Origin of the sequence: Bacillus sp. GB_SG_008 (genome assembly GCF_052038115.1) — a bacterium.
GTDB classification, from domain to species: domain Bacteria; phylum Bacillota; class Bacilli; order Bacillales; family Bacillaceae_G; genus Bacillus_A; species Bacillus_A rhizoplanae.
In genome coordinates this window covers 115,344-172,447 of sequence record NZ_JBPZSK010000006.1, presented here as the reverse complement: position 1 = coordinate 172,447, position 57,104 = coordinate 115,344, and the positions used below count along the sequence as shown (strand labels likewise).

Annotated in this window: 57 protein-coding genes and 5 pseudogenes (1 of these 62 only partly in view); 44 read left to right on the top strand and 18 right to left on the bottom strand. The window is 35.9% G+C overall.

What is annotated here, in order from left to right:
- Window positions 1–534 precede the first annotated feature (534 nt).
- Together ACTDJC_RS16840 and ACTDJC_RS16835 are read left to right on the top strand one after the other, a co-directional pair.
- A pseudogene (locus ACTDJC_RS16840) lies at window positions 535–644 on the top strand (IS6 family transposase); the annotation flags it as partial.
- 80 nt (window positions 645–724) lie between these two features.
- Entirely contained in the window at window positions 725–1,534 is an 810-nt protein-coding gene (locus ACTDJC_RS16835; protein WP_098307115.1) for a YitT family protein, read from the top strand.
- A 155-nt stretch (window positions 1,535–1,689) separates the two neighbouring features.
- Here the strand turns inward: ACTDJC_RS16835 and ACTDJC_RS16830 are convergent, their stop codons facing one another.
- The gene (locus ACTDJC_RS16830) at window positions 1,690–1,845 is read right to left on the bottom strand and encodes a hypothetical protein (RefSeq protein ID WP_255258097.1); all 156 of its coding nucleotides are present in this window, start codon (window positions 1,843–1,845) and stop codon (window positions 1,690–1,692) included.
- 705 nt (window positions 1,846–2,550) lie between these two features.
- On the opposite strand from ACTDJC_RS16830, the gene ACTDJC_RS16825 reads away from it, so the two are divergent.
- From ACTDJC_RS16825 to ACTDJC_RS16815, 3 genes are all read left to right on the top strand, one after another.
- The gene (locus ACTDJC_RS16825; protein WP_098307101.1) at window positions 2,551–4,179 is read left to right on the top strand and encodes an ABC-F family ATP-binding cassette domain-containing protein; all 1,629 of its coding nucleotides are present in this window, start codon (window positions 2,551–2,553) and stop codon (window positions 4,177–4,179) included.
- A gap of 143 nt (window positions 4,180–4,322) precedes the next feature.
- Entirely contained in the window at window positions 4,323–4,799 is a 477-nt protein-coding gene (locus tag ACTDJC_RS16820) for a YbaK/EbsC family protein (RefSeq protein ID WP_440604128.1), read from the top strand.
- A gap of 36 nt (window positions 4,800–4,835) precedes the next feature.
- Entirely contained in the window at window positions 4,836–5,042 is a 207-nt protein-coding gene (locus ACTDJC_RS16815) for an SH3 domain-containing protein (protein WP_440604199.1), read from the top strand.
- 40 nt (window positions 5,043–5,082) lie between these two features.
- Here ACTDJC_RS16815 and ACTDJC_RS16810 read toward each other — a convergent pair whose 3' ends face one another.
- Both ACTDJC_RS16810 and ACTDJC_RS16805 read right to left on the bottom strand, forming a co-directional pair.
- Complete coding sequence (locus ACTDJC_RS16810) at window positions 5,083–5,718, bottom strand: hypothetical protein (protein WP_440604127.1); 636 nt, start codon at window positions 5,716–5,718, stop codon at window positions 5,083–5,085.
- A gap of 660 nt (window positions 5,719–6,378) precedes the next feature.
- A complete protein-coding gene (locus ACTDJC_RS16805; RefSeq protein WP_440604126.1) occupies window positions 6,379–6,870 on the bottom strand; it encodes a hypothetical protein in 492 nt (163 codons plus the stop codon).
- Window positions 6,871–7,052: 182 nt separating this feature from the next.
- Between ACTDJC_RS16805 and ACTDJC_RS16800 the strand changes: the two genes are divergently transcribed.
- Complete coding sequence (locus ACTDJC_RS16800) at window positions 7,053–7,661, top strand: TetR/AcrR family transcriptional regulator (RefSeq protein ID WP_440604125.1); 609 nt, start codon at window positions 7,053–7,055, stop codon at window positions 7,659–7,661.
- Window positions 7,662–8,062: 401 nt separating this feature from the next.
- Here the strand turns inward: ACTDJC_RS16800 and ACTDJC_RS16795 are convergent, their stop codons facing one another.
- A complete protein-coding gene (locus tag ACTDJC_RS16795) occupies window positions 8,063–8,536 on the bottom strand; it encodes a restriction endonuclease (RefSeq protein WP_440604124.1) in 474 nt (157 codons plus the stop codon).
- A 36-nt stretch (window positions 8,537–8,572) separates the two neighbouring features.
- Entirely contained in the window at window positions 8,573–8,773 is a 201-nt protein-coding gene (locus tag ACTDJC_RS16790; protein ID WP_440604123.1) for a helix-turn-helix transcriptional regulator, read from the bottom strand.
- 162 nt (window positions 8,774–8,935) lie between these two features.
- Between ACTDJC_RS16790 and ACTDJC_RS16785 the strand changes: the two genes are divergently transcribed.
- The 6 genes and pseudogenes from ACTDJC_RS16785 to ACTDJC_RS16760 all read left to right on the top strand — a co-directional run bounded on the left by ACTDJC_RS16785 (window position 8,936) and on the right by ACTDJC_RS16760 (window position 12,293).
- Complete coding sequence (locus ACTDJC_RS16785) at window positions 8,936–9,238, top strand: hypothetical protein (RefSeq protein ID WP_440604122.1); 303 nt, start codon at window positions 8,936–8,938, stop codon at window positions 9,236–9,238.
- A complete protein-coding gene (locus ACTDJC_RS16780) occupies window positions 9,235–9,417 on the top strand; it encodes a hypothetical protein (protein ID WP_440604121.1) in 183 nt (60 codons plus the stop codon). Before ACTDJC_RS16785 ends, ACTDJC_RS16780 begins: the two co-directional genes overlap by 4 nt.
- Window positions 9,418–9,534: 117 nt before the next feature.
- The gene (locus ACTDJC_RS16775) at window positions 9,535–10,719 is read left to right on the top strand and encodes an FtsK/SpoIIIE domain-containing protein (protein WP_440604120.1); all 1,185 of its coding nucleotides are present in this window, start codon (window positions 9,535–9,537) and stop codon (window positions 10,717–10,719) included.
- Window positions 10,661–11,277, top strand: a pseudogene (locus tag ACTDJC_RS16770) (replication-relaxation family protein). Before ACTDJC_RS16775 ends, ACTDJC_RS16770 begins: the two are co-directional and overlap by 59 nt.
- A gap of 144 nt (window positions 11,278–11,421) precedes the next feature.
- The gene (locus ACTDJC_RS16765) at window positions 11,422–11,829 is read left to right on the top strand and encodes a sigma-70 family RNA polymerase sigma factor (protein ID WP_440604198.1); all 408 of its coding nucleotides are present in this window, start codon (window positions 11,422–11,424) and stop codon (window positions 11,827–11,829) included.
- Between the two features lie 23 nt (window positions 11,830–11,852).
- Window positions 11,853–12,293, top strand: a complete 441-nt coding sequence (locus tag ACTDJC_RS16760) for a hypothetical protein (RefSeq protein ID WP_098307107.1) — start codon at window positions 11,853–11,855, stop codon at window positions 12,291–12,293.
- 204 nt (window positions 12,294–12,497) lie between these two features.
- Here the strand turns inward: ACTDJC_RS16760 and ACTDJC_RS16755 are convergent, their stop codons facing one another.
- Window positions 12,498–13,325: a peptidoglycan-N-acetylglucosamine deacetylase gene (locus tag ACTDJC_RS16755; protein ID WP_098307109.1), complete on the bottom strand. Its 828-nt coding sequence runs from the start codon at window positions 13,323–13,325 to the stop codon at window positions 12,498–12,500.
- 822 nt (window positions 13,326–14,147) lie between these two features.
- Between ACTDJC_RS16755 and ACTDJC_RS16750 the strand changes: the two genes are divergently transcribed.
- The 12 genes and pseudogenes from ACTDJC_RS16750 (at window position 14,148) to ACTDJC_RS16695 (ending at window position 26,628) form a co-directional block, all read left to right on the top strand.
- Entirely contained in the window at window positions 14,148–14,402 is a 255-nt protein-coding gene (locus ACTDJC_RS16750; RefSeq protein ID WP_440604119.1) for a TSUP family transporter, read from the top strand.
- A pseudogene (locus ACTDJC_RS16745) lies at window positions 14,399–14,667 on the top strand (hypothetical protein); the annotation flags it as partial. The gene ACTDJC_RS16750 and the pseudogene ACTDJC_RS16745, both read left to right, overlap by 4 nt.
- A gap of 372 nt (window positions 14,668–15,039) precedes the next feature.
- Complete coding sequence (gene trxB / locus ACTDJC_RS16740; protein WP_440604118.1) at window positions 15,040–16,008, top strand: thioredoxin-disulfide reductase; 969 nt, start codon at window positions 15,040–15,042, stop codon at window positions 16,006–16,008.
- A 14-nt stretch (window positions 16,009–16,022) separates the two neighbouring features.
- Entirely contained in the window at window positions 16,023–16,364 is a 342-nt protein-coding gene (locus tag ACTDJC_RS16735) for a thioredoxin family protein (protein WP_098308661.1), read from the top strand.
- 521 nt (window positions 16,365–16,885) lie between these two features.
- On the top strand, window positions 16,886–17,668 hold the full coding sequence (locus ACTDJC_RS16730) for a sulfite exporter TauE/SafE family protein (protein WP_440604117.1): 783 nt from the start codon (window positions 16,886–16,888) through the stop codon (window positions 17,666–17,668).
- 43 nt (window positions 17,669–17,711) lie between these two features.
- Window positions 17,712–18,911: an FAD/NAD(P)-binding oxidoreductase gene (locus tag ACTDJC_RS16725; protein ID WP_440604116.1), complete on the top strand. Its 1,200-nt coding sequence runs from the start codon at window positions 17,712–17,714 to the stop codon at window positions 18,909–18,911.
- 66 nt (window positions 18,912–18,977) lie between these two features.
- Window positions 18,978–20,408, top strand: a complete 1,431-nt coding sequence (locus tag ACTDJC_RS16720; protein WP_440604115.1) for an MBL fold metallo-hydrolase — start codon at window positions 18,978–18,980, stop codon at window positions 20,406–20,408.
- A 234-nt stretch (window positions 20,409–20,642) separates the two neighbouring features.
- Window positions 20,643–21,824, top strand: coding sequence for a MalY/PatB family protein (locus ACTDJC_RS16715; protein ID WP_440604114.1), 1,182 nt, complete (start codon window positions 20,643–20,645; stop codon window positions 21,822–21,824).
- Window positions 21,825–21,887: 63 nt separating this feature from the next.
- Window positions 21,888–23,333, top strand: coding sequence for a sigma-54 interaction domain-containing protein (locus tag ACTDJC_RS16710; RefSeq protein ID WP_440604113.1), 1,446 nt, complete (start codon window positions 21,888–21,890; stop codon window positions 23,331–23,333).
- A 230-nt stretch (window positions 23,334–23,563) separates the two neighbouring features.
- The gene (locus ACTDJC_RS16705; RefSeq protein WP_098308646.1) at window positions 23,564–25,045 is read left to right on the top strand and encodes an amino acid permease; all 1,482 of its coding nucleotides are present in this window, start codon (window positions 23,564–23,566) and stop codon (window positions 25,043–25,045) included.
- Window positions 25,046–25,140: 95 nt separating this feature from the next.
- A complete protein-coding gene (locus ACTDJC_RS16700) occupies window positions 25,141–25,518 on the top strand; it encodes a RidA family protein (protein WP_440604112.1) in 378 nt (125 codons plus the stop codon).
- Window positions 25,519–25,614: 96 nt separating this feature from the next.
- The gene (locus tag ACTDJC_RS16695; protein WP_098308643.1) at window positions 25,615–26,628 is read left to right on the top strand and encodes a D-cysteine desulfhydrase; all 1,014 of its coding nucleotides are present in this window, start codon (window positions 25,615–25,617) and stop codon (window positions 26,626–26,628) included.
- A 101-nt stretch (window positions 26,629–26,729) separates the two neighbouring features.
- Here ACTDJC_RS16695 and ACTDJC_RS16690 read toward each other — a convergent pair.
- A pseudogene (locus ACTDJC_RS16690) lies at window positions 26,730–27,021 on the bottom strand (IS4 family transposase); the annotation flags it as partial.
- 185 nt (window positions 27,022–27,206) lie between these two features.
- Window positions 27,207–27,968 carry a glycosyltransferase gene (locus tag ACTDJC_RS16685; protein WP_440604111.1) on the bottom strand — a complete coding sequence of 254 codons (762 nt, stop codon included), beginning with the start codon at window positions 27,966–27,968 and terminating at the stop codon, window positions 27,207–27,209.
- A 693-nt stretch (window positions 27,969–28,661) separates the two neighbouring features.
- Between ACTDJC_RS16685 and ACTDJC_RS16680 the strand changes: the two genes are divergently transcribed.
- From ACTDJC_RS16680 to ACTDJC_RS16640, 9 genes and pseudogenes are all read left to right on the top strand, one after another.
- The gene (locus ACTDJC_RS16680) at window positions 28,662–29,390 is read left to right on the top strand and encodes a nucleotidyltransferase domain-containing protein (protein ID WP_440604197.1); all 729 of its coding nucleotides are present in this window, start codon (window positions 28,662–28,664) and stop codon (window positions 29,388–29,390) included.
- Complete coding sequence (locus ACTDJC_RS16675) at window positions 29,387–29,953, top strand: GNAT family N-acetyltransferase (RefSeq protein WP_440604110.1); 567 nt, start codon at window positions 29,387–29,389, stop codon at window positions 29,951–29,953. The genes ACTDJC_RS16680 and ACTDJC_RS16675 overlap by 4 nt, the downstream gene beginning before the upstream one ends.
- 151 nt (window positions 29,954–30,104) lie before the next feature.
- Window positions 30,105–30,587 (top strand): GNAT family N-acetyltransferase, encoded by a 483-nt coding sequence (locus ACTDJC_RS16670; RefSeq protein ID WP_440604109.1) that lies wholly within the window; start codon window positions 30,105–30,107, stop codon window positions 30,585–30,587.
- 95 nt (window positions 30,588–30,682) lie between these two features.
- Window positions 30,683–31,183: a GNAT family N-acetyltransferase gene (locus ACTDJC_RS16665; protein ID WP_098308635.1), complete on the top strand. Its 501-nt coding sequence runs from the start codon at window positions 30,683–30,685 to the stop codon at window positions 31,181–31,183.
- 143 nt (window positions 31,184–31,326) lie between these two features.
- Entirely contained in the window at window positions 31,327–31,767 is a 441-nt protein-coding gene (locus ACTDJC_RS16660; RefSeq protein ID WP_440604196.1) for an exosporium protein C, read from the top strand.
- A gap of 111 nt (window positions 31,768–31,878) precedes the next feature.
- Window positions 31,879–31,998, top strand: a pseudogene (locus ACTDJC_RS16655) (multidrug resistance efflux transporter family protein); the annotation flags it as partial.
- 190 nt (window positions 31,999–32,188) lie between these two features.
- Window positions 32,189–33,013, top strand: a complete 825-nt coding sequence (locus ACTDJC_RS16650; protein ID WP_440604108.1) for an aminoglycoside N(3)-acetyltransferase — start codon at window positions 32,189–32,191, stop codon at window positions 33,011–33,013.
- A 12-nt stretch (window positions 33,014–33,025) separates the two neighbouring features.
- Complete coding sequence (locus ACTDJC_RS16645) at window positions 33,026–33,724, top strand: phosphopantothenoylcysteine decarboxylase domain-containing protein (RefSeq protein WP_440604107.1); 699 nt, start codon at window positions 33,026–33,028, stop codon at window positions 33,722–33,724.
- 76 nt (window positions 33,725–33,800) lie between these two features.
- Window positions 33,801–34,274 (top strand): tetratricopeptide repeat protein, encoded by a 474-nt coding sequence (locus tag ACTDJC_RS16640; RefSeq protein WP_098308630.1) that lies wholly within the window; start codon window positions 33,801–33,803, stop codon window positions 34,272–34,274.
- Between the two features lie 98 nt (window positions 34,275–34,372).
- Here the strand turns inward: ACTDJC_RS16640 and ACTDJC_RS16635 are convergent, their stop codons facing one another.
- Window positions 34,373–35,353 carry a phosphodiester glycosidase family protein gene (locus tag ACTDJC_RS16635; protein ID WP_440604106.1) on the bottom strand — a complete coding sequence of 327 codons (981 nt, stop codon included), beginning with the start codon at window positions 35,351–35,353 and terminating at the stop codon, window positions 34,373–34,375.
- Between the two features lie 184 nt (window positions 35,354–35,537).
- Here ACTDJC_RS16635 and ACTDJC_RS16630 point away from each other — a divergent pair, with 184 nt between their 5' ends.
- On the top strand, window positions 35,538–35,630 hold the full coding sequence (locus tag ACTDJC_RS16630; RefSeq protein ID WP_098308626.1) for a putative holin-like toxin: 93 nt from the start codon (window positions 35,538–35,540) through the stop codon (window positions 35,628–35,630).
- A 248-nt stretch (window positions 35,631–35,878) separates the two neighbouring features.
- Here the strand turns inward: ACTDJC_RS16630 and ACTDJC_RS16625 are convergent, their stop codons facing one another.
- On the bottom strand, window positions 35,879–36,688 hold the full coding sequence (locus ACTDJC_RS16625; RefSeq protein ID WP_098308624.1) for an HNH endonuclease: 810 nt from the start codon (window positions 36,686–36,688) through the stop codon (window positions 35,879–35,881).
- A gap of 146 nt (window positions 36,689–36,834) precedes the next feature.
- Here ACTDJC_RS16625 and ACTDJC_RS16620 point away from each other — a divergent pair, with 146 nt between their 5' ends.
- Window positions 36,835–37,917 (top strand): AI-2E family transporter, encoded by a 1,083-nt coding sequence (locus tag ACTDJC_RS16620; RefSeq protein ID WP_098308622.1) that lies wholly within the window; start codon window positions 36,835–36,837, stop codon window positions 37,915–37,917.
- A gap of 61 nt (window positions 37,918–37,978) precedes the next feature.
- On the opposite strand, the gene ACTDJC_RS16615 is transcribed toward ACTDJC_RS16620, so the two are convergent.
- Window positions 37,979–38,113, bottom strand: a complete 135-nt coding sequence (locus ACTDJC_RS16615; RefSeq protein WP_440604105.1) for a tyrosine-protein phosphatase — start codon at window positions 38,111–38,113, stop codon at window positions 37,979–37,981.
- A 258-nt stretch (window positions 38,114–38,371) separates the two neighbouring features.
- On the bottom strand, window positions 38,372–38,512 hold the full coding sequence (locus ACTDJC_RS16610) for a YrzI family small protein (RefSeq protein WP_429710644.1): 141 nt from the start codon (window positions 38,510–38,512) through the stop codon (window positions 38,372–38,374).
- Between the two features lie 543 nt (window positions 38,513–39,055).
- Between ACTDJC_RS16610 and ACTDJC_RS16605 the strand changes: the two genes are divergently transcribed.
- Window positions 39,056–41,140 (top strand): hypothetical protein, encoded by a 2,085-nt coding sequence (locus tag ACTDJC_RS16605; protein ID WP_440604104.1) that lies wholly within the window; start codon window positions 39,056–39,058, stop codon window positions 41,138–41,140.
- 174 nt (window positions 41,141–41,314) lie between these two features.
- Here ACTDJC_RS16605 and ACTDJC_RS16600 read toward each other — a convergent pair whose 3' ends face one another.
- Entirely contained in the window at window positions 41,315–41,782 is a 468-nt protein-coding gene (locus tag ACTDJC_RS16600; protein ID WP_440604103.1) for a MarR family transcriptional regulator, read from the bottom strand.
- A gap of 182 nt (window positions 41,783–41,964) precedes the next feature.
- Here ACTDJC_RS16600 and ACTDJC_RS16595 point away from each other — a divergent pair, with 182 nt between their 5' ends.
- Window positions 41,965–42,690: a DUF6022 family protein gene (locus ACTDJC_RS16595; protein ID WP_440604102.1), complete on the top strand. Its 726-nt coding sequence runs from the start codon at window positions 41,965–41,967 to the stop codon at window positions 42,688–42,690.
- Between the two features lie 550 nt (window positions 42,691–43,240).
- On the opposite strand, the gene ACTDJC_RS16590 is transcribed toward ACTDJC_RS16595, so the two are convergent.
- Window positions 43,241–43,786 (bottom strand): GNAT family N-acetyltransferase, encoded by a 546-nt coding sequence (locus tag ACTDJC_RS16590; RefSeq protein ID WP_440604101.1) that lies wholly within the window; start codon window positions 43,784–43,786, stop codon window positions 43,241–43,243.
- A gap of 598 nt (window positions 43,787–44,384) precedes the next feature.
- Between ACTDJC_RS16590 and helD the strand changes: the two genes are divergently transcribed.
- Both helD and ACTDJC_RS16580 read left to right on the top strand, forming a co-directional pair.
- Entirely contained in the window at window positions 44,385–46,733 is a 2,349-nt protein-coding gene (helD, locus tag ACTDJC_RS16585; protein WP_440604100.1) for an RNA polymerase recycling motor HelD, read from the top strand.
- A 357-nt stretch (window positions 46,734–47,090) separates the two neighbouring features.
- Entirely contained in the window at window positions 47,091–47,219 is a 129-nt protein-coding gene (locus ACTDJC_RS16580; RefSeq protein ID WP_255258115.1) for a hypothetical protein, read from the top strand.
- 124 nt (window positions 47,220–47,343) lie between these two features.
- Here the strand turns inward: ACTDJC_RS16580 and ACTDJC_RS16575 are convergent, their stop codons facing one another.
- Window positions 47,344–47,619, bottom strand: a complete 276-nt coding sequence (locus tag ACTDJC_RS16575) for a DUF2071 domain-containing protein (RefSeq protein ID WP_440604099.1) — start codon at window positions 47,617–47,619, stop codon at window positions 47,344–47,346.
- Window positions 47,620–48,252: 633 nt separating this feature from the next.
- On the opposite strand from ACTDJC_RS16575, the gene ACTDJC_RS16570 reads away from it, so the two are divergent.
- The 3 genes from ACTDJC_RS16570 to ACTDJC_RS16560 are packed head-to-tail and all read left to right on the top strand — an operon-like array spanning window position 48,253 to window position 52,147.
- On the top strand, window positions 48,253–49,827 hold the full coding sequence (locus ACTDJC_RS16570) for a spore germination protein (protein WP_440604098.1): 1,575 nt from the start codon (window positions 48,253–48,255) through the stop codon (window positions 49,825–49,827).
- A 27-nt stretch (window positions 49,828–49,854) separates the two neighbouring features.
- The gene (locus ACTDJC_RS16565; protein WP_440604097.1) at window positions 49,855–50,958 is read left to right on the top strand and encodes a spore germination protein; all 1,104 of its coding nucleotides are present in this window, start codon (window positions 49,855–49,857) and stop codon (window positions 50,956–50,958) included.
- Complete coding sequence (locus ACTDJC_RS16560; protein ID WP_440604096.1) at window positions 50,942–52,147, top strand: Ger(x)C family spore germination protein; 1,206 nt, start codon at window positions 50,942–50,944, stop codon at window positions 52,145–52,147. The genes ACTDJC_RS16565 and ACTDJC_RS16560 overlap by 17 nt, the downstream gene beginning before the upstream one ends.
- 148 nt (window positions 52,148–52,295) lie before the next feature.
- Here the strand turns inward: ACTDJC_RS16560 and ACTDJC_RS16555 are convergent, their stop codons facing one another.
- Together ACTDJC_RS16555 and ACTDJC_RS16550 are read right to left on the bottom strand one after the other, a co-directional pair.
- Window positions 52,296–52,706 (bottom strand): 3-hydroxyacyl-ACP dehydratase FabZ family protein, encoded by a 411-nt coding sequence (locus ACTDJC_RS16555; protein WP_440604095.1) that lies wholly within the window; start codon window positions 52,704–52,706, stop codon window positions 52,296–52,298.
- Window positions 52,707–52,838: 132 nt separating this feature from the next.
- Window positions 52,839–54,038, bottom strand: a complete 1,200-nt coding sequence (locus ACTDJC_RS16550; RefSeq protein WP_440604094.1) for an LL-diaminopimelate aminotransferase — start codon at window positions 54,036–54,038, stop codon at window positions 52,839–52,841.
- Between the two features lie 377 nt (window positions 54,039–54,415).
- Between ACTDJC_RS16550 and pduL the strand changes: the two genes are divergently transcribed.
- A complete protein-coding gene (gene pduL, locus ACTDJC_RS16545) occupies window positions 54,416–54,985 on the top strand; it encodes a phosphate propanoyltransferase (RefSeq protein WP_440604093.1) in 570 nt (189 codons plus the stop codon).
- 32 nt (window positions 54,986–55,017) lie between these two features.
- On the opposite strand, the gene ACTDJC_RS16540 is transcribed toward pduL, so the two are convergent.
- A complete protein-coding gene (locus ACTDJC_RS16540) occupies window positions 55,018–56,220 on the bottom strand; it encodes an MFS transporter (RefSeq protein WP_440604092.1) in 1,203 nt (400 codons plus the stop codon).
- A gap of 354 nt (window positions 56,221–56,574) precedes the next feature.
- Between ACTDJC_RS16540 and ACTDJC_RS16535 the strand changes: the two genes are divergently transcribed.
- A protein-coding gene (locus ACTDJC_RS16535; protein WP_440604091.1) for a class I SAM-dependent methyltransferase crosses the window boundary here: on the top strand, window positions 56,575–57,104 show its 5' portion. It continues 256 nt past the right edge of the window; 530 of the gene's 786 nt are visible here — the first part of the coding sequence; the start codon lies at window positions 56,575–56,577; the stop codon falls past the right edge of the window.

The window sequence follows — 57,104 nt, the reverse complement described above, 5'->3', positions numbered from 1 at the left end:
AATGAGGTTGAAGTAATCGCGGCCAGCATTAAAGGAGGAGAGGCATATAAGAAAGAGACAGGCAGAGATTTAGGAGCATGATTTTGGATCGGGATGTCTACTTGATTTCCGTTAATTTTATATACAATATGTTATGATTTAATAATTTTAATCATCGGAAGCTGACCTTTTCTTCTAGGTGACAATTTTTTAGTATCTCTTTTTGCTTAAGAGCTTCATGGGGAAGTACTTGGATATATTTTATATATTTTATATATTTGATTAAATTAGATATTTTCGTCTAGAAATAATCTTTTGATTTCGATGTGCCTTTTAAAGTCTGCTTCAAAACTTATGAATTATTGATCTGTTTCATCAAGTCCATTAAATTTCAATGTCATATCTCCTTTCCCTCATTAATATAATTAACTTTTCCTCATTAATAAGTATTTTTAGAATGAACCAAGTTTCGATTAAGTATAAAAAGTTCATGTGTATTTATAATAACACTATAATGATTACTCTAAAAGTGAAGGCGGCACCTGTGAAAGCCATCAGTATCGTCATGTTAATTCTACTCGCTTCATTAAAAAGCGAGTACGTTCTATGATAGGATTCAAATCCTTTCAGACAGCCAAAAAGAACAGATTGATTTAAGGGATTAGTCTGTCCAAAATCAGAAAGAATCCATCCATCAATAATGGGGATGCTATTGCGAAAAGAGGTGAGGAAAATGTTCCGAGTTATGATTCAGTTATTAATAATTTTTCTTTCTTCAATTTTATTATGTGTTGCTTATAATGTTTTTCTTATACCTAATAAAATTCTTAGCGGTGGGGTCACTGGAGTCGCAATGATTCTAGGACATCTGTTCCCTTTAAATACAGGGATTATGATTTCTCTTCTAAATTTACCTATTTTTATCCTGGGATATTTTAAACTTGGAAAGAAATTTATCTTTTACAGTATATTTTCGGTTGTTACAACAACTATCTTTATGCAATATATCCCAGTTTATAAGATAACATCCAATCCTCTTCTTGCTTCAGTATTCGGAGGAGTTTTTGGGGGAGTTGCTATCGGATTAATATTTCGATCTTCAGGATCAACAGGCGGATTCGACATCATTTCATTCGTAATTAGAAAAAAACGCGACATTCCAGTAGGAGCATTGGGTTTCATTCTAAATACAGTGGTTATTGCAATTTCTGGTTTTATTTTTGGGTGGGAAAATGCGTTATATACTATTATATTCATTTATGCAACCGGGCGGCTCGTTGACGTAGTTCATACTACCCAATTAAAGTTAACCCTGACTATAATTTCATCGAAGCCAAATAACATCAAACAAGAACTGCTTCCTCATTTTAATCGGGGAATGACAATTTGGGAAGCGAAAGGGGCTTTTACTGACGAAAAAAAGGGAGTTATCATGATGGTAATTACTCGCTACGAGTTATCAGATGTAAAAGATTTTATTCGCAAGATTGATCCAAAGGCTTTCGTAAATATTACACAAACAGTCGATGTGGTAGGGGTATTTCGAAGAGAATAATGAGCTGGTCATTTATGCAACCTAGAGCCGCATATAAGGATAGGAAGAATTTATCTCTGACGGTATGTCTTAGATCTTATAAGCATTGTGTTTATAATTATAGAAGCTAAGTTATTTCCATAAGGAATAAGGGCTGCACTTGAAATAATTTCACCCTAATCTATTTTATGCCCATATACAATACCTACTGACATAATTGTATTGATTTCATTCTCATCATAATCCCAACCAACTGAAGCTGAAAGAGCAATAAGTCTAGGTATTTCTTCTTTACAAAATTTATATATTTGAAACTCAATTTGACTCTGCACTACAAATCCCTCCGCCTTCTATAGGTCTCAATACATGACAATTCCATTTTATCAATAACTTTTAAAACTTTAATATCCAAAAGCTAGATAAACAAAGCTAATAGAGTAATTTTATATTTAAGACTCTTTAGTAGCGTAAAGATGAGTTAATTGTTTATTTATAATAGTTTTCTTCATATCAATAACTTTAGCTATTTAATTTTTTGTTATTTGTGGAAAAGATACGAAAAAAAGTTTTGAAAAGCTTTTTATAAGAAAATAGAGGAGAATATTTATAAATAGACTCATATTTCCAAGCATCAAAATTAGAAGTTTTGTGTTGTATCTTTAAACCATTGGAATCATTTCGATTGTTATGATAGCTCATACATTCACATCTCCTTTGATGGTATTGTCTACGCGTTTTGAACAAAAAGTTATGCTTCCTGAGCTTCTTTCAGAATAGTAATATACATTTGTAGGAAGAGAATCGTATTTAGACGACATTTAATATATAGGATAGTGAAGTGAAATTTATGAGAGAAAGACGAGGAATTGCTGCAGAAAGCTCTTTGATTTCCTTGCAGAAAATGAATCTATCGTTGCTATTCATTCAAGTTCTACTATATAATAGCAATAGTCTAAAATAAGTGAGTCGTAAGCTGCGACTTTTAAGGCAATTGGCGAGAAAACGCTGAAAACAGCGGTATTACTAGGAGGAACTACATGATTACAGTAAGTAACGTAAGTTTACGTTTTGCAGATCGTAAGCTTTTTGAAGATGTTAATATAAAATTTACACCAGGTAACTGTTACGGTTTAATCGGAGCAAACGGTGCTGGTAAATCTACATTCTTAAAAATTCTATCCGGTGAAATTGATCCATCAACAGGAGATGTTCATATTACACCAGGTGAGCGTTTAGCTGTTTTAAAACAGAATCACTTTGAATATGAAGAATTCCCAGTTTTAGAAACAGTTATTATGGGGCATACACGTCTTTATGAAGTAATGCAAGAGAAGAATGCGATTTACATGAAAGAAGATTTCAGTGATGAAGATGGCATGCGTGCAGCTGAGTTAGAAGGCGAATTTGCTGAGTTAAACGGTTGGGAAGCAGAATCAGAAGCTGCAATTCTTTTAAAAGGATTAGGCATTGGAGAAGACCTTCATGCAAAAAAAATGTCTGAGTTAACAGGGGCAGAGAAAGTAAAAGTATTACTTGCACAAGCATTATTTGGTCAGCCAGATATCTTATTACTAGATGAGCCTACCAACCACTTAGACTTAAAAGCGATTCAATGGTTAGAAAACTTCTTAATGAACTTTGAAAACACAGTTATCGTTGTATCCCATGACCGTCACTTCTTAAACAAAGTATGTACGCACATGGCTGATCTTGACTTTGGTAAAATTCAACTTTACGTTGGTAACTACGACTTCTGGTATGAGTCTAGTCAATTAGCATTAAAATTAACACAAGATGCTAATAAGAAAAAAGAAGAGAAAGTAAAAGAATTACAAAACTTTATTGCACGTTTCAGCTCGAACGCTTCAAAAGCGAAGCAAGCAACTTCTCGTAAGAAATTATTAGATAAAATTACATTAGATGATATTAAACCATCTTCTCGTCGTTATCCGTTCGTTGGTTTTACACCAGAACGTGAAGTAGGTAATGATTTATTAACAGTAGAAGGCATCTCAAAAACTATTGACGGTGAAAAAGTATTAGATAACGTGTACTTCACTTTAAATAAAGGTGATAAAGTTGCATTTATCGGCCGCAATGATATTGCGATGACAACATTATTCAAAATCTTGATGGGTGAAATGGAGCCGGATAGTGGTTCATTTAAATGGGGTGTAACAACATCTCAAGCATACTTCCCACGAGATAACTCTGAGTTCTTCAAAAATAGTGAGTATAACTTAGTAGAGTGGTTGCGTCAATTCTCACCACAAGACGAGTCTGAAAGTTTCTTACGCGGCTTCTTAGGTCGTATGCTATTCTCTGGTGAAGAAGTAAAGAAAAATGTATCTGTTTTATCTGGAGGAGAGAAAGTGCGTTGTATGCTTTCTAAAATGATGTTAAGCGGTGCAAACGTATTAACATTTGATGATCCAACAAACCATTTAGACCTTGAGTCTATTACAGCATTAAACAACGGTTTAATGGCATTTAAAGGTACAATTCTATTTACATCTCATGATCATCAGTTCGTTCAAACGATTGCAAACCGAATTATTGAAGTAACGCCAAGCGGTGTTGTTGATAAACAAACGTCATATGATGAGTATTTAGAAAACGAAGAGCTTCAAAAACAAGTAGCAGCGATGTATAAAGAAGCAAAATAAATGCTAGCATCCCCTTATATGGAGGGGATGCTTTTTTATGTTTTATGGAATAGGTAAAATTGATGCTGCATAATAAGAGGAGTCTTTGCTTTTTAAAAAGAATAGATAGTAAATATTTTAGAAAGTTGAAGGGAATGAAATGCATGAAAGATTTGAAAGAAAGTGCACAACGGGTACAAAATAAATTGTTAGAGCTAGGATATGAAAATCAAGTAATAGAATTACCAGAAAGCGCAAGAACTGCTCAAGAGGCAGCAGAAGCAATTGGCTGTAAAGTTGCGCAAATTGGTAAATCGATTATTTTTAGGCTCAAAACGATTGATAAACCACTGTTAGTTGTCGCGAGTGGAACAAATCGAATTAATGAAAAGCAAATTACGAAACAGCTAGATGATACATTAGGAAAAGCTGATGCTGATTTTGTACGTAAGCATACTGGATTTGTAATCGGAGGTGTTCCGCCATTAGGACATACAGAGCCTATTATGACATTCATTGATGAAGATCTTTTGCAGTACGATGTGATTTGGGCTGCTGCAGGGCACCCGAAAGCAATATTTCGTTTAACACCTGATGAACTAGTACAAATGACAAAGGGTCAAGTAATTTGTATAAAGTGACCATTTAATAACTGGTTACGTTCCGATGTTTGTAAAATTAATAAAGATGATAAATGGTATGGTGTCATTTGGAATAGTGGTAGTGGAGTAAATATACGTTCCGGTTCTGGCACACAGCATTCAGTTGTTGGAAAACTTCCACAAGGAGATTATGAGATTGATGGAAGAGAAGGCGACTGGGTTCATATTAAAGACCGCGGTTGGATTTATTTCGATGAATCTTATGTAAAGTGGATTAGATAATCTTAAACCCAGCTCCTTTATGGGGCTGGGTTATTTATGTTTATTTAGAGTTAAAATAAACTTTTTGCATGCCTAATGTTTTATAAACAAATTTGAAATCGTCATCCTTTTTTATGTATTGTACAGAATATCCTTCAGCTTCTGCACCTTTAAAGACTTCGTTTTGCAAAGGTGTCGGAATGACTGGATGATGATCTGTATCCATTTGATACACTTTACCATCAGCCGACACAAATTCTGTATTCATAATATCATCGACTCTATAAGCGAAATCTGCAGTTTCGGCATCAACCACTTTTGTTTTAACTTTTACAAGTGCATATTCCATACCATCAGCTGGAGCTTTATTAAATTCATTTTCTTTTTGAATGATTTGCCACGCTTGATCTCCTCGAATAACTTCTTGTATAGTCACTTCAATTTTAGCCTTATAAGATTTTGAAGTCGCTGAATCAAATATTTCATCATCAAAAGTCGCTGATTGCCCCATAGCTACAGGGTTAGAGCGCGATCCTGCTTTCGATTCTTCTTTTTTAGGTGTTGAAGTAGATTTTTGTTCTTGTTTTGGTTCATCTTCTTTCTTTTTTACTTCTACATTTGAAGATTCTGAACAAGCGCCAAGAATCCCAGTTATTAGTGCTCCTACAGTTACAACTTTAATTAAGTTAGTTTTCATTCCCCAATCCCCCTAAATATGTATTAATATTTCAATAATAAGTATAGCAAATAAACAGAAAATATTTTACAAAATTTAAAATAAATAAGTTTCTTTTTGTAAGAAATACTCCCTCTATAGAGATATGTAATTCCAATCATCATATTTACTATAAAAAGAAACATAAGATTGCCGTTTTGGTCAACTTATGCTTCTAATATGCATACAACAAAAAAACAACTAGCCCCTCGTAAGAGGTACTAGTTGACGTAAAATTCGAAAGCGGAAGTTTAATATTAGTTGGTTGATTTAGTAATGCTTCAAATTCTTTTTTATCCATAAGGGGTATCGCCAGCATTTCGGAAAAAAACCACGTTAAGAAAATTTAGACTAGAAAAAAGCCGCATTTTATCTCGCTAAGGATACACAGCTCTTTAAAATTTCACTTACTAGATTAATAGAATATGTTATATGTGGGGTTTCGCCCCCACACGACGAACCAGCCTCAATCCCAAAAGCAAACGAAAATCTTTATTTAAAATCGTTTATTTTGCTTTTTAAGCGTATGTTTTTGTTATTGGAAGTAATCCACTTAGTCCTATGTGTTTATGCCTCAACTTATTAAGGATCTGGAGAAAAAAAAGCCCCCTTTAATAAGGTGGCTAAATAGTTTGAATTATCTCAGTAATAAGTTTCGTGTAACTCTCCGCTAAATCTATAGCTAGACCATGAATCTATAATATCTATCTGATAATTTCCAGCTTTCATATTTGTAAATGAAGCAAAATAACCAGATGTTCCCTTAAATGATCCCCAGTAAAAAGGCTTATATACTGTACAATTTCCAGTAGATTTACTACATAGACGCACTTGTAACATCGATGGATTACTATAAATTGGAGTCTTATATCCAGAGTTCTTGTTTATTGAATGTAAATCGACTAATCGTATCATTATATTCTGTCCCGTGTTAGGAACCCAAGATGCCCCATCATACTCTCCATCTTCAGTTACAAAACTATAAAAAGTTCCACCGTAAGTGGCTTTTCCGAATCCTGGTCCTAAAGTTCCTGCTAATGCACTTTGTGATGGTAGTATTATAGATAGAACTAAAGAACACAATAAAACAAACGGTAACAGACATTTTTTAATAACCTTTTGAGATAATGTCATTAAACCAACTCCTTACTATTAGATAAATTCATACTAACCGGTTATAATGTTTTTATATTATTATGAATTATCTGCAAATATGACACTTGAATTACCAAATATTTGTTTAAATGATCAAAAATATAATATACCGATATGGATGATTTACAAATTTATAGGGTAGATAAAGGAGAGGTATTTATATGAAGTACATAACAGGTGAAGAAACTAAAAAGAAAATTATCGATTCTGCTTTTCAACTGCTTGCAGATAAGGGATATGATGCAATGAGTATTGATGACATTATGAAAGGAGCTGGAAAAACAAAAGGTTCATTCTATGTTCATTTTAAGAATAAAGAAAACCTGTTATATGAAGTTATACAAAATCGATTAGATCGGGATTTTGATCATGTCGTAGAAGAGACTTTAAAAGAATTATCGGATGAAACATGCAATGTTCAATTGGTATTAAAACGATTGATGAATTTAGTACATACGGGTACAGGAGGAGTAGATCGGGAGTTATGGACTGCTGCTTATTATCAAATGGTTGTTCTTTCAAGGAAAAATCAAATCGTTCGTGAATGGATGATAAATCAGTATCACGCTTGGGTAGATTTTATGTCAAAGATTATCTGTAGAGGACAAGAGCTAGGACAAGTTCGTACTGATATAGATGTTCGTGTCATGGTCAATATGCTTATTAGTTTATTTGAAGGTTATGAACTTCGTTCAATGGTTGATCCAGAAATCGATGTTTATGAACAATTAAAACTTATTGAGTTGTTTTGTATGAATGATAGTTTATGAATAGCCTATTCATGCTCGGTTAACATAACGCATCATTATCAGAAGTTCTCCTCATCAACAATCCCCGGCTTATCAACATTCTGTGAAACATCCTCTTCACCTACGTATGCAGTTTCTTATTCATCACATTATATCAGTGGTTAAAAGCAATCATTGTCTTTATTTCCTTTACTCCACATGTATAAAATTTTGCATAAACTAACGGCCAGCTTATGGGTTAATCATTAACTCAAGGCCAATTTATGCTTCCAATTCCGTTAGATAATTAGATAATCGCCTATAAAAGTAAGTGTTTTATGGTCAACTAATGCTTCCAAATGCGGTCAACTTATGGGTAAAGTGACATTTATCTCTGTAAATAAAGTAAAAGTTGACTCCATGAATGGGTCAACTTTTAGGTGTTACATCAATTTCGAATTCATCATTTTAATTAGCGAATCACCATCGATTAATTCTATATTTTTATTCTCCGCATATTTCCTTGCATTTTTGTTGAAATTACTAAGTGTTACAAAATAACCTCCAACAGCTTCAGCGTCCATGATGGCGCTATGAAGCTTCTGAATCATTGGTCTTCCAATGGTACTCTTTGTATAGCGTTTTACTTCAACAAACTTCATTTCTGTTCCTTTATGCAAAATAATATCTTTTCCACCGTCATTAGAGCCAGATGTTACTTGTGCAGCGTATCCGAAAGAACGAAACATGTCAGCGACCACATATTCAAATTCTCGCGGATCTATTTCTTCTAAATACTTTCGATTTGCTTCTATTTTCAATCGATTAGCACGAATCTCTTCTGTAGATACTTCTGGATTTTTCGTTATTGCACCGATTAGAAAAACAAGTAAAAGTAATAATATAGCCCAAATCATGCAATTCACCTCAGTATGAGTATGCCCAGGTGATGTTTATTCTAAATCTTCTTCTATCCAAATTTCTTCCACGCTCATTTCTAAAATCTTCGCGATTCTGATTGCATTCCGTAAAGACGGTTCGCTTTTCCCGTTTACAATTTGACTTAGCTGTTGAGGCGTAATATTTGCTCGTTTAGCTAATGCTCCTTGTTTTATCATACGCTCGTCCAAAATCTCCTTCAGTTTACATTTCATTTTATTCACCTCAACTTCGTATATTCGATAACAAAAAGAAATTCCCTATTTACTTTTTTTAAAATGGACAAACAAGTTTTGACGTCCTACGACATATACCTTTATCAACACCACGAGGAATACCAAGTGGAATCAAGGACACCAAGAAGGGAGAGGAAATGCATGCGTTGGCAATATGCACATCTTAATGAAACTCCTTACCTTTATTCTTCGAAGGAATTAAGAAAGTTGTATAGGAATTCTAATGGCAAGAAAGAAACAAATGCAATTATGGATCACATGGAAAGACATGAAGTCTTTAATTACAGGGAGTACAAAGGATACTATCGGTTATCGAACGATATTATGGATGATTTGTATGAAGATGAGGACGAAATCCTTGATTGGGGCGATATTTTGAATAATTACTATCCTGTTATGGCTCCTCAAGGATTGCAATTAAAAAGAAGGAGGGAAAACCGATGACCATTGTGGGTGAAGTTATCACTGTATGGACTACAACGGGTTTGTCTGTTATCACGATGAAGGTAGCGGAGAAAATGGGGCACAGTATTCCACATTGGCTTCCAAAAGTAACCTTGTACACGATGTTCACAGGCTCGGTTTTGTATCTTCTACGTTATCTTCTTTTCGCATTTCTATGAGGGAATATGATGTGGAATTTGCACATAATAGGCGGTGCAAGAAATTCAACTTGTATCGCTCTATTCCAAAAACAAGGGATATATACCCTTATAAAGGGTATATGGGGAGTGGTGAAAATGATTGAATTACTACTTGTTCCAACAGCGGCGTTAGTTTGTGCGTATTACGGTGATAAATTCAAAAGTAAAAATGATGATAGAAAGAAGATACAAGTGTTTTTTGAAGTCAGTGGAATTGCAATTAAACGTGAAGATAAGCTGCAGTATCCAACCTTCGTTGAACAAAAAGACGACGACCGCAGTACGACGTATGTATATCGGTTGCCATTAGGAATGCCAAGTAAAATCATTGAAAAGGTAGAGGATGTTGTATCAGAGGGATTAGGAAAACCAGTGCGGATCCAATACGATAATTACAAATTAAACATTCGTGTCTTTCTTAGAGAAATTCCGAAGAACTGGCCGTGGTTCATTGAATTGGTGCAGAGAGGAAAATGGCGTGTTCCGATGGGGCAAAGCCTAGAAAAATTGATTTATCACGATTTCGACGAGACACCTCACATGGCAGTTGGTGGACTAATCCGTATGGGAAAAACAGTGTTCTTGAAAAACTTATTTGCTACTTTAGCATTAGCCAATCCGAATTATGCTCATTTTTATCTTATTGATCTCAAAGAAGAAGGACTAGAATTTAGTGAATATCGAAACTTGCATCAAGTAGAACGAATTGCCGAAACACCAAAGCAAGCACATAGAATGCTTTTGAAAGTGATGGAGAAAATGAATGAACGCGGAAAGTACATGAAAGAACGGGGGATTAAAAATATCGTTCATACAAAAGAAAGAAATCGATACTTCATTGTAGTAGATGAAGGGGCGGTACTTGCGCCAGCGAAAGGGTTACCAAAAGGACAGAATCAAATGTTAGAGCAGTGCCAATATATGCTCAGTCATATTGCAAGGGTAGGCGGTGCACTTGGTTTTCGTATTATATTCTGTACACAATACCCAACTGGCGACACATTGCCGCGTGTTATAAAACAAATGGCTAATGCAAAACTTGGTTTTCACTTACCAACTCGCACGGCATCTGAAGTTGTGATTGATCAATCCGGTTTAGAACATTTACCGTCTGTGCCAGGAAGAGCAATTTATATGAAAGAAGATTTTACAGAACTCCAAGTTCCATATATCGATGATAAAGTCATGTGGGAGCATCTAAAAGAATTCGAGGTGGAGAAGCATGAGTATCCAGAGTCACTTGAAGATCAATCGACAAATGGCGATACTTGCGACGATTAGGAAGCTGCAGTTTGCTCAAGGAGACATCTTATGTGTGTGCATGATATGGGAGGGATACGAAACGCTAACAGAATTATGAGTGATTTAGCGCTATATGTTAACAAAACCACTTACGGAAAGGAATATGTATACTATCTTAACAAAGAAGGTCATGCAATGTTCGGTGATGACGGAAAGGTTGTATCACAAGGGAAATTGGCTCATGCACTCCTAAGAAACGAAGCATGGCTGCATCTTTATTGTCCAGATGATTGGCAGATAGAAACCGAAATGCTCTACACCAGAAATGGAGAGAGGAAACGTATTATTCCCGATGTTAAGTTTCGTGATGAAGAAGGTATACTCCATGCAGTTGAGATAGATCGGTCACAGAAGATGAAAGTGAATGAAGATAAGTTAAAAAAGTACGAGGAGTTTACCTTTATATATAAGAAGAAATACGGAAAAGTTCCTGTGATTCACTTCTTTACAGTTACCTCTTATCGAGAAAAGAAGCTGGAGCAAATGGCTACAAAGTATGATGTGTTTGCAAAAATTTATCCCATTCAAGAAATATAAAAAAGTGCTAACAAGTTTGCAAACGAACTTGCTAACACCTACTCAAAAAAGATATAAAATGTCGCTGATATATCCTTTATTAAAAGTTGTATCTCTTTACTCATTACAACTAAACGCAATTATTTAAGATACATTAACTAATATATTGAGTATAAACCTCTTCTTTTCTCACTTGCTTATAAAATGACGGGTAGTATTGCTGATGCAGAAGAAATTATTCAAGATGTATTTATAAAGCTGAATGAATATGAAATGAAGCACACATCAAATGTAAAAGCGTTTCTGTGTAAATTGGTTACGAACCGCTGTTTAGACCTATTGAAATCTTCTAAGAAAAAAAGAGAACTGTATGTTGGGACATGGCTACCGGAACCAATCGCTGTAATAGAAACAGATCCATTACAGGAAATAATGATGAAAAATGATATTTCATACGCTTTGCTTGTATTATTTGAACAATTGAATCCAATTGAAAGAGCAATCTTTATACTCCGTGAAATTTTGGAATATGACTATGAAATAATTGCTGAAATTGTACAAAAAAGGAAGTGAATTGCCGTAAGATTTTAAGTAGAATGAAAAAAATGCTTCCAGAACTTGAAAAGCACATTGAGGTTGAAAATGTAAAGGTAAATCATGAACAAGTTATCACATGTTTTATAAATGCTATTCAGCAAGGAAATACAAATCAAGTTATGGAAGTTCTTCGGGAAGATGTTGCTTACTATGCAGATGGCGGCGGAAAAGTAAAAGCTGCAGTAAAACCTATATACGGTGCAGTGCGTGTAAAACAACTTCTTATTTCTTTAGCAACTAAATTTCTTACGAATCAAGAAGACTACTCTATGATGCAAATAGAAGTAAATGGTTGGAGTGGAATTGTAATAAGAAATCATATAGGAATACAGGCAGTACTGAGTTTTGAATTTGAAAGAAATAAAATTAAATCCATTTATATTATTTTAAATCCTGATAAGTTAAGACATTTGCATATTGATACGCATTCAGCTAGTTAAGAAAGGAATTATATTACTAGGAATTGTTAATGATGGTTCATTTGCTTTGCGAACTGGATATGATTTAATTTCACATACTGTATGAAAAATATAATTTTATCCGTATTAAAGAGCAATAAGTCCTCTATTGATGAAAGTTTCACTTTATTATGAAAATATAAAAGGCTTACATTCTTTATAATAGAATGTAAGCCTTTTACCATGTTAAATTCGTTTATCGTGCCAAAAATTTAATGGGAAATGTTCATTTTCATTATAACTATCAAGCTCATAACCTTTTTCCTTTAACCCTTTAATAATAGCAGGTACAGCAGAAATGGATTGCGGATGAATATCGTGTAAAAGAATGATTTCATTGTTTGATTTTGCACCATCAAGTACATGTTGTACAATTTGAGCAGAAGCAGCATCCACTGGTATTTTATTATATTTCCAATCTAAAGAATCAATTGTCCAGTCCCATACTCGCAAATCATTTTCAACGACTTGATTTCGTTCGGCTTCAGTAAGACCTGGCATTGAACCGTATGGTGGACGTGTTAATTTTGGTGCATATCCAATAATATTGGCAATTAATGCTTGATCCTCTTTCATTTCATTTACGTAACCGCCTTGTTTGTACAATTTATTATAGTCATGAGACATACTGTGCATCCCAACATAGTGTCCTTCTGATATTTCACGTTTTACTAAATCGGGATATGCTTTAACATTGGAACCGACCAGGAAAAAAGTAGCTTTCGCATCGTTTTGTTTTAGTATATCCAATAATTGAGCTGTGTACTTTCCTGGTCCATCGTCAAAAGTAAGATAAGCAACTTTTCTAACTTGACCATTATATTGTTCGGGTGCTTGCTTTGGAGCCAGTGAAGTTTGTATTTCACTTACTAGCTGAACTGATTGTGAGGAATCTTCTGTACTCGCATTTACAATGTATTTTGCTCCTCCGGATACTCCATATATGCACGAAATTCCTACGCACATAATAAAAGCTCTTTTAAATAAGGTTACAAGAGATGGTTTGCTACGCATACATGTCCTTCTTTCTATTTCTATAATTCCATTCCATTCCATTTTATTATATTAGTAATTTTATGTATAGTGTTGTAAAAAAATATGTTTACATACATGAAAGGGATTTATGGAGTGTATGTGAGATTTTTTTGGTTTTTATTTATTAATGTGATAGTAAAATCATATATTATTTTTTAGAATCTACAAAAGGTTGGAATGAAGGGGGAGAGGTTCAATTGTTCGAATTTCGTACGTTAATTACTTTATCATGAAGAGAGGATTGTTCGCTCAATATAGAGACGAACATCCTCTCTTTTTACTCATACTAAAATATAAACTGTACCTTTTAACTATATTTCATTCTATTTTGGTAGAAACATATAAAGTACTATAAACGTCTGTCTTTGGTACTCATACTACAGCTTCTTTATGTAACAAGGGGGAGCATTTGCGTACAAAATCTGCGAAATAATGGCGCTACACCTATTAGAGGTAGCGCATTAACAATGTTCAGTTATATGAAACCTAAGAAAAATTCTTGTTAACTAATATGTTAGAGAATCACTTTATAGAAATAGCTTGATGTGTTTATCATAGATGCAAAAATAGTTCCTAGTCCTAGGAAGACCTTAAGCTTGATGATAAGGGCTTTTTCAATATGAACGATAGCAAAATTAGGAATTTCCAAATAATGAAGTGTGCAAACCAAGCGGTTTTACAGGAGAAATTAGTTGGCATGGTTTTTGCTTTATATAAATGATGAGTAAATAGAGAAAGGAGGAAGGAAATAAATCACCGACTACTCTCCTTTGGTGGTGAGAGTCTCAGGAAAGAATAACAATGATTCAAGTGTTCCTCTCTATTGTTTCAGGAATCATTGTCGGATTCGTACTTGGTTTGCTCGGCGGAGGTGAATCAATTCTTGTTGTTCCTCTTTTGCTTTACGTTGTTGGGATGAAAGATCCGCATGTGGTAATTGGCACGACAGTGTCAGCCGTTACCATAAATGCCTATGCAAATCTTATTCCACACGTACAAGCTGGCACAATGTGCAGTGGAAAGTGGCAATCATTTTTGCCGTACCCGGTGCCATGAGTGCGCCTATTATGGCACTGCTTGCAGATTTAGTGCCATTACACGCCAAACAGTAGTATTATCCTTTTCATTTGCGGATGGTCTTGGAAATATAATTTTTCCGACAGGTGGTACACTGATGGCCGGATTGGCAATTGCGGGAATGCCTTGGATAAAGTGAGCGAAATGGATTCTCCCTTTGATTTTCATTCAATACTTAATCGGTTTATTAGCAGTCATAATCGCTCATTTTATATTTAATATAGGACAGGCAGTAAGTCCTTAATTAAAGGAAATAAAGCACCAAAATGGAGTTCTTGTTACCGATATACAAACAAAATAGATAGAATAACTCATTACATGCGGAGCCAATCAAACCATTGCTGTTTAACATTGGTGGTCGCTGTTTAAGAAAAAATGAAATGATACATGTTTTGGAAGGGAATTTCAAATAACTTAAATTCAAATTTTGATGAAATTGTCTTAAGATGTTTTTTCTTAATCTTGAAAAGATTTTTCTCAATCATGATAGGAAATGGGACTGATTAACCTATATAACGGTTGTGAAAATAGTGATTTTACAGAATATTAAAAAACGGCATGGAAATTGCTAATAAATATTCATGAATAAGAGATTAGTATAACGAGGAGGTAAGTGATGTATAAAACCGTTATTCTAGGGACTGGCCCTGCTGGGTTGACCGCAGCAATCTATCTAGCACGTGCTAACATAAGTCCTTTAGTCATTGAAGGGCCTGAACCAGGGGGGCAATTGACTTTGACGACAGATGTTGAGAATTTCCCTGGTTTTCCTGAAGGGATTATGGGGCGAGAGTTAATGCAGAACATGCGTAAGCAAGCTGAGTGTTTTGGAGCAAAGTTTAAAAGGGGATGGGTTAGAAAAATCGACTTTTCTAATAACCCTTTTACCTTAACGGTGGAAGGAATAGGGGAGCTTAAAACGCAATCTTTAATCATTGCAACGGGTGCTTCTGCGAAACTTTTGGATATTCCAGGAGAAAGGGAAAATATTGGGCGTGGGGTAAGCACCTGTGCAACGTGTGATGGATTTTTCTTTAGGGGAAAGAAAATTATCGTTGTAGGCGGCGGAGATTCAGCTATGGAAGAAGCAAATTTTTTAACGAAGTTTGCTTCGGAGGTTCGTGTTGTTCACCGCAGAAAGGAGCTTCGTGCTTCCAAAATTATGCAAGATCGGGCCAAAAATAATCCGAAAATTACTTGGAGTTTAAATTACATTCCTGAAGAAGTTATTGTAGGAGAACGACACGTTACTGGCTTGAAAGTAAAAAACAGCGAAACCGGAAAAAATGAAATTCTGGAATCTGATGGTATTTTCATAGCAATCGGGCATAAACCGAACACGTCTTTTTTAGGCAATCAAATCAAAACGGACGATATGGGATATATCATCGTGAATCCTGGTACAACAGAAACAAATATTCCCGGTGTATTTGCATGCGGGGATATTCAAGATCATAAATACCGCCAAGCAATTACTGCTGCAGGAAGTGGTTGTATGGCTGCTCTGGATTGCGAAAGATATCTTGATGCAAGAGAGCGATCAAGTAGTGAAGACAATCAGTATAACATTGAGAACAAAATATAGGGAGGAATGTAATTATGAAAGAGATCAAAACAAGACAAGAGTTTGATGAGGCGATTTTATCAGCAAAACCAGTTGTTGCCAAATTTTATGTTGAATGGTGCCCAGACTGTCAGCATACCGATTTATTCATGCCAATTGTGGAAGAAGCGTATAAAGAAAAAATAGATATGATCGCAGTAAATCGAGATCATTTTCCGGAACTATTAGAGAAGCTAGATGTGTATGGAATCCCAAGCTTTATTGCTTTTCAAGAAGGGAAGGAACTTAATCGCTTTGTAAGTAAACTCGGAAAAAGCCAGGAAGAGGTTGAACAGTTTTTCAATCAAATCGTAGAGGCAAGTGGAAAATTAGTATAGATAATCATTTACTAGTATTTAATTGGGAGGACGCCTATCTAAAAAGATTTCGGCACTGCTTCCAAACACATCCAAAACTGAAACTCTAATAGAGCCGCTCTACTTTGACATTTATATTTAACGATAATCATGGTTACAACAATCTGTATCACCCGCATTAATCTGAAGCCAATAAATATTGAGTAATCACTCAATATTTATTGGCAACATATTCAAAATCACCGATTTATTCCGCATTAAAGGGCAGTAAGACCCACACTGATGGAAGTTTCACTTTATCACAGATGCAAAAATAGTTCCTAGTTCTAGGAAGGCTTTAAGCTTGATGATAAAGGCTTTTTTAATATGAATGATAGCAAAATTGGGAATTTAAAAAGAGTGCAGTGTGCAAATCAAGCGGTTTTACAGGGGAATTTAGTTGGCATGGTTTTTGCTTTATATAAATGATGAGTAAATAGAGAAAGGAGGGAGGAGATGAATCGTCAACTACTCTGCTTTGTTGGTGAGAGTCTCAGAAAAGAATGACAACGATTCAGGTGCTCCTCTCCATTGTGTCAGGAACTATTGTCGGATTCGTACTTGGTTTGCTCGGCGGAGGTGGATCAATTCTTGCTGTTCCTCTTTTGCTTTACGTTGTTGGTATGAATGATCCTCATGTGGTAATTGGCACGACAGCGTCAGCCGTTGCCATAAATGCCTATGCAAATCTTATTCCACATGCACGGGCCGGCCACGTGCAGTGGAAAGAGGCGATTGTTTTTGCCGTCTCTGGTGCTTTTGGTGCCTATGCGGGATCAACTATCGGAAAGCTGATACCTGGTAAACAGTTGTTGTTTCTTTTTGCCATTCTGATGATTGTTATGGCTGTAAAAATGGCTATGCCAAAGAAAACGAGGAGTCAAGCAGACGATCTTAAAAATCAAGTGAAAATGCCACAGCTGATCATCATGGCTATTCTGGTGGGACTGTTATCCGGTTTTTTCGGGATTGGCGGTGGATTTTTGATTGTTCCCGGTTTGATCTTTGCAGCGAAAATGCCGATGATTTCTGCAATTGGATCTTCCCTGGTGTCGGTCGGTACATTTGGACTTACAACAGCGGTAAGCTACAGCTTATCCGGGCTTGTAAACTGGTGGATTATGTTCGCGTTTGTTGGAGGTGGAGTTGGCGGCGGGCTGGTGGGTGCCTGGCTGGCGGCGCGCTTAAGTAAACAGCAGCGCATACTCAATTATGTATTTTCCGGTGTGGTTATGTTGGTCGCCATCTACATGCTGATTATTAATGCCGAAGTCTTAGATTTATGAGCTGTTTTACTAAAATTGAGATGAGGTGATTCGAATAGAAAATGTGAAGAATAAGACACATTACAAGATTTTGATTGTGGGCGGTGGGAGTGCCGGAATTACGGTTGCAGCCCGTTTTCTGCGTGAATCACGCCTCCTGAGTGGAAACATTGCTATCATTGATCCGGCGACGAAACATTATTATCAGCCGTTATGGACGCTTGTCGGAGCTGGCGAAGTTGATAAAACTGTCACGCAAAGGGAGGAAGCGTCCGTTATTCCGAGCGGAGCGGTGTGGGTGCAGGATGCGGTTACCACATTTCAGCCAGATGAAAATGCTGTTATAACAGCATCTGGAAAGAAACTGCACTATGAGTATCTAGTTGTTGCGGCCGGGATTCAAATTGACTGGCATAAAATCAAAGGGTTAAAAGAAAGTATTGGAAAGAATGGGGTATGTAGTAATTATTCCTATGATTATGTTGATAGCACATGGGAAGCAATTCGCACCTTCAAAGGGGGAACTTCTATCTTTACCAATCCGAACACTCCGGTGAAATGTGGTGGAGCCCCTCAAAAAATCATGTATTTGGCGGAAGATTATTTCAGAAAATCAGGAGTGCGCCCACAATCTTCAGTTATTTTTGTTTCAGGCAACCCATCCATATTCAATGTGAAAAAATATGAACAGGCATTAAACAAAATAATTGAACGAAAAGAGATCGAGACATGGTTTATGCACCATCTCATTGAAATTGATGGTGAAAAAAAACGAGCGACATTCGAAAATTTGAACACAAAAGAGCTTGTAAATATGCAATATGACATGATTCATGTGGTACCACCGATGAGCGCCCCTGATTTTATCAAGAACAGCCCGCTTGCGGCAAGTAATGGTTGGCTGAATGTAGACCAATATACGCTGCAGCATCAATGCTTTGACAATGTATTTGGCATTGGGGACTGCACCAACCTGCCTACGTCGAAAACGGGGGCTGCGATTCGTAAACAAGCGCCCGTGCTTGTGCAAAATTTACTTCATCGTATGCATGCCAAACCAATGGTTCATAAATATGACGGCTATACATCTTGTCCGCTTGTTACCGGATATGGACGGCTTATACTGGCTGAATTCAATTATGATTTACAGCCGCAAGAAACCTTCCCTATTAATCAGTCACGCGAGAGGTTCAGTATGTATGTGTTGAAGAGAAACTTCCTTCCCGTTATGTATTGGAGGGGGATGCTTAAAGGTATGATGTGATCATGTTTCTGATGGTCATAACAAAACAAAATCAAAGTAAGCTAGCACTTAAAAGGAGGATGACTTATGCTACTCAAATACTTTTATGATGAGAAACTAGCTCAAGCTTCATACCTTGTGGGGTGTCAGGATACCGGCGAAGCGATCATTGTTGATCCGTCACGTAATATAGAACCTTACATAAAAACGGCAAGAGCTCATGGCGTGCGGATTGTGGGTGTAACGGAAACACACATCCACGCGGATTTTTTGTCTGGTTCGCAGGAGCTAGCTTCAAGGCTTGGGGCCACATTGTATTTGTCTGACGAAGGAGGAGCGAACTGGAGATACGAGTATGCATCTGGGTATAAACACTGTTTTTTGAGAAATGGAGATGTGTTTGCCATTGGAAATATCAATTTTGGGGTGATGCATACACCAGGACACACTCCTGAACATATCTCACTGCTCGTAACAGATGGCAGTGCATCTACCAAGGAGCCGATTGGCATATTTACGGGAGATTTTGTGTTTGTCGGTGACGTGGGGCGTCCTGATTTATTAGAAAAAGCCGCAGGGGTACACGGTTCCTCAGAAAAAATGGCACGCATGATGTATCGGTCTCTACAGCAGTTTAAAAATCTTCCTGACTATCTGCAAGTATGGCCAGGACATGGAGCGGGCAGTGCCTGTGGAAAAGCGTTAGGAGCAATCCCATCGTCAACCATCGGCTATGAAAAACAGACAAATTGGGCCTTGCAATATGATAATGAGGATCGCTTTATAGAAGCGCTGTTGGTTGGACAGCCGGAGGCGCCCCCTTATTTTTCAATGATGAAGCGGTTGAATAAAGAGGGAACGCAGCAAATCCAAAGAATAGCGGTACCGTTTCGTATGAAGGTTTCGATAGATATTGTACAAGAATGGACAAAACAGGGCATTGTCATTGATACGCGTCCAGCCAGTGAATTTGCCGCTAAGCATATACGGGGCGTGATTAATATCCCTTATAATAAATCATTTGTAACTTGGGCGGGATGGCTGTTGGATTATAATCAGCCTATATATCTTTTAGCAAGCAATGCTGATGTGGAAGATATTGTGAATGATCTCCAGTCCATTGGATTGGATCGTATTGTTGCAACGATGGAACCAAATGTCATTGAGCAGGCAGACGAGGCTGATTCTCGTGTGATGAAGTATGAAGAAGTGACAATGGACAAGATAGCTGGCGTTCTTCATACAGAACGCATATATGTACTTGATGTCCGAAGCATGGGCGAGTGGGAGGAAGGCCATATTCCGCAAGCAAAGCATGTGATGCTCGGTCATCTGCAGGAACAGGCACACAACATTCCGCATGATAAACCAATTTTAGTTTATTGCAAAACTGGCGGAAGATCTGCTATCGCTGCAAGCCTTCTGCAAGTTCATGGTTTTAAAGAAGTACAAAGCCTTGTGGGCGGTTATGAGGAATGGATGAAACAGAAGAAGATGCTATCCACTAGAGATGCTTAAATGCAATCTTTGGATTTTATCATACAAGCGAAAATATTTACCATGATTGCACAGTTGCTAACACTTGAAATGAAAGGGTTTTCAAAATTAGCATCGCAGTATTCGGAATTCAATCAAGAAATTCTATAAAAATAAGGCGATTTTATAAGGGAAATAAGTTGGCATGATAATTGCTTATATAAATTACGTAAAGAGGTAAGATGCATAAGCAAACATGAGAAGGAGAGATACTTGATGAAATATAACTTTGACCAAGAAATCTGTCGCTTGGGCACTGACTGCGAGAAATGGGATAGTCTTGAAAATAAATTTGGTGTAAAGGATGTTATTCCGATGTGGGTGGCCGATATGGATTTCCAGTCTCCGCAGCCTGTTATCGAAGCGTTAAAACAGCGGGTGGAGCACGGTGTATATGGCTACGCACTTAGATCAGACTCGTATATGGAATCCATTGCTGGCTGGTTAGAAAGAAGACATCGATGGTCCGTTGAAAAAGAATGGATTACCCACAGCCCAGGCGTGATTCCGGCCTTATCGTTGGCGATTCAGTCTTTTACGAAACCAGGGGACAAAATTATTATCCAACCGCCTGTATACCATCATTTTGCCCGTGTAATCGAAGCGAACGGCCGTGAAATTGTAAACAACCCGCTTATGCTTGAAAATGGGCGTTATTCCATGGATTTTGAAGATTTAGAGGCAAAGATAGATTCAACGGTAAAAATGTTGATTCTATGTAGTCCTCATAACCCAATCGGAAGGGTATGGAGCAAAGAAGAATTGACGAGATTGGGACAGCTTTGTATGAAGCATAGCATTCTTGTTGTAGCAGATGAAATTCATTTTGATTTTGTTTATAAACCACATACTCACATTCCTTTTGCGTCTATTGCAGAAGAGTTTGCGGATCACTCCCTTACCTGCATTGCGCCAAGCAAAACTTTTAACCTGATGGGTGTGCAGACGGCAAGTATTATTATTCCAAATCAGCAACTGCGCGATAGGTACGATCAAGAACTTCATACATTATCCATTGGTTCGCCAAACATATTTGGCGTTGTTGCGTTAGAGGCTGCTTACCGCTATGGAGAAGAATGGCTGGATCAACTCCTTGAATATTTGCAGGGGAATTTGGAGTACACTCTGAGTTACTTCAGCAACAATATTCCGCAAATCAACGTCATCCAGCCAGAAGGCACATACCTTGTATGGCTGGATTGCCGGGAATTGTGTTTTTCAGTTAAAGAATTGGATGAATTTATGTTACGTAGAGCACGAGTTGCAATGAATGAAGGATACATCTTCGGTATGGAAGGTGAAGGATTTATGAGGCTCAATATTGCTTGCCCGCGTTCGATGTTAAAAAATGCGCTGGGTGAAATAGAAAAAGCTGTCGCTTCTTTGTGCAAGGCTTAGTAAGTTATTTCATGATAAAATGGTTTTATTATTCCATATAACGCTATAGCAAAGGAGGATAATATGGCAGGCTTTATTGGCATACAGCAATTTATTCAAGACTACGCTGAGAACACGGCAGAAATCCTTGGTTTGGATATAACTGTGCTTGATGAAAAGGGCGTTCGCATTAGCGGGACTGGCTATTATAAAGAGCTCATTGGCAAAGCGGCTCCGGAAGGCTCCTTTTTCAGAATGATATTAGAAACAGGAGAGCCTGGAGTGATCTATGATGTAAAAAAAGATGAGTCGCAATGCCTGAGTTGTAAATTCGTGAATCAATGCAAAGAACTCGCTACCATCGGTTTTCCTATTGTAAAGCAAGAAAAAACAGTTGGCGTCATCGGCATGATTGGTTTTTCCCATGAACAAAAGGAAAAAATGCTTATAGAAGCAGAGAAGCTGATACAGTTTTTAAGCAATGTCAGTATATTGTTAGTCAATAAATTAGCAATGCTGGACCTTAATAAAGAAACGGGTTGCAAAATTCAAGAGGATATCCCGACCCCTCCGAAAGCCATTTCTTTTGAAAACATTCTTGGTAAAGATTCTGGGCTTCAAGATGTGATTAAAAAAGCAAGACGGATTATAAACAGCCCATCTACTGTCCTGATTAGGGGAGATAGTGGTACGGGGAAGGAATTATTAGCCAAAGCAATACATTTTGAAAGTAAGCGCCGAATGCATTCATTTGTAGCTGTCAATTGCGCCGCCATACCTGAAAGTTTGTTGGAAAGTGAGTTGTTTGGTTATGAGGGGGGATCATTTACCGGCTCAAGACGGAATGGGAAAATAGGGAAATTCGAATTAGCGCACAATGGAACCATTTTTCTTGATGAAATTGGGGATATGCCCCTTTTTATGCAACCAAAATTATTACGGGTTTTACAGGAAAGAGAGATTGAAAGAATCGGTGGAAAAAAAGCAATCGGGATTAATGTACGGGTGATTGCGGCCACTCACCGAAACCTGGAAGAAATGGTGCAGAACGGAACCTTTCGCGAGGATTTGTACTATCGTCTCAATGTCATCCCCCTCCATACTAAACCTTTGCGAGAGCGGTGTGATGATATCGCCTTGTATCTCGAACATTTCATTCATAAACATTGCAAGATCATGCAAAGGTATCCACTGAGACTTGATCCCATGCTGGAGCAATGGCTTATACACTATGACTGGCCGGGGAATATACGGCAGCTAGAAAACGCTGTAGAATATATGGTCAATATGGCCGAATCAGATATTATCGGCTTCCATGATTTACCTGACTATGTATTTCAAAAGGATCATCTCTCAGTCGAGAGTAGGGGATTGAGTTTAGAACAAATGATTTCAGAATATGAAAAAGACGTGATCCAGAGCTACTTCCTAGCTGAAAAATATCGAAATGATAAAGAACAAATTGCTCGGGAACTACAGATTAGCCTGTCTACTCTTTATCGCAAGTTGGAAAAATATAAATTATGTTAACTTCATTAATAAGATAACTATTTTTCTTGATTAAAAGTTAATTGAAATTCAAGAGGGAGAGTGCTTATATCATTTTCTCGCCGGTATTTTTAGAGAGGGGTGAGGACAAAAGAAGGAGAGACATCTTTTTAAATAACTGAAATTTCTAAAAATTTAACAAGAGAGATAAACGGCCAGATACGCCAGCATACAAATTGTATTTGAAATATGAGTAAATAGGGGGTCATGCTATGGGGAAATTAGAAGCAGAGTTAAGTAACGTCCTTGAAAAGCGAAATTCAGACGGATCATTACAACGGAAGCTGAAATCTAGACATTTAACGATGATGGCTATTGGCGGCGCTATTGGAACGGGATTGTTTGTATCCAGCGGATCAACGATTAGCACTGCAGGGCCGGGAGGAGCGCTTGCTGCATTCATTCTGGTCGGAATCATGGTTTATTTTGTCATGAATAGTTTGGGAGAGCTATCGGCCTTCTTACCGGTCCCAGGGGCCTTTGACATCTATGCCTCAAAGTATGTTGATCCTGCGTTAGGCTTTGCGTTAGGTTGGAACTATTGGTATACAACCGCGATTACGGTTCCTGCGGATTTGGTGGCCTCTACCCTTATTATGAAGTATTGGTTTCCAAACGTATCTTCTCTTTTGTGGAGCGCACTATTTCTGGGGTTGTTGCTAATCTTAAATGTTTTATCAGTCAAGGCATTTGGGGAAAGTGAATACTGGTTTGCCAGTATTAAGGTCATCTCGATCATCGTGTTTCTCGTTATTGGGGTTGCCATGATTTTTGGGATTATGGGAGGACATGCGGTTGGGCTCAGTAACTTTACACAAGGAGATGCTCCTTTCCATGGCGGGCTTATATCTATCTTTAGTGTAGTGCTCGTTGCCGGTTTTGCATTTCAGGGAACCGAAGTGATTGCGACGGCCGCTGGTGAAACTGATAATCCATCGAAAAACGTACCAAAAGCGATTCGTTCAATCTTTTGGCGAATCCTCATCTTTTATGTGTTGACGATTTTTGTTATCGGCTTGATTATCCCTTATACAGATCCGAACCTACTTAAATCGGGCGTTCAAAATGTTTCTATCAGCCCATTCACACTCGTTCTTCAAAGAGCTGGGTTGGCATTTGCTGCTTCCGTCATGAATGCCGTGCTCCTTACGTCTGTTTTATCAGCAGCGAATTCAGCAATGTATGCGTCTTCACGTATGCTATGGGCGTTGGCGAAAGAAGGAAAGGCACCACGCATCTTTGCGCAGCTTAACCGGAAGGGAATTCCCATGTGGGCTCTATGCACGACGGCGATTTTAGGACTTGTCTCCTTTTTGGCTTCCCTTTTTGGGAATGGTTCGGTTTTTATTTGGCTAGTAAATGCTTCTGCTCTTACCGGATTTATCAAATGGTTCGGTATTGCCGTCAGTCATTACCGTTTTCGTAAGGCATATGTGGCACAAGGAAGAGATTTAAATGAATTGCCGTTCAAAGCCAAATGGTACCCGCTAGGTCCAGTTATTACGCTATTATTTTTTGTAGTTTTTATTTTGGGACAGAATCTTTTTTCCGGACATCAAATTAGCTGGGCAGAAATTCTGGCGACGTATATTGGTCTTCCTATTTTCTTGCTTCTCTGGCTTGGTTATAAAATCATTAAGAAAACAAAAGTGGTTCCTCTTATGGAATGTGATTTTGAACGTAAAGAATCATAGGGAAAGCTGTATGTAATGTACAGCGCTTATTTTCAGAGGAACATGAAACAAAATTTCGTTTAAATGAGATTATATTAAAAAAAGAGGTGGTTAATATGATAAAAGAATCAATCGTAACCAAAGAAGCTCCCAAGGCTATCGGTCCTTATTCACAAGGTATTAAAGCAGGAAATGTAGTGTATACTTCAGGGCAGCTACCAATTCATCCTGAAACCGGAGAAATGCCTGATATGATCGAGGAGCAAACAAGGATGTCATTGGAGAATCTCAAGCAAGTTATAGAAGCGGCGGGAGCAAACTTACAGCAGGTAATAAAAACAACGGTTTTTTTAAGTGATATGAATCATTTTGCTGCGATGAATCAAGTATATGGAGAATTTTTTTTCGAGAATTATCCGGCTAGAAGCGCGATTGAAGTTGCTCGTTTACCTAAAGATGCTTTAATTGAAATCGAAGCGGTTGCTATGATTTAATGATGGTAATTGAAAAGAGAACGTCAGATTGATATTCTCTTTTCTTTAATTTATATATGGCTAGTCTTAAACAGAGAATACAGGAGGAGATTTAATATGAATTTAGCCCAATTTCCCAGACGGCGATATACACCAACATATACACCCATTGAGAAATTACATCATTTTTCTGAAGTGCTTGGGGGCCCTTCCGTTTATATGAAACGAGATGATTCACTTGGGCTGACGGCTGGTGGAAATAAAACAAGAAAACTAGAGTTCCTTGTTGCCGATGCATTGGAAAAAGGTGCGGATACGTTAATTACATGTGGAGGCATTCAATCAAATCATTGCCGTTTAACACTGGCCGCTGCCGTTAAAGAGAAAATGAAGTGTATACTTGTATTGGAAGAGGGGCTTTTAACAAATTCTGAGCCAGATTTTAATGGTAACTATTTTCTGTATCATTTACTGGGAGCTGAAAAGGTTAAGGTTGTGCCTAATGGGACGGACTTGATGAAAGAAATGGAGAAAGTAGCTAAAGAGGTAACGGAAGAGGGGTATAAACCTTATATAATTCCGGTTGGGGGATCGAATGTCATTGGTGCAACGGGATATGTTGCCTGCGCTCAGGAGATTTTGACACAGTCCTTTGATCAAGGAGTTAATATGAATGCTGTCGTTTGTGTAAGCGGTAGCGGGGGAATGCATGCAGGTTTGGTGACTGGCTTTTATGGAAATCAAAGTAAAATACCGGTAATCGGAATAAATGTAAGCAGAGGAAAAGAGGAACAAGAAGAGAAAGTTTTTCAGCTTGTTAAAGAAACTTCAGCACACATTGGCATACCAAATTCAATCCCTCGTGAGGCTGTTACGTGTTTTGATGAGTATGTAGGACCAGGTTATGCTTTGCCTACGCCTGAAATGGTGGAAGCTGTCAAGCTCATGGCAAGAACAGAAGGGATTTTGCTGGATCCGGTATATACAGGTAAAGCAGCAGCGGGACTCATTGATTTAATACAAACAGGCATCTTTAAGCCGGACGATAACATCCTATTTGTGCACTCTGGCGGTGCCTCAGCGTTATACGCCAATACTTCGCTCTTTGCCCATTCAGCTAAGCTTAATTAAGAATAAATTCAACTAGATTTTTTTTCGCTTTCTAAATAATTAATATAAACTATTTAAAAATTTGCATACAAATAAATCCTATCGGGTTTCGATCTTTTTATTTAAGCTACATTATTACGAAATACGGAATAGTTATATATGACACACAAGATATCAAAGACTGTTTTCTTCTCGTAACGATGAGACTTTCGTCCATTTTTATGCAAGAGATTGAACAAACAAAGAAAGGTCTTTGATAGTTCTTGGGTGTTTTTATTGTAGAGATTGATATATAAGTAGGTAGTAATCTTTGATGATATGGACTGTTTTGTATTCACTTTGCTCTTGTTTCTTCTTAATGAGGAGTAGTTGATGTATTTTGTACATAGTAGAGGAACAAAGAAGAATGCTAATATGATTTTTTTATTTATCACGTTTTGAATACATACTTTTCTAGTTGTCTTTGAAAAAAATAAGTAAGTTGCGATAAATTCAATAAAATCAAGGGAATGAGTGTAAACTTCTATACAAAAGTTTACATTTTATTTATTTTGTTTCACTAGTTTATTTGATGATGATTTGTTTAGGAATCTTCACAGTTATCTTTCTTGGTTATCATAATATGTTTTATCTGCGTATTTTTTGTCATTTCCTTTTAGATAGGCTAAGATTATTTTTGGATTTTTAAGTAAAGTCCAGTCTCCATATTTATCAAATCTTCTGCATGAAGTTATCATTCCATTTTTAATTGTACCGAATTTCTTATTATTTTGTTTTCCCCATTCTTTTAACCGTTTAGCGAAATCTGCATCTTCTGCCATAAGCATGTTTTCATTAAATCCGTTGATTGCCATAAAGTCTTTTCTATAGCACCAAAAAATCCCTACAGATATAGCTCCATACTTAAAAAATAAGGGGATTATTATTAATATTGCGGAAACGAATATTCCTAAAGATATTCTTTCAAACTTTCCAGTTACTCCGCCGCCAATGTATTTACCTGAAGCTAAATATTTGTCTGTATTAGACAACATAGACTCTGTCATTTGGGTATCAGCGTCTATAGTAATGATTATTTCTCCGCTAGCTATTTTGGCCCCTGCATTTCGGATTTTGGATAAGTTTTTATCGTTATTTATTAATGTAATACAGTTATACGACTTTGCTATTTCCTCTGTTTTATCTGTGCAACGATTTAAAACAACTATGACTTCAGTTTGATCTTTATATGCCTCTGATGCTTTTGCAATTGAATCTAAACATTTTCTAATGTACTTTTCTTCATTGTGTGCAGGGATTATAATAGAAAACTTCACATCTTTTTTAAAATCGACTCCTGAAGATTCGTTTGTTTCAGTCATAATACTCACCCCTTTTTATAAAGTCGATCTTTACCATATATAACATATATTAACATTTATAGAGTTGTATTATCGAAAATGAAAGTAAACTATTAATAAAAAGTTTACATTGTCTTTTAATCTCTAATAAAAACCTTGTGTTGTTAATTCATTCATATTTCTTTTCCTCATATTTTATTAAATCAAACCTATATAATTTCACGTATCATAAAAAATATGTAAATTAAATTTCAGAAATAGGTATACTAACATATCATAAATCTTTCTACAACTAAAATGAAAACCTTCAGCTAAACTGAGCGGTTAAAGAGAGGGAAGAGTGCATGCCACCGTAGTCTAATAAAATATAGTTTTAGTAGACAGCAAGCTGTATAGGATCATTAAGAGTTTGTCCGAGGTAACTTAAGATGTACCTATACAAATGTGATAATTTCAAAATGAAGATTTAGTTGCAATCAGTGGGAAATTTGTCATTCTTTTATTAATGGTTGGCTGTACCAAGAGGAATTTTACTGCCTAAACAATGATTAAGAGGAGTAACATTTTGGGTACATATATTTTATAATTTCACATACCATATTTTCTTATAAAAAATAGGAAAAAAAGAAATAGACGTCGAATATATCGTAAGTGTTAGATAAAAGCCAGAGAGAACCAAAAAATAAAAACGAAATATGAGGGATATATATGAAAATGGGGCCAATGGAGGCAGCTAAACAAGTTCTAGCATCTCAATTTCCAACATGTGATGCGGCTCTTTTAGGAGGAAGCATCGCAAGGGGAGAGGGAACGAAAACTTCGGATCTAGATATTATTATTTTTGATGGCAAGCTTCCGTCTGCATATCGTGAATCTTTCATAGCTCACGGGTGGCCTATTGAGGTGTTTGTGCACAACTTTACATCTTATAAAGATTTTTTTGCGAGTGATTGTAAACGTGGTCGTCCTTCTTTGCCACAGCTTGTTGTGGAAGGAATTGTGTTAAAAGATACAAAGGGCATCATACCAGCTATAAAAAAAGAGGCGCAGTACCTATTGGAAAAGGGGCCAAAACCTTGGACAAAAGAAATGATACAGCAGAAACGTTATTTTATTACAGATGTGTTAGACGACCTTATTGGTGCAGCAAAACGAGAAGATGAATTGTTTATCGCAAGTCATCTTGCCACTCTCCTTCATGAGTTTATTTTACGAATGAATAATTGTTGGATGGGACAATCGAAGTGGTTTATGAAGACATTGAAGAAATATGATGAACAGTTTGCCGAAGAGTTTGTAGCAGTGTTTGAACAATTTTATAAAACAGGCGAGAAAGAGCAAGTGATTGTATTTGTGAATGGTATTTTAGACATGTACGGAGGAAGGCTCTTTGATGGTTTTTGTATTGGGAAGGTTGAAAAGCGAGGAGCAATTACACAATGAATTTACCAAATATTCAATTAAGGGAATTGACATTAGATGATATAGAAGACCGCTATCAATGGTCATTAGATAAAGAGGTAACGAGATATTTAGTAGTTCCAGATCAATATCCACCATTCACATGTGAAGATACAAGAAGATGGATTGAAATGTGTATCAATCGAACAAATGGGTATGAACAAAGAGCGATTTGTTCTGAGGAAGGTGTGCATATTGGCTGGGTAGACTTAAAAAATTTTGATAAAGCAAATAAAAATGCAGAACTAGGAATTGCGATTGGAGATAAGCGATATTGGGGACAAGGATATGGGATAGCAGCATTATATCAAATGCTGCAAGTTGGCTTTAAACAATTCAAATTAGAAAAAATTTGGCTGCGAGTAGATGCAGACAATACGAAAGCAATGAAAAGTTATGAAAGAGCTGGATTTGTATGTGAAGGATTAATGAGAAAAGATCGACTGAGACGAGGAGAATTTGTTGATCGTTATCGTTTTAGTATGCTGAAAGAGGAGTTTATGGAAATGCTACGGAGTGATAACAGTATATACTATCAAAAATAATAAAGTGTCTATTGAAGTAATAAATACATGGCCAGAAACATTACATTTTAAACAATATTCGTATTCTATTACATTGAAACATACACCAGAATTTCTAGACTCTATTCCGAAACATTTACCTTTATCTTTGTAGAATAAGGAGGAACTTGAAATGAAGGGAACTACTTTAAATGTAGAGAAAAATAATGGTTATTTTATTTCAACAAATAAAGATTTGTTGCAGATTGATATAATTCATAGTTTTCTCAGTAATGATTCCTATTGGGCAAAAGGAATGCATAAAGAATTAGTTGTAGAAGCGATTAGAAACTCGCCGCTTTGTTATGGTGTATATGATAGTGAAACGAATCAACAAGTAGGTTTTGCAAGAGTCATCACAGATTTTGTTCGCTTTTCTTGGTTAGCAGATGTCTTTATTTTACCTGCATATAGAGGAAAAGGATTAAGCAAGTGGTTAATAGGGGTAATTGTAAAACATCCAAAGCTGAAAGGCACCCGCTTTATGTTAGTTACACAAGATGCTCATACGTTATACGAGCAGTATGGATTTGAGAAAATTACAGAACCAGAGAAATTCATGATAAGAAAGTTAAACATGGGAGTTGTTATAGAAAGCTATGGATTAGAGTTATAATACAAAATACATATAATAATATTATGTAAACTTTAAATTTTTAATGACATAAAAGGAAAATATCTAATTTTGCATAAAAGAAAGGAAGTAGCATAATGATTAGAATCTTAACTGAAACTGATGCGGAAAAGTATTGGAATTTACGTTTAGAAGCATTGCAGAAAAACTCAGAGGCATACGTTACTACATATGAAGAAGCCATTCAAAAGAAAGAACCAATCAAGCAAGCGGCACAAAATTTACGAGCAGAAGGTAACTATACGTTCGGGACCTTTGATGAGGAGAATAACTTAGTGGGAATTGTAACACTATTAACAGAATCAAGAGCAGCACTCCGCCATAAAGGACACATCGTAGGGATGTATGTAAGTTCTCAAAGCAGAGGAAGAGGGTATGCACGTAATCTAATACGCGAAATCGTGAAAAAGGCAAAGACTCTAAATATAGAACAAATTGGTTTATCGGTTGTTTCTGACAATATTGGGGCTAAAAAATTATATCATTCAATTGGATTTGAAACGTATGGTGTAGAAAAAAAGGCATTGAAAATTGGTGAAATATATCGGGATGAAGAATATATGGTGTTATTTTTATAAGAAATATACATAAAAAAGTGAAATAGATTCAATTGGCTCAGCTAATGTTTTTATAATATTAAAAAATTGAAAGAATGATAGATATCCAAGCAAACTCTATCTCTATCACGTATTTTAAAATAGAGGTAGAGGAGGTGACTAGAATAGTTCGAATTATTGATTACCAAGCAACAGAGCCGCTTCGTAAGATAGATGAAACAAAAGCTTTTAATATTCCACAATCTCCAAAAAAAGTTAAATTAGCAGAACTACGTGTTCATATTCCGCGAAAACATGTGCGCGAAAATCATGTGGAACTGATTTTCACTGTTGGTATAAAAGGGATTACTGGTATCGCTCAAGTTGTGTTTAGAATTTTTCGTGATGATCAAGAAATCTTTGTGTCTCAACAAGGGATAGAATCTAATGACTCAGAACAATTTTATATCGTAACATTTCAAGCTATAGACAAGAATCTAAAACCTGGTTCTCATATGTATCGTGTAACTGCTGAGAATATTACTAATAATACAACAGCAGCTGTTGTCGGACCACTGTCTTTTAGTGCTTTAGCTATAGCAAACGACCATGATCGTGATGAATAATATATAATGAATATAGATTGGGATAATGAATATAAATTGGGATATTGTGTAGGGAGGGGGGGCTTCTCCCTTCCTTTTGGTAATGAAAGAAGGATTATAAGAAAATTATTATTATCAACTTCATTTCCGTCAACTATGTCTTGGGTGGGAATGAGTCTTGTTATAGTTGGGCTGATTTTACATAGTTATGTGACGTTTATGGAGAAAAAAGAGGAAAAAATAACAGTTTGAGAAGATGATCTTAAATGGTCGTCTTTTTTATATTGTATAAAAGAGAGGTTATGTATGAAAACAACCATTCATACTCTCTTTGTATTTTGAGGTGTTCTTTTAGTTTTTGTTAAATATTAAGAAAAATATGATAATATGGAAATGGGATATACAAGAAATTATATTTCCTATATAGCATGGAGGATTTTTTATGAATATAAACGACATAATTGCAAGAACAAAAATACCAAATACGATTCATACAATTGCAAATGATTTGCGAAAGTTAGGTGTTACAGAAGGAATGACAGTTATTGTACATTCATCTCTTAGCTCAATTGGCTGGGTAAGCGGAGGGGCTTTGGCTGTAGTAGAAGCTTTAATGGAAGTTGTTACAGAAGAGGGAACAATTATTATGCCAACGCAAACGAGTGATTTATCTGATCCGAAAAATTGGCAAAGACCACCTGTTCCAGAAAGTTGGTGGAAAATTATTCGTGACAATGTACCCCCGTTTCATCCAGAGACAACACCAACGCGAAGTATGGGGAAAGTAGTGGAATGTTTTCGTACTTATCCAAATACAAAGAGAAGTAATCATCCTTTACATAGTTTTGCAGCGTGGGGAAAGAATGCCGAACAAATTACCGAAAATCACAAGCTTTCTCCTAGTTTTGGGGAACAGTCACCTTTGCAAAAAATGTATGATTTAGATGGATATATATTGCTAATTGGGGTGGATCATGATTCAAATACATCACTTCATTTATCTGAAGTTCGTGCGCAATATCGAGACAAAATACAAATTGGGGCACCGATTATTGAAAATGGAGTTCGTATATGGAAAGAGTATGAAGAATTCGAATATGATTCTGATGATTTTGAGCCGCTAGGAAAGGCATTTGATGAAACAGGAATGGTTACATATGGAACGATTGGAAATGCATCATGTAAATTGATGAAACAACAAAAGGCTGTCGATTTTGGAACAGAGTGGTTTTTGACACAAAAGCAAACGAAGAAAATTTGTAAATAAAGGATGGAGAACATGAAGGAGAAAAAGGTATTAATTACAAGCGGCGGTTGTTTAGAAAAGTGGGATCAAGTAAGAGGGCATACAAATTTGTCAACTGGAAGAATGGGAAGACTTCTCGCGGAAGAAGCTTTAAACGCCGGAGCTTCTGTTATATATTTACACGGATATTTTGCAGAGAAACCTGAAGCGGATGATAGTCTTTCATCCTATTCTTTTGAAGGGATTGTTGATTTACAAGATAAAATGAAACAAATAATTACAAGTGAAAAAATAGATATTGTGATTATGGCAGCGGCTGGCTCAGACTGGATTGTTGATAAAATTGTCGATCGAGACGGAAATGTAATGAATGAAATAGGTAAGTTATCAAGCGATATGCCGCCAGTTATTCATTTTAAGAAAGCTCCAAAGGTATTAGCACAAATTAAACAATGGGATCCAAATGTTGTATTAGCTGGATTTAAATTAGAAAGCGGTGTAAATCAACAAGAATTAGTAAATAGAGCACAAGCTCGAATGAAAGGTTCACAAGCAGATTTCATGGTTGCGAATGCTTCGGATGCGCTATATACCTATGAAACGAATCACTACATTATTTCCAAAGATGGTGAAGTGCAAGTGTGTAACGATAAAACAGATACAGCAAGAAGTCTTATTCATAAAATTGCACTGATGCATTCTGAAAAAGAAGAAGCACTCATTCATTATTGATGGATAAGTGGGAACATATGTATATGTTATGAAAAAATGCTATAGCGTATATTGATCGAAATGAGAGGACGAGAGGATGGAAAATTTATTAAAAAAAGCAATCCAACTGCGCAATGAGAAGAAGTTTGTTCAGTCCAGAGAGATATTGTTGAGTTTAATAAACTTTACGCAAAATCCGGAAGTTTTGTATCAATGTGCATGGACGCATGATGCGATGGGAATGGAAACGGAAGCAGTTCCATATTACGAGAGAGCTATTGAACTAGGACTAGAAGGAGAAAGTTTGCGAGGTGCATATATCGGTTTAGGAAGTACATATCGGTGTATTGGGGAATATGATCAAGCGATTGCTACATTAGAGTCGGGAATAGAACGTTATCCAGATGATGATGCCATGAAAGTGTTTTTATCGATGGCAAAGTATAATATACAATCTCACGAAGAGGCGATGAAACTCCTGCTAGATGTGGTGGTGAAAACAGAAAATGTAAAAACATATGCAAAAGCAATTACATTTTATAAAGAGCGGTTAAATGAAACCTTTAAATAAAATGGTAGAATTACAAGTAAATAACTACCGGCCGAAAGGTGCAACATTCAGTCGGTAGTTAAGAATACTGAATAAACAGCGTCCTTTAAGAGTGCTGTTTATTTCGGAATGATTACAAATGCATTTGGAAGATATCGCATTCCCACGGAAGTTTCAGTTGCGGGTTTAAGCTGTAATTCTCCTTTATAAATCATCGTTGAAGAACCTCCACCGTCTAAGGCAAATGCATCTATACATCCATATTTTTTGAACAGGGATACCATATCTCTCATAGAAGCACCACGATGATTCTTGTTCCAATAAAATCTTCCGTCTGTTACAATCATTATTACATTCCCTTGTGAATCTTGTCCGATTCCTGTTCGAGGTGCCCAGCCATATGCTTCTTCAACTTGATCCGTCACCATATCTTTTCCGTCCACAACTAGTTGCGGTCCAAATGTGACAGCTTGTGTTACGTTCATATGTTTTAACTCATTAATGGAGTATGTTCCTGTAATGAATTGTCCTTTGTTTGTGAATCCACAAACAACATTACGTGCATCTCGACTAAATCCAGGCTCCGAACGAATAACGCCATCAGAAATTGCAATCCCTATGACTTCTCCGCCGCGCCCAACACCTCCTGGATCTTTAAATCCACCTGCGTTGATACCTCCAATAGCTCCATTTTGTTCAATGAGCTCAGATAATGGTTGTCCCTGGTTATGATATTTGGAACTTACTAAATGAATGGTAGTCGGATCGTTAACCTTCATTATTTTTGCTGTGAAATGTGGATCTTCGAGCGTTTCAACAGTTACAGATAAAGGGTGTTTTTTACGCGACAACGAAAAATTGGGAAGTTTTGATTTTTGGGTGGACGGTGCATAAATAGCAGTGTTCAATTGCTGAATTTCATTTTTTGATAAAAGCAATCTTGCGAATTGCGGGTGTTGTGATGACAGAATAGATCCTCCGATCATTTCGCGAAGTTTATGGCCAGCGCTTGTACCGTACAACCAAATCATCCCTCCTGCTAGGATAATGAGGAGTACGAGACTTATTCGTTTTATTCCCTTTTTTATCCGTCTTTGCATATGAATACCTTCTTTTTTTCATAGTATGTCACATTTGTTATTTTTCAACACAATTAAAAACCGATAAGTATAAAGCTTACCGGTTTTCGTCGTAAAAATTAGAAAAATATGATAAAATGAAAGGGTAACTCATGGTCAGGGTGGTTGTTCCATTATCACTTCTCTAATGAAGGGAGGTGATAATTTGAGCGAACTTTCGTTACTTTTGCAAGGTGGTCTCTTTCTCATTGCATTGTTGACGTTTGTTGTGTTATTAATTGACAAGCTCAAAAAATAACAACCCACTCTACGCCAATAGAAGGTGGGTTGTTCAATTCATAAGAAACAAATAGGATAATGAATAATCCACTCTGATGAGTTATATGGGACTAGTGTGTTGCCGCACACTAGTCTTTTTCTATTCATATGCTAATTTGATTTATTTATGTGATTGTATCGCTCTTTTCATTGTTATTATAGCATAATCCTGTTTATGTAAGAAAGGAGACCATATGTTCTTATTTTTGTAATCATATCGCTTGTTTTTTAAGATTGAATTCCGCTTGTTGTTTTAAATAATCCATTCATATATTCTTTTAAACTCTTTTTGTAAAACTCTTGATTGATTGTATCATTTACACCAACAATTGGCGACGGAAGGTCATATGTTTTTTGAGAAAGGTGAACAACGACATCGAACACATCAAAGAAGCGAATAAAACAGAATAATCCATCTTTGTCACTTAATAAGATAAAATAATGATTTTGGCAATCGGTATTTAATGTGTTCCACAATGAACTTTTGCTTAAATCTCGTACAATATTTCTATCTTTTAATTCGATAAAATCTACATTGAATAAAATATTAGAAATGGCAACTGCATCTGGATCATGAAAATAGCCATCTATTGTATGTACAGCAAATAAATAAGCCATTTTCAATAAACTCATTTTATATTTGCGATTATCAAGCAGTAATTCGCGTTGAATGGAACCGGAAACTTTTTTTACTCGTTCTTCTTTCCATATTTCATCATGAAGTGAGATATCATGTCTTTGACATAGTTTCATAATAAGGGAATTTGAAAATTGAAATTCGTCGGTATCAGTTTCATCATTTGTATATTCTTCATCATATATATCTAGAAGAGGGGAATCAATTTGATGTTTAAGTTGATCAATTTTATACTGTATTAATTTATGGCTAATTAATGGACGATCTACATTTGTTACTATTCTTTCATGACATGTTTCACACACTGTATCGATATAGTAATATCCACATAACATTTCTGGAATAACATATTGTTCTATACATTGTTTTTCTTTTTCTCTACATATACTACATACCGTCATACCTATCACCTTTTAGTTATAAATTTTTATATGTCTTTATTTTAGTGTATTTATTTATGTTTTGGAATAAAGAACGAAGAAATAGCATGTAAAATTTTGTTTTGATTTGTTACAATGAGAGAAGAAATTTTAAAGGAGGCTTTTTTTTGAAATCGAAAGCTCATTTTTGGACATTAGAAGTGCTGATGGTTGTAACGATTATTTTTATCTGTACAAAAATTTCGTTTTTATTTCAGCCAATCGGCATTTTTATCTCCACATTGTTTTTCCCTATTTTAATTGCTTTATTTCTTTATTTTATGTTTAATCCAGTTCTTGTTTTTTTAGAGAACAAAAAGGTGCCGCGTAATTTAGCAATTTTGCTACTGTATGTGTTCATTATTGCATTAATAGCTGTGGGGATTGGTGTTGTGGTTCCAACTCTTTCTCAGCAGCTTATGGATTTAGTAACAAATATGCCGATTTATATTAAGGAGGCGACAGAATACATAACAGATTTATCACATCATAGGTTATTTCAATGGATTACAACACAAGATTATGTTTCACTAGATGTGATAGAAAAGAATGCTCTTCATTATTTGAAAGAGATACCAAATACGCTTACATCGAGTGCGACTGTATTATTTGGTATTATTACAAACCTTGCATTAATTATTTTCACAGTTCCATTTATTTTGTTTTATATGTTTAAAGATGGACATAAATTTCCTGGAGCAGCAGTTCGTTTTTTACCAGAGGCGTATCATGAAGAAGGGCGTCATGTTTTAAAAGAAATGAATGAAACCCTTGCTGCATACATTCAAGGTCAATCGATGGTTTGTTTATTTGTTGGGGCTTTCACATTTGTCGGTTATTTAATTATCGGGATGCCATATGCTTTTGTTTTAGGAGTTGTGGCAGCAGTTACGAATATCATTCCAAACTTAGGTCCGTTTATTGGGGCGGCACCTGCGGTTATTGTTGGACTATTTGTATCACCGATGCAAGCGTTATGGGTTATTGTTATCGTAACGATTGTTCAGCAATTTGAAAGTAATATTCTATCACCGCGAATCATGAGCGAAAAATTAAACATTCATCCGTTAACGGTTATCGTGTTGATTCTTGGTGTCGGAAATTTTGCAGGAATTATCGGGATGATTTTAGCTGTACCAACATATGCTGTGACGAAAACAGTCGTTTTAAATGTAGTAAGGCTATTTCAATTGAAAAAAAATAAGAAGTAGAAAAAAGACCAGTTACGTATTGTAGCTGGTCTTTTCATGTTTTAGTACCAATAGTATGATTTTATTCCAGTAGCAGATTTTGCAAACTATTCTGCTGTATGTTACAAACTTGACAAAGATAATTTTCAATAGTGCCGTATTTTTCTATAATTTTATTGTAAATCTCATCTAAATATTCACACCGTACCTCTAACATTGGTTTTAAACGTTCGGGTGAGATTTGAAAAGACCCATCCATCTAATAAATTTTTTGACTTTTTTCATAGCTTTCGTGACTATATCTCCAGTTACCCATAATGAAATTCTTTCAAATACTTATCTTCGTTTATTTAACATTCTCACACCAGATTATGAATTGTTATGCAGAGTCTATCTCCACAATCCAAACCATAATTCGCTGCTTTGACAAAATCATAACAAACATCTCCTTTCATCGTTATTTGTTATTAAAAAATTAAAGGTGGTTATAAAACGAAATTTGACGATCTTTTACTTCGTCCATGATCTTTTGAACACATTGTTCATGTTCAAGTTCTTCTTTAGATAGACGGGTTTTTTGAATCGTAATTGTTAAAAAGAATATATGAAATGTCATATACTGTTTACTCCTCTCAAGTGTATAAATTTGTAAAAAGGCGAAAATCGCACAAAAAAGCCACAGGAAGACAAAGTGCTCCTGCGGCAAGGCGTGAAAAAGCCACAGGAAAGCATTCGACCTCCTGTGGCAGAATTATTTAAATCATAATAAAGGCGATTTTCAATTCTCCATATGGGTGGTCGAATATTTATTTAATTGTGAGACAGATGCGACATAAACACTTATTTTCATCATTTCATTCGACCTCCTTTGGAAATTTTTTCTTACTTAAGTAAGTATATACAATTAGGTAACTTTTGTAAACCTTAAAATGTAAAAATAGGGTAAAAGTTTTGAATTTTAATGAAATTGCACAATTTCTAAGGGAGATGTTGTGGTGTATAACGAACTATTAGTGTGAGGAGGGATGGAACAACTACTTTTAACATTTTAATAATAGTAACCTTTTCTTGCCTAAGACAAAAGTGAATAATTGGAAAAATATAAATTGTAAGTAAAAAATATGTATAAAAGAATACACTTGTAGAAGGAGGGATGGGGATGAAAGGTTGGAAAGATGACGTTTTTAAAATACTTGGAGCATGGTCGCTACTTGGTGCTTATATCATTTTAACGATGACTATGCGCTACTCATGGTCTACGCTGTATCAAAGTTTAGCTGTAATAGGGGTACCTGTTATTGGAATAGTGTGGTATTTCGCGATAAGAAATTTAATGTTTGCGAACACGTTGTTTATAAGAGGCATGCGTGTAACCTTATATCTCGCTTATGCGTGGTCATGTTGGATGCTTCGAAATATTTACGGTGTAGGAAATGAAGAAGTTTGGCTCTCTGTTAGTTGGTTACTTCCAGCATTATATCTTTATGTAGCAGACAAAAAAGCAGAATGGTATGTGCTTGGAGGCGGAGCATTACTTTTCTTTTTATCAACGATAGACGAAATGACGTGGTTTGCTGTTTCAGATAAATGGCAATCTATTTTAATAACTATCGCTTCGCTAATATGGTACCGAATTGAATTAAAAATGCCAGGGCGTTATTTATTTTACACAACTAGTTTAATAGGATTATGGATGGTGTATCTTGAAAATTTATATGAAGGAGGAGAGCCTAACTATCGGATAAAAGTAGTGTGTGCAATCCTAATGACAGTCATGTACATTACTATATTTAAAAAGATAAAAGAAGGAAATCTGTATAAACTAACAACTGGTGCAATCTTAACGGCGTGGTCATTGTATGCATTGATAGACATAACCAATCTATTTACAAATTTAACTATGAATATCTCTTATATATTAATGGGATTGGTTGGTTTGTTTGTCGTAATTTCACAACAATTTTTTACTTGGCAAGAAAAAAAGAATCAAACACAAACAAATCCTCGAAAAATTGGAGAATATGTGCTGTATGTTTTAGTAAGCTCAATAGGAAGTGTTCTTTTCCTTGCAAGTCTCTATTTTATTTTATGGGAAACATTAAGAGAAAGCAGCGTAATCATGATTGTAAGCGCTACGCTCAGTGTACTTGGAATATGGGGATATAAAAAAATAACAGCAAAATTTTTACGTATTTTTTTATTTGTTTTCGCTATCATGGCGGGAATTACAACACTTGTAACAGATCACCATTACATATGGGGAGTGTTGTATGCTGGTTGTATTTTTGCGTATTGGATGTTCGCAAAACATAAGGCAGAACAACATAGTTTATGGTGGTTATTGGAAGGAATTATACTTAGCGAATGTATGAGAGGTGCGGACTTTTCAACAAGTATGTGCTATCTCGTACTCATTCATATCGGATTTTTCATTTTTGCGATTGCACGAAAAAATGAATTTTTATTACGAAATAGTGTTGGGTTTGGAATGATGTATGTATTTTTCTATTTGTTAGAGAAATACGAAGGTGCAGATTCTTGGTTTATTGTAATCGTACATGGTGGATATACATTACTTCTTGTGTTAGGCATGCTATATGTAAAGGATTCTGTAATTAAACGGATTGGTATCGTTATTTATTTGTTTACGAATCTTATTATGTATGAAACAAATTATATTGGAAACTATGGATTGAGTTGGATGTTATTTCTTGCAGGGGTTGTATTGTTACAAACGAAAAAACAGCAAAAACAAGAGAACATTGTAAAATATAACATAACATACAAGAAAAAATATGTATGGTTAGTAGGTATACTTTCTACTTTTATTTTATTAGGTACTGTTACACAGCAAGAATGGAACTATTATAACGGTAATACCGTGTTACTAGAATTAGAAAATCCAGTTAAGGAATTAGGAAATGTGAAAAAAGCCTGGTTTTCTTTCAAAATAGAAGCGGAAGTAAACGAAATGATGCTGAATCGTGAAATACAAAAAGAAACAAAAACACTTGTGTATATAAAATTGAAAAAGGGACAGGAAGAGAGTTATCGAATAGATAAAATAAAGCTTAATAACTACCCGAAAGAAAAAGGTATCTGGATAAAAGGATATATGAACTATGGGTATGTTACGATAGGAAGTACACGTGAAGTTCCTATTACCCTTGTAAAAGGGGAGGGGCTGTATGCAAAAGTGCAAATTGCAAAGAACGGAAATAGCAGAGTAATTGAAATTCAGTGAAAGTAAAATGTGCATGAGTGGGAACAAGGCATAAAAGGTATTTTTTCAGACTGTGGAGAAAAGTTTCTCTACAGTCTGTTTTTGGCTATTTTGGATTACCCACATGTCTTTCCAAATACACGGCATGCCTACTCTGACTTGATCTGTAAGGTTAGCAGTTAAATGATTTCCATATTATCTTAATTTCTTTGATTCTTCGTGAAGTATAGCTTGGCTGAGGACTACAAAATCAATAAGAAATTTAATCTCCTGGTCATTATATTTTTTGAAAAGTTCTCTCATGGATTGACTAAAAGAAGTGAAGAGAGGAAGAATCTCTTTCTCCACTTTTTCAAGATTTACATGAATGATGACACGTCTGCGGTCGTTCAAATCTTTATCTCTGTACACATAATTAGTTTTTTCAAGCCTGTCAATTACACCAGTAACGGTCCCCGTCGTAAATCCAGTTATTTCGGCCAGCTTGCCGGCAGTCATAGGATAGTTCCGTAAAATAACATCCAGGCATTTGTGATCCGTTGAATTCAATCCCAGTTTTTCAGCCATGTTTTGATGGAACATGATCGTTTCCGTGCTGTAGTTTCGTAATTCCTCATTAAACAATTCAAGTAATTGTTCCCTCGACAGATTTTCTAGTGACATTTTGATAAACCTCCGCATATAATATTTTATCTCACGAGATAAGATATTTATAAAACGAGATAAGAAACCTATTTAATATATTATATAAAAACAATACCAATTCAATGCAAGCAAATAATTTGTAGTCGTTAGGCGCGGAAATGTCTTATATGAGTGGGAAAATAAACTGAAAGGTGTTTTTTATGAATTCACTGAAAGAAGTTCTTACGCAAGAAAAAGAGATTACGATTCATACGCTTGCAAATTACATGAACCAATATACCCGTAATAATTGGAAATCCGTATTGCAGGAAAATCAATTGGAGTTTCAGGATGCATTTGATAAGTCAGGGGAATTTGCTTACGGTGTCTTCGGACGTAAGTTGTTCGGACCCTTGATCAAAGAAATTGAGCGTGAAGGGTTTGTCTTGGAGTCGGACCATTTGGCTTCTTCCGTAGAGTATTGGGGGCCGCCGGAAGAACGGGAACGGTGCATGTGGCATGTTTGCAAAAAAGCCGACGGTACTCTGATGGGAAGCTTGGTCACCCGTGTCTTTCACGATCATACTCAGTTTCGTATACCCTGTTCACCGGATATTATAGCACTTGAGAAGACGGAAAGAAGCGAGATTGTCGAGGCACTTTCGCGCGCTTCCACCCGCATCACCAAATATAACGAATTTACTGGTACATTTTTAACAGAAAAAATTGACAACGGCGAACAAAAGGACCATGGTTGGGAATACAGTGTTGAGGTCGGATTGGGGGATTATCTTGAAATCGATAACCCCGAAATGAGCGAGGGAATGTTTGATCATGCTCTTTCTCTTTGGGGACGCAATAACTGGGAACTAACGTCAGTTGTTCCTTATCAGGGACGTCTAATCGCGTTCTTTAAACGTTCTGTTTTCGGAAGAGAGAATACATGAAGATAATCACAGTAGTTAACGACTTTCTAAGGGGTAGCACCATGAGAATTAAAAACTTAGTCGTTGCTTCAATCAATAAAAATGAGCTCTCCGTATAGTCTTGCTCATCTGCAATCTGCAAAAGTCATTTCTGTGAGTAGATTGCACTTGGGCACACGGTTATGGGTTCTACCTAAAATTGTATCCTCTCCCCCAGATATCTTCTCCTCCTTGACGTGCAGATATCTGGGGGTTTTTGTTTATTTTTCTTGAAGTGCACTTTATTCAAAAAGCTGTGCCCCCTGTCATTCCTTTTTCAAGTAAAAGGTCAAAACTTAAACACAGGGTCTTCAACAATCTGAACCGATTCTTGAATTAAGAGAGACTTTTTGCCCCACTAAATAAAATAGAAAAAAAGATAATGTTCTATATACATTTTGTATTTGATTTAGTAATCATAACATCGCTTATCAGTAGTCCATATATCTAGGAATCCACAAAAATGCCATCCAGATCAATTCTGAAGGGTATTCATATTTACATAATCAGCGTTATCGGAAGTGAAATGAGCTTACACATCCAAGCTGTTGATGATAGCTAATATTTGATGATCTGTCCATTTGCCATTAATCTTTACATTTTCTTTAGCTATACCTTCTTTTTTAAACCCTACTTTTTCTAATACACGAATAGATGCTATATTGTCAGGCATAGCTCCTGCTTCAATTCTATGTAGTTTTAATTCTCTAAAAGCAAAGTCTACAACAAGTTGAAGAGCTTCTGTTGTATAGCCCTTTGCATTATACTCCTTATCTAAAGTAAATCCCGTATAACAGCTTTGTACGTCTCCCCTAGCAATTTGAGTTAATGAAATGTCTCCGATAAGTTTATCAGTTGCTTTTAAAAAGATTCCAAAAGCATATACTTGCCCTTCATCTTTCTTTTTTAATGCCCGTTCAATGCGTATTTTTTGATGTTCTTCTGTATAAAAGGCTTCTGGGAGTAATGGGCAAACTCGTTGAAAAAATTCGCGATTTCTAGTATGTAATTTAGCTAACTCGCTGGCGTCAGAAATCTTGTAAAGTCGAACGTATATTTGTTGTCCTACTAGTTTCATAAAACCCCTCCGATATCCTTTTAATACAATTTTATCATGGTTAACGAAAGAAAAGATTGATGAATATCATATTCATATGAAGTTAACATAACGTATCATTATACGCAGTAAATATAGAGACTAATTCTATATTCAACAAGGATTAGGCCTTTTTCTCTTTTAAAAGCTTTATGCAAGAATATATACATTCTTGTTTTATTACGTATGTTTTCTCAGAATTGTTCTGATTTACCGTATAAAAATCGCATAGCTACTATAGGGATCCAATTGGAAGACAGAAACTTTGCAACGCAATGTGGGTGTCATAACTATGTTAAGGGGTGTGGAGATCAGCTTCCCGAGTAAGATTTTATACCAAATTAAAGAAGCATCTGTCCATTAAGACAGATGCTTCTTTAGTTCCCTCATAGAGAGCGCAATTGTTTAATAACTTTATCTATTTTCGTTGAACTAAGAAAGATGTATATGTTAAAATAAAAAAATGACCATAGGGTAATATTGGTTTTGTTTCAATAATTACCCAATATAATTTTATCAAAAAACAACTGTGTTTGTCAAACTTTTGGTCAAATTATTTTTGTCGATAAGGAGTGACAATATGGAACAGTATGAGCAAGAATGGACGATAGAACAGCAACGAGTAGAGGAAGTAATAAAGAAAATTAAAGAGGAGATAGATGTTCTTCAGCAATATGTGAGCAGCGGGAAAAAAGAGGTAGTCAATATTCGAAAAGACTTTTGGAATGATGTAACAGTTAACTTCGATAATGCTGAAGAGGCTGTTGAAACTGCAGCAAGTATAAAGCAACAAGCAGAGTTGTTGTCTGAAAGAGAGCGCAGTCATCATCATGCAGATAAGCAGCTTACGATGCTAAAACGGCTAGAGCAATCTCCGTATTTTGGGAGAATTGATTTTTTAGAAGAAAGTGAAAGAAGTACTGATCAGATTTATCTTGGGATTCATTCTTTTTTTGATGAAAGCACAGAACAATTTCTTGTATATGATTGGAGAGCACCTATATCCAGTCTATATTATGATTACTCGTTGGGAGCGGCCGTGTATAAGGTACAAAATGAAATGATTACAGGAGAAATCACTTTAAAGAGACAATTCATCATTCGTAACAGTCAAATGGAGAGTATGTTTGATACAGGAGTAACGATTGGTGATGCATTATTACAAGAAGTGTTAGGGAAGAATGCGAATACACAAATGAAAAGTATCGTTGCTACGATTCAGAAAGAACAAAATTTAATTATTCGTAACGAAACGAGTCGTTTACTTATTGTGCAAGGAGCAGCAGGAAGCGGAAAAACATCTGCTGCATTGCAGCGTGTGGCTTATTTACTATATCGATATCGAAATACATTACATGCGGATCAAATTATTCTTTTTTCTCCTAATTCAATGTTTAATAGTTATATTTCGACTGTTCTTCCTGAATTAGGAGAAGAAAATATGAAACAGACAACATTTCAAGAATATTTAGAGGAGCATATAGATAAGAGTTTTGATGTAGAAGATCCGTTCACACAAATGGAATATGTCCTTTCAGAGATAGAAGAACGAGAATACTCAGTACGTATGCAAGGAATTCGATATAAAGCAAATGCACTTTTCGTGAAGGTTGTAGATAACTATGTGACGTATTTGAGACAAGATGGAATGATTTTTAAAGATGTTAAATTTCGCGGAAACTTATTAATGTCGAAGGAAGCAATAAAAGAGAAATTTTATTCTTTTCCTGTTTCTATGAGAATTCCTAATCGAATAAAGTTAATTTCTGAGTGGTTATTAAAAGAACTAAAGAAAAGAGAGCGGCTAGAACGAAAAGAACTTTGGGTTGAAGAAGAAATACAACTGTTAGATAAAGAAATGTATGCTAAAGTTCATAAGAAACTTCAACAAGAAAAACAGTATGGTGATAATACATTTGATGATTTTGAACGTGAACAACAAATGTTAGCTGCAATGATTGTGAACGCCCGCTTTAAACCACTTCGTAAACGTGTGAAGAGACTTCAATTCATTAATACGCCTGCAATTTATTTACAGTTGTTTACAGATTCGTTGTTTGCAAAGCAATTTACAGATAGTAATAGCCTACCACCAAATTGGAAAGAAATATGTAAAGAAACGGTAGAACGCATACAGCGCTTTTATATGGCATATGAGGATGCGACACCTTATTTATATATAAAAGATCAGTTGGAGGATTTACAAAGAAGTACATCTGTAGAGCATATATTTATTGATGAAGCTCAAGATTATTCAGATTTTCAATTTACCTTTTTGAAGCAATTATTTCCACATAGTAAAATGACGATACTTGGTGATTTTAATCAAACAATACATGCACATGCGACTGAAAATGGATTTTCGCAATTATATGCTTTATATGGAGAAGAAAAAAGTGAACGCATTGAACTTACACGTAGTTATCGTTCGACGAAACAAATTATTGAATTTACGCGGCAACTTATTTCAGGGGGAGATTCTATTGAACCTTTTCAACGTGAGGGAAGCAAACCAGTTATAACAGTAGTAGACACCGAAGAGGAACTGCATCAGAAAATTGTAAGTCGGATTAAAAATTTGAAAGAAAATGGTCACAAAACGATAGCAGTTATTTGTAAAACTGCTCAAGAAAGTAAAGCAGCATATGACATACTGCAGCAATATATACAAATTCACCTCATCGAAAAAGAAACAGCTTCGTTTGATTCAGGGATACTTATTGTACCTTCTTATTTAGCGAAAGGTGTAGAGTTTGATGCGGTTATTATTTACAACGCTTCATATAAACAATATAGAAAAGAAAGTGAACGTAAACTTTTCTATACAGCTTGTACACGTGCTATGCACGAGTTATATATTTATTATATAAATGAAATAAGCCCGTTTTTATCAACAGTTGAGGCAAATACTTATACGCAGGATAAATAAACCACATAAACAGAGGTCATGATTTATAGCATGATCTCTGTTTAGCTTACATTTTTATCCCGCATTAACGGGCAGTAAGACCCCACTTCAAGATGCAAAGAGAAACGAGGAAGATAGGTGGGGGATAACTGTCCGAAAAAGCCCGATTGATTCAGCTAACCATCAGTGGGGGATAAAAAAATCCCACTGATGGAAGTTTCACTTTATATGGCAGCAGAACAGTTACATTGTGTTTCATTCATAACAAATGGCGTGTCTTTGGGGATGAAATTTCCGCACATAAGACATAATAATAGGTAAGAAATTCCGATTAGAGTAAAAAATCGCGGTGTCAACTGCTGATATAGGATGATTAAAATGTGGAAAATGATTGTTTCCTATCTTCCAGAATGGAAAGTTTTCGGGCAAGCTTTTATCGTATTTTTCATTCCGTATGTAATTTCAAAAATTTTTAGTTGGATTCATTCATTAGAGGATGAGGAATGAAATGGATTGTTATATTGAAGAGCAAATATCAGATGTAGTGAATACTTTTGCAATGAAAAATTTGTCCTTCTTTTTGAAAAATAAATTTGTACGGAGTGATATGGAAAATCGAACCATGTCCTCGCTATTGTATATGAGGCCTAACCTTCCATATCAACAGACGTAAAAAAGCATCGGGTTTATCATCGTATTGAAAGTATGTGCATACATTGATTACTGGAAATTTAGGCAACAGTAATACATATGGAAATCCACGAGGATACATTCTCTCCATAACAAATACAGCCACTCCTAACCAAGCATATCCATTAAAGGTGTCAATTTGTAAGGAAGAAGGAGTATGTGGCCGTAAAGTTTCACCTGGAATAGGGCAGTGATTGATTTCATTCATTAAATTCATAAAATGATCTCCTTTATTTATATATATCTAGTTTGAGTTAAAAGAATGAAATAACCTAATTTTTTACCCCACATTAACGAGAAGTAAGATCCCGATATAAGATTCTAAGAAAACAAAAAAGATAGATGGGAATAACTGCTGTCATGAGCCCGATTAGTTGAACTTTATCTGTGTCGCTAGTTTTTTGTTTTGATGAATATGATTTTGGATGTGCTTAAAGCGAGCGCTACCATCCTCATTTCTTCCACCATTAATAGAAATAAAAGCAACTTTTATACCAATTTCAATATCTTCTCCTAATCTATTCTTCTAATCTATTCTCCTGCGAAGATTTTAATCCAAACGGATACTCCAAATATTAGATATTTTTAAACGCTTAACTCAATTAATTAAATGAACGCGTTTATCAATCTTCGTAAAAACCTAGACATTTCTTCTAGCTTGAACTTGACTTCGCTATTGCAATAGCTTTTATCCAATGAAGAATCGATTATATGTAATAACATAAATTTCTTTTTTTTGGGAAATGATTATAATTGTGAACTGTTTAATTTACACGATTGAATACTATAGAAAGCATGGTACTAGGTTGCTGGATGTACATTAAGTTTTCAAAGAGAAAGAGTGATGGGAATGAGTGAGCAGAAATCAAAGATCAAACAAATGAAGAAAACAACCAATACATATGAAGATAAGCAGGAAGTTAGGTCTTTTCAGGACTCAACAGAACATTTTACAGGCGATTTCACCGCAGATTTGGAACTTGTAAAGAAAGAAATTAGTTATAACTCAGATGTACACTTTCGGGAGTTTAACATTGGGCGTACAGGTATTCAGGCGGCAATCATTTTTGTGGACGGTCTGTCGGACAAAGAGCTTATCGACACACACATTATGAAATCATTGATGCTTGATTTTTATGAAGAATACAAACAGGATTCATCTTATATGAAAGGTACAGTTTCAAAAAAGTTTATTAAAGAACAAATCCTTCCCATTAGTGAAGTAAAAGAAGTTCATGATATAAAAGATTTAATGTCAAAAGTGTTGACAGGTTCAACGGCACTTTTGATTGATGGATCATTAGGTGTATTAATTCTTGATACAATAAAAGGGAGAACGCGGAATATCGAAGAACCGATATCAGAAGTATCGGTTAGAGGTCCACGAGTAGGTTTCACAGAAATTTTAAGCGATAATACCGCTCTTTTGCGACGTCATGGTGAAAATGAAGGCCTATCATTAATAAAGTTACAAGTAGGAAAGCGGGCAAAAAAAGAACTAGCCGTTGTTTATATGAAAGAAATTGCTGACTCGGCATTAGTAGAAGAAGTTAAGAGGAAAATTCAGAAAATTGATATTGATAATGTACTGGAATCAGGTTATGTAGAGCAGCTCATCGAAGATAATTATTTCAGTCCTTTTGCGCAAGCGCAGACTACGGAGCGCCCTGATCGCGTCATCGCCGCACTAATGGAAGGTCGGGTTGCGATTTTATTGGACGGGACACCTTTTGTTCTGATCGTTCCAGTTACATTTAGTATGATGATGCAATCGCCCGAAGATTATTATGAACGTTGGATTCCCGGCACGCTCATCCGCCTATTACGTTTTGGAGCAGCAATCATTTCTCTTTTTACACCTGCCTTGTATATTTCCTTTATCTCGTTTCACCCTGGATTGATTCCGACCAAGCTAGCCGTTTCCATCATAGGAGGACGGGAAGGTGTGCCGTTTCCTGCAATTATAGAAGCACTGCTTATGGAAATAGCCATCGAAATTTTACGGGAAGCCGGACTGCGTTTGCCAAAACCAATCGGCTCGGCGATGGGAATTGTTGGCGGATTAATCATTGGACAGGCTGCGGTAGAAGCAGGGATTGTTAGTCCCATGATGGTAATCGTAGTAGCTGCAACTGCCATTTCCTCATTTGCTCTTACACCTTATAGTACAGCGATTCCGCTGCGCTTTCTTCGCTTTGTAGGCATGTTTTGCGCTGCCATGTTTGGATTGTACGGGGTCATTCTGTTTTTCCTTTTCTTATGCAGTCATTTGGTGAAACTAAAGAGTTTTGGCGTACCTTATGTCAGTCCGGCTGTTCCTTATCGATTAAGTGATTGGAAAGACTTTTTGGTTCGCATGCCATTTCAAATGATGAAACGTCGTCCGAAGATGCTAAATCCGAAAGATTCCATACGAAAAGGGTAGCTTACTTTGAAAAGGAAGTGACTCGTGATGATTACTAAACCTAAAGATCAAATTAAGACGTCACAAGCGGCTGTTATTCTTATCAATTATGTACTTGCAGCAGGCATTCTCACCTTGCCTAGAACAGCTGCGGAGAAAGTGAAGACACCGGATGTTTGGATAACTGTTATTTTAGGCGGGATGATTGCGATGGTTGCAGGATTGATTATGGTCAAATTAAGCCAACAGTTTCCCGAAAAAACATTTTATCAATACAACCAAGACATTGTAGGAAAATGGGTAGGCGGGTTATTGAGCCTATTATTAATAGGTTACTTTATTAACCTTTCCTCATTTGAAGTTAGAGTGCTAGAAGAAGTAACGAGTTTTTTTTTACTGGAAGGCACCCCTGGCTGGGCTATTATTATGACATTTATGTGGGTGAGTCTTTATTTGATGTTAGGCGGAATAAACCCAATGGCTCGTCTGTTTGAAATTATATTCCCAATTACGGTCTTCCTTTTTTTGCTGACTGCCTTCATGAGTATCGGAATATTTGAGATAGATAATCTTCGTCCAGTACTAGGATTAGGAATTATGCCAGTGCTAAAAGGGATAAAAACAACAACTCTTGCGTATTCAGGATTTGAAATTATGTTGCTCCTTTTGGCATTCATGAAAGAGCCAAACAAGGCTGCAAAGGTTGTTCTAGTCGGAGCTCTCATTCCCTTGATTTTTTATGTTATTACAGTTGTGATGGTAATTGGGGCGTTTTCCGTCGATGGAGTGATAACGAGAACATGGCCAACGTTTGATCTCATGCGAAGTTTTGAAATTCCTGGCTTAATATTTGAACGTTTCGAATCTTTATTACTTGTAATATGGATTATGCAAATCTTTTCAACTTATACAATCTGCTATTATGCTGCTGCTTTGGGGCTGGCTCAACTCTTTAAAAAGAACATTCATTCGTTTATGTATGGGTTACTTCCGTTTGTTTACATCATTTCCATAACTCCCAAAAATACCAATGATCTATTTAAATTCGGGGATATGATTGGTAATGCTGCTTTGGTATTATTCGGTGTATTGCCATTGCTTCTTCTCATAATCTTCAAATGGAGGAAGAGAAAGAATGAAACAAAGTCTTAATCATATACGGTTCCTCCTGATTGTACCGTGGGTTCTTTTACTTCTGTCTCTTACAGGATGCTGGAGCAGCCATGAAATTGAAGAGTTGGGCTTCGAGGTAGGTTTGGCATTTGATAAAGGAAAGGAGTCGACTGTTGAGAAAAAATTTCAAAAACAAGGCGGAGGGTATTCAAAGAAGAATATTATAACATCGACCTATCAATTTGTTGAACCGCAATCATCAAGTGGAGGAGGAAAGGCCGGATCATCGCAACAAAAAGCTTACAAGAATGTTTCTGAAACCGGAGATTCTCTCCACCAAATGATTCGTGAAGTTTCATTAAGAAGAGATCGTCCTATAATTTTTCACCACACGAAAGTAATGGTTATTAGTGCAGATCTCGCACGCACGTATAGTTTGAAAAAGTTACTTGATGTTTATCTTCGTGATAATGAGATTCGACCAAGCTGCCTCATGTTAATTAGCAAGGGGCGAGCTAGCAAGACGCTAGAAACAGATGAACCAGGAGAAATTCCGGCGTTTCGTTTATTTGGAATTGCAGATAATCAATATAGGACTTCAAGAATTTTACCTGCTGTTCCGCTTGCTAAATTACCAGGCAAGATGCAATCCGAATCCAGTTTTCTTTTGCAAAATGTGCTTTCGTCAGATGGGGAAGTAAAATTTTCAGGAGCTGCGATAATCAAAGGAAAGACAAAAAAACTGCGCGGCTTTTTGAGTGAAAAGGAATTGGAAGGCTTAACATGGATATCTGGGAAGGGGAAAGGTGGTTTGGTGAAAGGTGTTGATAAAAAGACAGGACAAGTGATCATGTATGAGGTCGCGGCTATGAAAAGTACGATTACCCCTCACGTTAAAGGAAACAAAATTTCTTTTGATGTAAAAATGGAATCAGAGGGACGAATATCTGAAAACTGGGTCGTTTCAGGGAATCCTTTTAAAAATGAGTTTCTAAAAAGGGCAGAGAGAGCTGCTGAGCAAGAAGTAGATCGGCTAGTGAAGCATACATTAGAAAAAATTCAAAAGGAATATCAGGTTGACGTTGCCGGCTTCGGCAACAGATTAAGAATTGAGTATCCTAAAACATGGGAAAAAGTTAAAAAAGATTGGGATGAAACATTTAGTGAGGTTCCAATCAAATACAGCGTAAAATTAACTATTCAGAATTATGGTGCAAAAGGGTCGTAAATTCTTCCTCCTTATCGGCTTTACGGTCTGATTGAAGAGGGGATATTCTTTTGAAATATGTTAAAAATAAGTTTTAAAAAACAGAAAAGAACAGTGAGTTTAAACATCACTGTTCTAACTTTTGTAAATTGGGATTTTGGCTCTATTGTTACTCAGACTCCATATACACTAACAATTTATCTACGTTGACAATTGTCGTTCCATTTACAGCGGCATGACCTTTTCCGAGAATAAATCCACGTTTATTTCGAATAACTTCATAATATAGGTCTAATCGATCACCAGGCTGAGCGCATCCTAAAAATTCTACTCCTTCTAATGATGAGAGAAATCCTAATCCAACAGTATTTTCCAGGCTGACAAATGCTCCGAGTTGTGCAATTGCTTCAATAATTAACATGTGTGGCATTGTCGTTTGTGATTCTGTTATAAACCATTCATTGCAACTTACATTTTTGTAACCTTTTACCCACTTGCCAGATTCCATTTCAACGATATGATCAACCATTAAAAAAGGATGTCGGTGCGGAAGTACACTTTGAATGTTAACTTTGTTCATGCGTTACCTCCTGATTATATATTATAAGTGCAGTTTCTAAATCAAGATAAGAGAGGGAGAACTGTATCAGCTATTCATTCCTCCTATAAAAATAAGTCCCCTGCTTCGAAAAAAAGAGCAGGGAAAAGGTAATTAATTTTTTACTAAATTGGCTGCACCCTCACTAGAAAAAATACCACTATTTTTAATGTTGTTAACTACTTGTTGTAGCTTCTCTTCATTTTGAACAAGGGCAATACGAACAAACCCTTCGCCATGAGGGCCAAACGCATGACCAGGTGTGACAACGACATTGGCACGATCAATTAATGCGTATGCAAATTCTAAAGAAGTCCAGCCTTGTGGAATTTCTGCCCATATGAACATACTTCCAGCCGGTTTTTCAACATGCCAGCCTGCTTCGGCTAGGCCATCAATAAATGTATCTCTTCGTTTTTGATATATCGCCCGGTTTGTTGCGCAATATGAAGCACCTTCTCGCAAAGCAACAGTTGCGGCTTTTTGAATTGGAAGAAAGACACCGTAATCGATGTTTGATTTAAATTGTTTAAGTGTTTCTACAATCTCTTTATTTCCAATCATATAGCCAATACGACTACCAGCTAAGCTATAACTTTTAGATAGAGAGTTGATTTCGACACCAACATCTTTTGAACCCGGAATGGATAGGAAGCTAATAGGCTTTTGTCCATCATAATAAAATTCAGAGTAAGCAAAGTCATGAACGACGATAATATTGTATTCTTTTGCAAAAGCAATAACATCAGTAAAAAATGATTCTGTTGCCATTGCCGGTACAGGATTACCAGGAAAGTTTAATATCATCATTTTTGCTTTTTCGGCAACTTCTTTCGGGATCGTATGTAAATCAGGAAGAAAAGCATTTTCTTTTTTTAATGGCATAAAATACGGAGTTGCACCTGCCATTGCAAGTCCTGTTGCATATGCCGTATAACCTGGATCTGGAACAAGGATAATATCATCTGGATTAGCAAAAGCCATCGGTAAATGAACAAGTCCGTCTTGTGATCCCATTAATAATAATACTTCGTTATCAGCATTTAAAGCGACATGGTGATTAATCTCATAATATTCTGTCACAGCATTGTGAAATTCTTGTGTACCTGTCAATGTATATCCATAATTCTTTTTTTCATTTGTTGCACTTACTAGTGCTTCTCGTACAATATCAGCCGGAGGCATATCTGGATTTCCGATACTTAAATCAATAATTTCATGACCTTCTGCAATTTTCTCTTTTTTATAGGCTGCTAATTCACTAAAAATTGAGGATTGGAATGCTTTCATTCTTGTTGCAAGCGTGTACTTCATGTATAACCCCTCCTAAAAAATACTACTGTTTTCATTAAACTTTGTTTTTAGTATTCATATTCTTTTACTTTTCTGAAAACACACATATTTACATTTTAACATTTTTTTACGAAAATACAAAACTAGCAATTAAAACAAAATTTCATTCACTGTACTACTTTTATAAATAATAATAAAAAGTAATATAACCCCTCTAAAATTTACACATAGAATATGGATTCCTTATTTGGATATATAATGCAAAAAGTAAGGTCACTTCAAAAAAATCATTAAACACACCTATTACAATTTTTTCATAACATTTATTACTCCTAATAACTAAATTTCACAAATCAGGAAACAATAGAAAATGTATATTCACAAAAGGAGAAATAAACATGAAGCAAATTCCTATTGGTGTATCAAATCGGCATATTCATGTGACAAAGGAAGACTTGGAAAAACTTTTTGGAAATGGCTATGAGTTAACAATAGCAAAAGAACTTTCTCAGCCAGGAGAATTCGCCGCAGCAGAAACAGTTACCATCAAAACTGAGAAATCAGAAATTGCGAAAGTACGAATTCTTGGGCCAGTTCGCAAATTTACACAAGTGGAGATTTCAAAAACAGATGCACGGAAGCTTGGAATTAGTGCTCCCATTCGTTCATCAGGAAATATCGATGGAACACCTGGTATTACCGTAATCGGTCCGAATGGTAAAATTCAAATTGATAAAGGGGTAATTGTTGCTGAGCGGCACGTTCATATGACATCAGAAGATGCGGAACATTTTCGAGTGAAAGATGGGCAATATGTGAGTATTAAAGTAGGTGGAGATCGAGCGATAATTTTTCATCAAGTATTAGTTCGTGTGAAAGATACATTTGCACTAGATATGCATATTGATACGGATGAAGCGAACAGTGGTGATATTAAGACAGGTGACTTTGGTGAACTACTTTCATAATAATGAAAGCCATCTCTAACATGAGATGGCTTCTACATATTTGTTGTTTGAGAAGTATTTTTACTCGGTTGTTTTTGCTGTGATAATGAAACTAAAATAATAAGTAGAGAAATGACACCGAAAATAAGTACCATATATTGCAATCCGATTGTATCTAAGAAGAAACCCGTTCCGAGTAAGACAATTTGGAACATTACACGCTCAAACATATTACGGAATGAAAATATACGCCCATGGTAGCCTTTATCAATTTTCGTCTGGAAAATCGTTGACATAACAGGAAAGAAGCAGCCAACACTAAATCCAAACATACCGAAAGATACAAGTGTCATCCATTTTATATTACTAAAAAAGAGGGATAAGTGAGAGAAAGCAATACAAAATGAAAAAATATACAGTAACTTATATGATGAAACGTGTTCTGATAAACGTTTAATTACAAATGCACCGAGCATAAACGATAAACCTTCAATTGTATAAATAAATCCTTTAATTGTTGTATCATGCTGCATTTCACTAATATTAATAACCATTAAATTAAAGCCACCGATAAATAATAGCGGAATAATACTTAAAATTAGAGCGCGAAATGCAATAGGGACTTCTTTTAAGATGTGAAACACTTCTATAAAACTTGTATTTTGTGATTTCTTTTCATTCGTTATATCTGTTTTCGTATCTTCAAAGTTTAATAAAAAAGTAAAAAAGAATAATAGTGCGTAAGCGGCCATTGAAAAAGCATACATATATTTTAAACTCATTACAACAAGAAGGACTCCGCCCAGCGAGGTACCGACAATACGAGCGATTGTTCCAGTGTTCATATGAATTCCATTCATTTGTAATAATTCATGTTCCTGAACAATAAGTGGGATAACAGATTGTAGTGCAGGGAAATAAAAGGCTGCAGAAATTTGAATGGCGATCATAAATAAAATCATAAATAAAATACTCTCGTAATGAATAGCAAAAAACATAAAAATAACGCTTAATACACGACCAAAGCCTGCATATAGAAGTACTTTTTTCTTAGAATATTGGTCAATAAACCTTCCTGCCATGGGACCAACAAGGACTCCGGCTAATAATCCAATAAACATAATAACGGATTTCATAAAATCAGATGGAACATGCTTTTGCATGAATTCTAGGTTACCTAGAATTCCAAGCCATAAACCTACCCCAGCAATAAATTCACCAGTTAGAACAATCCATACGTTTTTATTACGCCACATAGAATAACCTCTCAGTCTTTAATAGTAGTGAAACTCGTATATAAAACCTCCTTTTTCCATTTCATCTTATAACTGTATATTTTGAGTTAGGGTATATATTAAGGGTTCGAAAGAAGAATTTCAAATTTTTTGATTTACAAGTTATTTCCATTACAAATGGACAGATTAAAATAGATTCATGTAACTATTAATATATAAAATCAATAGGGAAATAAGGATATAAAGGCGTATATAAATATGATGAATGTATACATGGGAGGACTAGATGTGATAAATAAAAATTAGTTTCTGCAGGACTTTAAAACTGTTCATATAACTTTATGAAGGAAAAGGGGATTAAAGGGGCTGATGTAAATGAATAATGAAAAGTTAGTTGTGAACCAATTTGGTCAAAATGCTACGAAATATGTAACGAGTCAAATTCATGCAAAGGGAACGGATTTACAATTTCTCATTGAAAACGTTCAAAACAATAAGAATGATCGTCTTCTTGATATTGCGACCGGTGGAGGACACGTTGCAAATGCATTAGCTTCTTTATTTCAAGATGTCATTGCATTTGATTTGACAGAGAACATGCTAGAGAAAGCAGAACAATTTATTCGTTCAAATGGACATACAAATGTTTCATTTGTACAAGGGAACGCAGAAAAATTACCATTTCCAAATGAATCGTTTGATACCATTACGTGCCGCATTGCTGCACATCATTTTACCAACATTGATCGATTCGTTACGGAAGTACATCGAACATTAGAAAAACATGGTCTGTTTCTTCTTATTGATAATGTTGCTCCAGAAGTTGAAGAATACGATGTTTTTTATAACTTTTTAGAGAAAAAGCGTGATCCAAGTCACCAACGTGCTTATAAAAAGACAGAATG

What these genes read in the sequence shown, in the direction of transcription:
- ACTDJC_RS16715 (WP_440604114.1), top strand. Translation starts at nt 20,643, where the DNA reads ATGAAATATAACTTTGACCAAGAAATCTGTCGCTTGGGCACTGACTGC.
- ACTDJC_RS16730 (WP_440604117.1), top strand. Translation starts at nt 16,886, where the DNA reads ATGACAACGATTCAGGTGCTCCTCTCCATTGTGTCAGGAACTATTGTC.
- ACTDJC_RS16705 (WP_098308646.1), top strand. Translation starts at nt 23,564, where the DNA reads ATGGGGAAATTAGAAGCAGAGTTAAGTAACGTCCTTGAAAAGCGAAAT.
- ACTDJC_RS16645 (WP_440604107.1), top strand. Translation starts at nt 33,026, where the DNA reads ATGAAGGAGAAAAAGGTATTAATTACAAGCGGCGGTTGTTTAGAAAAG.
- ACTDJC_RS16635 (WP_440604106.1), bottom strand. Translation starts at nt 35,353, where the DNA reads ATGCAAAGACGGATAAAAAAGGGAATAAAACGAATAAGTCTCGTACTC.
- trxB (WP_440604118.1), top strand. Translation starts at nt 15,040, where the DNA reads ATGTATAAAACCGTTATTCTAGGGACTGGCCCTGCTGGGTTGACCGCA.
- ACTDJC_RS16600 (WP_440604103.1), bottom strand. Translation starts at nt 41,782, where the DNA reads ATGTCACTAGAAAATCTGTCGAGGGAACAATTACTTGAATTGTTTAAT.
- ACTDJC_RS16555 (WP_440604095.1), bottom strand. Translation starts at nt 52,706, where the DNA reads ATGAACAAAGTTAACATTCAAAGTGTACTTCCGCACCGACATCCTTTT.
- ACTDJC_RS16650 (WP_440604108.1), top strand. Translation starts at nt 32,189, where the DNA reads ATGAATATAAACGACATAATTGCAAGAACAAAAATACCAAATACGATT.
- ACTDJC_RS16790 (WP_440604123.1), bottom strand. Translation starts at nt 8,773, where the DNA reads ATGAAATGTAAACTGAAGGAGATTTTGGACGAGCGTATGATAAAACAA.
- ACTDJC_RS16640 (WP_098308630.1), top strand. Translation starts at nt 33,801, where the DNA reads ATGGAAAATTTATTAAAAAAAGCAATCCAACTGCGCAATGAGAAGAAG.
- pduL (WP_440604093.1), top strand. Translation starts at nt 54,416, where the DNA reads ATGAAGCAAATTCCTATTGGTGTATCAAATCGGCATATTCATGTGACA.
- ACTDJC_RS16550 (WP_440604094.1), bottom strand. Translation starts at nt 54,038, where the DNA reads ATGAAGTACACGCTTGCAACAAGAATGAAAGCATTCCAATCCTCAATT.
- ACTDJC_RS16605 (WP_440604104.1), top strand. Translation starts at nt 39,056, where the DNA reads ATGAAAGGTTGGAAAGATGACGTTTTTAAAATACTTGGAGCATGGTCG.
- ACTDJC_RS16720 (WP_440604115.1), top strand. Translation starts at nt 18,978, where the DNA reads ATGCTACTCAAATACTTTTATGATGAGAAACTAGCTCAAGCTTCATAC.
- ACTDJC_RS16680 (WP_440604197.1), top strand. Translation starts at nt 28,662, where the DNA reads ATGGGGCCAATGGAGGCAGCTAAACAAGTTCTAGCATCTCAATTTCCA.
- ACTDJC_RS16595 (WP_440604102.1), top strand. Translation starts at nt 41,965, where the DNA reads ATGAATTCACTGAAAGAAGTTCTTACGCAAGAAAAAGAGATTACGATT.
- ACTDJC_RS16810 (WP_440604127.1), bottom strand. Translation starts at nt 5,718, where the DNA reads ATGAAAACTAACTTAATTAAAGTTGTAACTGTAGGAGCACTAATAACT.
- ACTDJC_RS16590 (WP_440604101.1), bottom strand. Translation starts at nt 43,786, where the DNA reads ATGAAACTAGTAGGACAACAAATATACGTTCGACTTTACAAGATTTCT.
- ACTDJC_RS16615 (WP_440604105.1), bottom strand. Translation starts at nt 38,113, where the DNA reads ATGTTAGAGGTACGGTGTGAATATTTAGATGAGATTTACAATAAAATT.
- ACTDJC_RS16755 (WP_098307109.1), bottom strand. Translation starts at nt 13,325, where the DNA reads ATGCGTAGCAAACCATCTCTTGTAACCTTATTTAAAAGAGCTTTTATT.
- ACTDJC_RS16665 (WP_098308635.1), top strand. Translation starts at nt 30,683, where the DNA reads ATGATTAGAATCTTAACTGAAACTGATGCGGAAAAGTATTGGAATTTA.
- ACTDJC_RS16625 (WP_098308624.1), bottom strand. Translation starts at nt 36,688, where the DNA reads ATGACGGTATGTAGTATATGTAGAGAAAAAGAAAAACAATGTATAGAA.
- ACTDJC_RS16610 (WP_429710644.1), bottom strand. Translation starts at nt 38,512, where the DNA reads ATGACATTTCATATATTCTTTTTAACAATTACGATTCAAAAAACCCGT.
- ACTDJC_RS16700 (WP_440604112.1), top strand. Translation starts at nt 25,141, where the DNA reads ATGATAAAAGAATCAATCGTAACCAAAGAAGCTCCCAAGGCTATCGGT.
- ACTDJC_RS16820 (WP_440604128.1), top strand. Translation starts at nt 4,323, where the DNA reads ATGAAAGATTTGAAAGAAAGTGCACAACGGGTACAAAATAAATTGTTA.
- ACTDJC_RS16735 (WP_098308661.1), top strand. Translation starts at nt 16,023, where the DNA reads ATGAAAGAGATCAAAACAAGACAAGAGTTTGATGAGGCGATTTTATCA.
- ACTDJC_RS16780 (WP_440604121.1), top strand. Translation starts at nt 9,235, where the DNA reads ATGACCATTGTGGGTGAAGTTATCACTGTATGGACTACAACGGGTTTG.
- ACTDJC_RS16835 (WP_098307115.1), top strand. Translation starts at nt 725, where the DNA reads ATGATTCAGTTATTAATAATTTTTCTTTCTTCAATTTTATTATGTGTT.
- ACTDJC_RS16570 (WP_440604098.1), top strand. Translation starts at nt 48,253, where the DNA reads ATGAGTGAGCAGAAATCAAAGATCAAACAAATGAAGAAAACAACCAAT.
- ACTDJC_RS16805 (WP_440604126.1), bottom strand. Translation starts at nt 6,870, where the DNA reads ATGACATTATCTCAAAAGGTTATTAAAAAATGTCTGTTACCGTTTGTT.
- ACTDJC_RS16695 (WP_098308643.1), top strand. Translation starts at nt 25,615, where the DNA reads ATGAATTTAGCCCAATTTCCCAGACGGCGATATACACCAACATATACA.
- ACTDJC_RS16675 (WP_440604110.1), top strand. Translation starts at nt 29,387, where the DNA reads ATGAATTTACCAAATATTCAATTAAGGGAATTGACATTAGATGATATA.
- ACTDJC_RS16560 (WP_440604096.1), top strand. Translation starts at nt 50,942, where the DNA reads ATGAAACAAAGTCTTAATCATATACGGTTCCTCCTGATTGTACCGTGG.
- ACTDJC_RS16710 (WP_440604113.1), top strand. Translation starts at nt 21,888, where the DNA reads ATGGCAGGCTTTATTGGCATACAGCAATTTATTCAAGACTACGCTGAG.
- ACTDJC_RS16760 (WP_098307107.1), top strand. Translation starts at nt 11,853, where the DNA reads ATGAAAAAAATGCTTCCAGAACTTGAAAAGCACATTGAGGTTGAAAAT.
- ACTDJC_RS16750 (WP_440604119.1), top strand. Translation starts at nt 14,148, where the DNA reads ATGATTCAAGTGTTCCTCTCTATTGTTTCAGGAATCATTGTCGGATTC.
- ACTDJC_RS16540 (WP_440604092.1), bottom strand. Translation starts at nt 56,220, where the DNA reads ATGTGGCGTAATAAAAACGTATGGATTGTTCTAACTGGTGAATTTATT.
- ACTDJC_RS16825 (WP_098307101.1), top strand. Translation starts at nt 2,551, where the DNA reads ATGATTACAGTAAGTAACGTAAGTTTACGTTTTGCAGATCGTAAGCTT.
- helD (WP_440604100.1), top strand. Translation starts at nt 44,385, where the DNA reads ATGGAACAGTATGAGCAAGAATGGACGATAGAACAGCAACGAGTAGAG.
- ACTDJC_RS16670 (WP_440604109.1), top strand. Translation starts at nt 30,105, where the DNA reads ATGAAGGGAACTACTTTAAATGTAGAGAAAAATAATGGTTATTTTATT.
- ACTDJC_RS16785 (WP_440604122.1), top strand. Translation starts at nt 8,936, where the DNA reads ATGCGTTGGCAATATGCACATCTTAATGAAACTCCTTACCTTTATTCT.
- ACTDJC_RS16795 (WP_440604124.1), bottom strand. Translation starts at nt 8,536, where the DNA reads ATGATTTGGGCTATATTATTACTTTTACTTGTTTTTCTAATCGGTGCA.
- ACTDJC_RS16800 (WP_440604125.1), top strand. Translation starts at nt 7,053, where the DNA reads ATGAAGTACATAACAGGTGAAGAAACTAAAAAGAAAATTATCGATTCT.
- ACTDJC_RS16685 (WP_440604111.1), bottom strand. Translation starts at nt 27,968, where the DNA reads ATGACTGAAACAAACGAATCTTCAGGAGTCGATTTTAAAAAAGATGTG.
- ACTDJC_RS16565 (WP_440604097.1), top strand. Translation starts at nt 49,855, where the DNA reads ATGATTACTAAACCTAAAGATCAAATTAAGACGTCACAAGCGGCTGTT.
- ACTDJC_RS16775 (WP_440604120.1), top strand. Translation starts at nt 9,535, where the DNA reads ATGATTGAATTACTACTTGTTCCAACAGCGGCGTTAGTTTGTGCGTAT.
- ACTDJC_RS16575 (WP_440604099.1), bottom strand. Translation starts at nt 47,619, where the DNA reads ATGAATTTAATGAATGAAATCAATCACTGCCCTATTCCAGGTGAAACT.
- ACTDJC_RS16580 (WP_255258115.1), top strand. Translation starts at nt 47,091, where the DNA reads ATGTGGAAAATGATTGTTTCCTATCTTCCAGAATGGAAAGTTTTCGGG.